General features: G+C 72.7%; 34 protein-coding genes. 11 read left to right on the plus strand and 23 right to left on the minus strand.

The annotated features are described in order from the left end of the window. The first annotated feature begins 119 nt into the window (after positions 1 to 119). From MNY62_RS18215 to MNY62_RS18225, 3 genes are all read left to right on the plus strand, one after another. The gene (locus tag MNY62_RS18215; RefSeq protein WP_242345618.1) at positions 120 to 659 is read left to right on the plus strand and encodes a hypothetical protein; all 540 of its coding nucleotides are present in this window, start codon (positions 120 to 122) and stop codon (positions 657 to 659) included. A 78-nt stretch (positions 660 to 737) separates the two neighbouring features. Then, positions 738 to 920, plus strand: a complete 183-nt coding sequence (locus tag MNY62_RS18220; RefSeq protein WP_242345619.1) for a hypothetical protein — start codon at positions 738 to 740, stop codon at positions 918 to 920. A 537-nt stretch (positions 921 to 1,457) separates the two neighbouring features. Continuing rightward, positions 1,458 to 2,801: a hypothetical protein gene (locus tag MNY62_RS18225; RefSeq protein ID WP_242345620.1), complete on the plus strand. Its 1,344-nt coding sequence runs from the start codon at positions 1,458 to 1,460 to the stop codon at positions 2,799 to 2,801. Here MNY62_RS18225 and MNY62_RS18230 read toward each other — a convergent pair. Further along, positions 2,752 to 3,915, minus strand: coding sequence for a metallophosphoesterase (locus tag MNY62_RS18230; RefSeq protein ID WP_242345621.1), 1,164 nt, complete (start codon positions 3,913 to 3,915; stop codon positions 2,752 to 2,754). The two genes, MNY62_RS18225 and MNY62_RS18230, sit on opposite strands and share 50 nt — an antisense overlap. 292 nt (positions 3,916 to 4,207) lie before the next feature. On the opposite strand from MNY62_RS18230, the gene MNY62_RS18235 reads away from it, so the two are divergent. Beyond that, complete coding sequence (locus MNY62_RS18235) at positions 4,208 to 5,029, plus strand: DMT family transporter (protein WP_242345622.1); 822 nt, start codon at positions 4,208 to 4,210, stop codon at positions 5,027 to 5,029. 108 nt (positions 5,030 to 5,137) lie between these two features. Here MNY62_RS18235 and MNY62_RS18240 read toward each other — a convergent pair whose 3' ends face one another. The 5 genes from MNY62_RS18240 to MNY62_RS18260 all read right to left on the minus strand — a co-directional run bounded on the left by MNY62_RS18240 (position 5,138) and on the right by MNY62_RS18260 (position 15,047). Continuing rightward, on the minus strand, positions 5,138 to 5,578 hold the full coding sequence (locus MNY62_RS18240) for a hypothetical protein (RefSeq protein ID WP_242345623.1): 441 nt from the start codon (positions 5,576 to 5,578) through the stop codon (positions 5,138 to 5,140). Positions 5,579 to 6,281: 703 nt separating this feature from the next. Next, positions 6,282 to 7,769: a glutamate synthase subunit beta gene (locus MNY62_RS18245; protein WP_242345624.1), complete on the minus strand. Its 1,488-nt coding sequence runs from the start codon at positions 7,767 to 7,769 to the stop codon at positions 6,282 to 6,284. Positions 7,770 to 7,827: 58 nt separating this feature from the next. Beyond that, positions 7,828 to 12,438, minus strand: a complete 4,611-nt coding sequence (gene gltB, locus MNY62_RS18250; protein ID WP_242345625.1) for a glutamate synthase large subunit — start codon at positions 12,436 to 12,438, stop codon at positions 7,828 to 7,830. A 461-nt stretch (positions 12,439 to 12,899) separates the two neighbouring features. Next, on the minus strand, positions 12,900 to 13,559 hold the full coding sequence (locus MNY62_RS18255; RefSeq protein WP_242345626.1) for a hypothetical protein: 660 nt from the start codon (positions 13,557 to 13,559) through the stop codon (positions 12,900 to 12,902). A 111-nt stretch (positions 13,560 to 13,670) separates the two neighbouring features. After that, positions 13,671 to 15,047: a sigma-54-dependent transcriptional regulator gene (locus tag MNY62_RS18260; protein ID WP_242345627.1), complete on the minus strand. Its 1,377-nt coding sequence runs from the start codon at positions 15,045 to 15,047 to the stop codon at positions 13,671 to 13,673. Positions 15,048 to 15,310: 263 nt separating this feature from the next. Between MNY62_RS18260 and MNY62_RS18265 the strand changes: the two genes are divergently transcribed. Next, the gene (locus tag MNY62_RS18265; RefSeq protein WP_242345628.1) at positions 15,311 to 15,844 is read left to right on the plus strand and encodes an O-acetyl-ADP-ribose deacetylase; all 534 of its coding nucleotides are present in this window, start codon (positions 15,311 to 15,313) and stop codon (positions 15,842 to 15,844) included. Here the strand turns inward: MNY62_RS18265 and MNY62_RS18270 are convergent. The 15 genes from MNY62_RS18270 to MNY62_RS18340 form a co-directional block, all read right to left on the minus strand. Next, on the minus strand, positions 15,841 to 18,969 hold the full coding sequence (locus MNY62_RS18270) for an FAD-binding and (Fe-S)-binding domain-containing protein (protein WP_242345629.1): 3,129 nt from the start codon (positions 18,967 to 18,969) through the stop codon (positions 15,841 to 15,843). The genes MNY62_RS18265 and MNY62_RS18270 overlap by 4 nt on opposite strands. 48 nt (positions 18,970 to 19,017) lie before the next feature. Beyond that, positions 19,018 to 20,106, minus strand: coding sequence for an enolase C-terminal domain-like protein (locus MNY62_RS18275; RefSeq protein ID WP_242345630.1), 1,089 nt, complete (start codon positions 20,104 to 20,106; stop codon positions 19,018 to 19,020). Positions 20,107 to 20,108: 2 nt separating this feature from the next. Continuing rightward, positions 20,109 to 21,884, minus strand: a complete 1,776-nt coding sequence (locus MNY62_RS18280; protein ID WP_242345663.1) for a thiamine pyrophosphate-requiring protein — start codon at positions 21,882 to 21,884, stop codon at positions 20,109 to 20,111. A gap of 343 nt (positions 21,885 to 22,227) precedes the next feature. Then, on the minus strand, positions 22,228 to 22,626 hold the full coding sequence (locus MNY62_RS18285) for a cytochrome C oxidase subunit IV family protein (protein ID WP_242345631.1): 399 nt from the start codon (positions 22,624 to 22,626) through the stop codon (positions 22,228 to 22,230). Between the two features lie 9 nt (positions 22,627 to 22,635). Further along, positions 22,636 to 23,271: a cytochrome c oxidase subunit 3 family protein gene (locus tag MNY62_RS18290; protein WP_242345632.1), complete on the minus strand. Its 636-nt coding sequence runs from the start codon at positions 23,269 to 23,271 to the stop codon at positions 22,636 to 22,638. Continuing rightward, positions 23,261 to 24,928, minus strand: a complete 1,668-nt coding sequence (locus tag MNY62_RS18295) for a cytochrome c oxidase subunit I (RefSeq protein WP_242345633.1) — start codon at positions 24,926 to 24,928, stop codon at positions 23,261 to 23,263. Before MNY62_RS18295 ends, MNY62_RS18290 begins: the two co-directional genes overlap by 11 nt. Beyond that, a complete protein-coding gene (gene coxB, locus MNY62_RS18300) occupies positions 24,903 to 25,958 on the minus strand; it encodes a cytochrome c oxidase subunit II (protein ID WP_242345634.1) in 1,056 nt (351 codons plus the stop codon). The genes MNY62_RS18295 and coxB overlap by 26 nt, the downstream gene beginning before the upstream one ends. Beyond that, positions 25,955 to 26,818: an SCO family protein gene (locus MNY62_RS18305; RefSeq protein ID WP_242345636.1), complete on the minus strand. Its 864-nt coding sequence runs from the start codon at positions 26,816 to 26,818 to the stop codon at positions 25,955 to 25,957. Before MNY62_RS18305 ends, coxB begins: the two co-directional genes overlap by 4 nt. Then, positions 26,815 to 27,261: a hypothetical protein gene (locus MNY62_RS18310; RefSeq protein WP_242345638.1), complete on the minus strand. Its 447-nt coding sequence runs from the start codon at positions 27,259 to 27,261 to the stop codon at positions 26,815 to 26,817. Before MNY62_RS18310 ends, MNY62_RS18305 begins: the two co-directional genes overlap by 4 nt. Further along, positions 27,258 to 28,442, minus strand: a complete 1,185-nt coding sequence (locus tag MNY62_RS18315) for a hypothetical protein (protein ID WP_242345639.1) — start codon at positions 28,440 to 28,442, stop codon at positions 27,258 to 27,260. Before MNY62_RS18315 ends, MNY62_RS18310 begins: the two co-directional genes overlap by 4 nt. Continuing rightward, positions 28,439 to 29,011 (minus strand): c-type cytochrome, encoded by a 573-nt coding sequence (locus tag MNY62_RS18320; RefSeq protein ID WP_242345641.1) that lies wholly within the window; start codon positions 29,009 to 29,011, stop codon positions 28,439 to 28,441. The genes MNY62_RS18315 and MNY62_RS18320 overlap by 4 nt, the downstream gene beginning before the upstream one ends. Before the next feature lies 1 nt (position 29,012). Beyond that, positions 29,013 to 29,540 (minus strand): DUF3341 domain-containing protein, encoded by a 528-nt coding sequence (locus tag MNY62_RS18325; RefSeq protein WP_242345642.1) that lies wholly within the window; start codon positions 29,538 to 29,540, stop codon positions 29,013 to 29,015. Next, entirely contained in the window at positions 29,537 to 30,949 is a 1,413-nt protein-coding gene (gene nrfD / locus MNY62_RS18330) for an NrfD/PsrC family molybdoenzyme membrane anchor subunit (RefSeq protein ID WP_242345644.1), read from the minus strand. Before nrfD ends, MNY62_RS18325 begins: the two co-directional genes overlap by 4 nt. Then, positions 30,946 to 33,969: a TAT-variant-translocated molybdopterin oxidoreductase gene (locus MNY62_RS18335; RefSeq protein WP_242345646.1), complete on the minus strand. Its 3,024-nt coding sequence runs from the start codon at positions 33,967 to 33,969 to the stop codon at positions 30,946 to 30,948. Before MNY62_RS18335 ends, nrfD begins: the two co-directional genes overlap by 4 nt. Next, complete coding sequence (locus MNY62_RS18340) at positions 33,957 to 34,607, minus strand: cytochrome c3 family protein (protein WP_242345647.1); 651 nt, start codon at positions 34,605 to 34,607, stop codon at positions 33,957 to 33,959. Before MNY62_RS18340 ends, MNY62_RS18335 begins: the two co-directional genes overlap by 13 nt. A gap of 292 nt (positions 34,608 to 34,899) precedes the next feature. Here MNY62_RS18340 and MNY62_RS18345 point away from each other — a divergent pair, with 292 nt between their 5' ends. The 3 genes from MNY62_RS18345 (at position 34,900) to aat (ending at position 37,268) form a co-directional block, all read left to right on the plus strand. Continuing rightward, complete coding sequence (locus MNY62_RS18345) at positions 34,900 to 35,763, plus strand: sigma-70 family RNA polymerase sigma factor (RefSeq protein WP_242345648.1); 864 nt, start codon at positions 34,900 to 34,902, stop codon at positions 35,761 to 35,763. 96 nt (positions 35,764 to 35,859) lie between these two features. Next, positions 35,860 to 36,471, plus strand: coding sequence for a hypothetical protein (locus tag MNY62_RS18350; protein ID WP_242345649.1), 612 nt, complete (start codon positions 35,860 to 35,862; stop codon positions 36,469 to 36,471). A 92-nt stretch (positions 36,472 to 36,563) separates the two neighbouring features. Further along, a complete protein-coding gene (gene aat, locus MNY62_RS18355) occupies positions 36,564 to 37,268 on the plus strand; it encodes a leucyl/phenylalanyl-tRNA--protein transferase (protein WP_242345651.1) in 705 nt (234 codons plus the stop codon). A 13-nt stretch (positions 37,269 to 37,281) separates the two neighbouring features. On the opposite strand, the gene MNY62_RS18360 is transcribed toward aat, so the two are convergent. Then, a complete protein-coding gene (locus tag MNY62_RS18360) occupies positions 37,282 to 39,234 on the minus strand; it encodes a S9 family peptidase (RefSeq protein WP_242345653.1) in 1,953 nt (650 codons plus the stop codon). Positions 39,235 to 39,474: 240 nt separating this feature from the next. On the opposite strand from MNY62_RS18360, the gene MNY62_RS18365 reads away from it, so the two are divergent. Both MNY62_RS18365 and clpA read left to right on the plus strand, forming a co-directional pair. Beyond that, positions 39,475 to 39,801: an ATP-dependent Clp protease adaptor ClpS gene (locus MNY62_RS18365; protein WP_242345655.1), complete on the plus strand. Its 327-nt coding sequence runs from the start codon at positions 39,475 to 39,477 to the stop codon at positions 39,799 to 39,801. A 10-nt stretch (positions 39,802 to 39,811) separates the two neighbouring features. Next, positions 39,812 to 42,100 carry an ATP-dependent Clp protease ATP-binding subunit ClpA gene (gene clpA, locus MNY62_RS18370; RefSeq protein ID WP_242345657.1) on the plus strand — a complete coding sequence of 763 codons (2,289 nt, stop codon included), beginning with the start codon at positions 39,812 to 39,814 and terminating at the stop codon, positions 42,098 to 42,100. Positions 42,101 to 42,125: 25 nt separating this feature from the next. Here the strand turns inward: clpA and MNY62_RS18375 are convergent, their stop codons facing one another. After that, positions 42,126 to 43,988 (minus strand): methyl-accepting chemotaxis protein, encoded by a 1,863-nt coding sequence (locus tag MNY62_RS18375; RefSeq protein WP_242345659.1) that lies wholly within the window; start codon positions 43,986 to 43,988, stop codon positions 42,126 to 42,128. Positions 43,989 to 44,146: 158 nt separating this feature from the next. On the opposite strand from MNY62_RS18375, the gene MNY62_RS18380 reads away from it, so the two are divergent. Continuing rightward, positions 44,147 to 44,374, plus strand: a 228-nt coding sequence (locus MNY62_RS18380) for a hypothetical protein (RefSeq protein ID WP_242345661.1), incomplete at its 3' end; no start/stop codon positions are given.

Here is a 44,374-nt window from a genome sequence, read left to right on the forward strand (position 1 = left end):
CCCGCCGCCGCGCGGGGCACCCGGCCCAGCGGGCGCCGTTCACCCGCGGCGCCCGCCGATCGGGCCGGGGCGCACGGCGCCGTCGCGATCACCAGCTTTACTCGACGGAGGGAGACGACATGGGAGCCTGGACTCGAAGTGCATACCTCGCCGCCGGAGCCGCAGCTCTGCTCGCCGCCGCGTGCCAGCGGGAGGGCGGCGACAGCCGGCAGGCGCGTCGCGACACCGGCGGAGCGGTCTCGCCGACCAGCCCGAGCGCGCCGCCGACCGACACGCAGCTCGCAAGGGGCGAGCGTGAGCGCGCCGCCCAGCCGTCGACGCAGCAGCCGGCGACCGGCCCGCAGGCGTCGCAGCAGCCGCCGGCCGCGGCGGGCGCCCAGCGCACCGCGAGCGGCACGGTGGTGAGCGCCAGCGCGCAGGAGGTGGTCGTTCGCCAGGGCGGCGCCGAGCCGAACATCAAGCTCCGCGTCGGCGCGGACACGCCGGTCCTCATCGACGGGCAGCAGCGCACCGTGAGCGACCTGAAGGAAGGGACGCAGGTGCGCGCCGCGTTCACCGAGAAGGACGGCGCGCCCCAGGCGATCCGCATCGAGGTGCAGGGCGGCGCGAACGCGCCGAAGGGAACGACGGAGCCGCAGGGCACGCAGCAGCAGCGCTGAAGGAGCGGATGAGGAATCGGCGGGGCCCGCGCTTCCGTGGCGCGGGCCCCGCTGCGTTTCGCGTCGAGAACGTCGACGTTGAGCCGCCCCGACCCCGACCTCGACCTCGACCTCGACCTCGACCCCGACCTCGACCTCGACCCCGACCTCGACCTCGACCCCGACCTCGACCTCGACCCCGACCTCGACCTCGACCTCGACCTCGATCCTCGAGCCCGACCCCGCCCGTGGTTCGACAGGCTCATCACGAGCGGTCGATAAACGCCCGCTCGCCCTGAGCCTGTCGAAGGGAGAGCGGTCCCGACCGCGCCCCTACCTTCACCGCCCCCAGCGCGCCGCCCTAAGTGGCGGGACCTCGCGCCCGCAGGCGGGCCACTGGACGCGGTAGGCACCGCCCCGACCCACGGACCGCAATGCAACGCGGTCGGCCTCGGCACCGTCGCCCATGCCCAGCCCCCGCCCGCAGCCCCGCGTTGCCGGCGGCGTCTGGCGGACGGCGCCGCCCCCCGTACCTTGTCCCCGTCCATCGTGGCCCGCCGAGGACGTGAGGTCCCGTCCAGGCGGCGCGCCAAGGTGACGTCAGCCGCGGCGATGTCGGCCAGAACGACCTCGACCTCGACCCCGACCTCGACCTCGACCCCGACCCCCCGCCCCCGCCCCCGACCCCTCGACCGCGACCGCGACCGACTGAAACCTCCTCCGTCGCCCCGCATCCAATTCTTCGGACTGCCACCCGCTGCCGCACCTCGCGGCCTCGGGCGGCTCGAGGCGCGTGCACGCGCCCGGAGGAGAGATCCCATGAGACGCGTCCTCGCCGCAGCCGTCCCGCTCGCCGCGCTGGCCCTCTACCTCTCGTTTCCGAGGCCGGCCGGTCCGGAGGCCGCCCGCAGCGGCCATCACCGTCGCGAGGCAGCAGCGGATCCGATCCTGGATCACGCCGACCGGCTGCTCGACGAGGGCCGGCACGTCTTCCGCGAGGAGACGTTCGGCGACGAGGACTTCTGGGGCGGGCAGCTCCGGCTGCACGAGGCGATCGCCGGACAGGCGAACGGGGGCGTGGGGCCGGGGCTCTCGCCGCGCGCGGCGCTCTCGCTCGGCCTCAAGGTGGACGCGGGCGCGCTACCCGCCGCGACTGCGGAGGCCGTTCGACGCGGGGCCGTGAACCTCGACGACCCGGCGGTCACGGTGGAGCTCCTGCGCGCCGGCGCGGTCGTGGGCGTGAAGGGCCGGTTCGACGACGGTGGTCGGCTCAGCTCGGTCGGCATCGCCTGCGCCCTCTGCCACTCGACCGTGGACGACTCGGTCGCGACCGGCATCGGGCGGCCCCTCGACGGCTGGCCGAACCGCGACCTCGACGTGGGCGCCATCGTGGCGAGCGCGCCGACGCTCGCGCCGTTCGCGTCGCTCCTCGGCACCGACGAGGACACCGTGCGCACGGTGCTGCGGAGCTGGGGGCCCGGCCGCTACGACGCGGAGCTCGCCCTCGACGGCAAGGCGTTCCGCCCCGACGGGAAGAGCGCCTCGACGCTGCTCCCTGCCGCGTTCGGCCTCGCGGGCGTGAACCTGCACACGTACACGGGCTTCGGCTCGGTGACCTACTGGAACGCCTTCGTGGCGAACACGCAGATGCACGGGAAGGGCACGTTCTTCGACCCGCGGCTCGCGGATGCGTCGCGCTTCCCCATCGCGGCGAAGGCCGGGTTCTTCGACATCCGCTCGGAGGACGACCGCATCACGCCGAAGCTCGCGGCGCTTCACTTCTACCAGCTCGCGATCCCGGCGCCGCGCCCACCGGAGGGCTCGTTCGACGCCGACGCGGCGGCGCGCGGGAAGGCGCTCTTCGAGGGCAAGGCGAAGTGCGCCACCTGCCACGTCCCGCCGCTCTACACGGAGCCCGGCTTCGCCATGCACACCGCCGCGGAGCTCGGCATCGACGACTTCCAGGCGAGCCGCTCGCCGGAGCAGCGGTACTACCGGACGACGCCGCTCGCCGGCCTCTTCACGCGCGAGAAGGGCGGCTTCTACCACGACGGCCGCTTCGCGACGCTCGACGCGGTCGTCGACCACTACGCGGACACGCAGAAGCTCGAGCTCACCCCCGGCGAGCGTGCCGACCTCGTTCAGTTCCTGAGGTCGCTGTGACGGGGGTGCAGGCGTACGGCTCGCACCGTCCGTCTCCCACCGCCCGGCAGCAGTAGAGGCTCCGGCGGTCCCGGCCGACGAGCTTCAGCTCCCAGCCGCCGGCGCGCACCTCGAGCACGCCGAAGCCCCAGCGCTGGGACCAGTACAGCGACCGGCCGCCCGCGAAAGGACCGCCGAACGGCTTGGGGTGCGTCGAGGCCGTCGAGGCGGCGATGAACTCGTCGTGGCCGCCGGGGGTGCGGACGTGCTGCAGGTCGTGAGCGTGACCGGCGAGCCATGCCGGGATGCGGTCGCCCATCGCGTCCTCGAGCTGCCGCACGCGGCGCACGTACTCCGGGCGCCGGACCATCGCGGCGCGGTTCCGCGGATCGCCGGCGACGTCGGCGTAGTAGTGCCCGACGAGGAAGCAGGTGCGCTCCACCCCGCAACCTCCGGACGAGCGACGGACGAAGTCGAGCTCGTCCTCCCAGCGAAACCCGCCGTAGTCGCCCTCGAGGAGCAGGGTGTCGATCACGATGAGGCGCGCCGGCCCGCGATCGACGACGTAGTGCCGCCCGGGCATCGTCCAGTGGGGCCCCTGGTGCTGCACCTCGAGGCACGCCTTCACGCGCTGCTCGCGGACGCTCGGCCCGGGGAGCTCGCTGCAGGGCCCGTCCGCCCGGACGTCGTGGTTCCCGATCGCGAGGTACACCGGGACGGGCACGCCGCCACGCGAGAGCCCCGCGAGGCGGCGCTCGAAGAGCCGAGCGAAGCGCCCGTCCGCGCCGATGTCCGGCTGCGGGCGCACCGTGTTCCCGTCGGCCTCGAACGCGCAGCTCCCGGCGTTGCGGACGCGGGGGTCCGGCCCGCAAGGGTAGAGGTTGTCGCCGACGTGCATCGCGAGGTCGAAGGGCGCGGCCGCGTGCTCCTCCAGGATCGTCCGCGCGACCACCTCCTGCTGTCGCGTGGGTATCCCGAAATCGCCGAAGAACAGGATCCTGACCGCCGGCGGCCCGAGGGACGCTGCCGACGGGAGGACCCCCGCCGCCCGCCGCTCCGCCCCGTCCTCGCGCGGAGCGAGGCAGGCGACGGAGGCGAGCACCGCGACGGCCACGAGGGCGACGCACGTACGCATGGACCAAGCGTGATGCAGCATGGCGACAGGCCGCACGCACCGTCGGGGGATCGGAGCCCTCCCGGCGCGCTTCGAGCACCCTGGCGCGACGCCGCGTACGCCCATCGCGGCGGCGCTCCGCTCGCTTCGGCGCGTCCGCCCACCCGGGGCGGCGCGCCGCGGCAGGCATGTTATGTAGGGGTCGGCGACCGGAGGTGTGGTGAAGCGGCCGAACGGCGTACGTCCTCGAGAGCGCTCCTCACGTCCTGCTGGCGCGAGTCCGCCCGCGGAGGGACGGGCGGCGATTGGCGCGGTGCTCGCGGCGGCGGCGCTCGTCTGCTTCGCAGCGAACTCGCTCCTCGCGCGGGCAGCGCTCCGCGAGGGGCGCGCGGACCCGGCGAGCTTCACCGCGATCCGGGTCGCCTCCGGCGCTGCCTTCCTGGCCCTCCTGGCTGCGGCTCGCCGCCGGCCTCTCGCGGGCGGCAGCTGGACGTCGGCGGCGGCGCTGCTCGGGTATGCAGCGGCGTTCTCCCTCGCCTACGTCCGAATCCCGACGGGCGTGGGCGCGCTGCTGCTCTTCCCGGCGGTGCAGGTGACGATGATCGGCGTCGGCGTCGCGCAAGGCGCGCGGCCGACGCGCCGGCAATGGCTCGGTGTCGCGGTCGCGCTGGCCGGGCTCGCGTACCTCACGCGCCCGGGCGCGCACGACGCGGATCCGGCCGGCGCCGCCTTGATGGTGCTCGCCGGCGTGTCATGGGGCGTCTACAGCCTTCGCGGGAGGACGGCGAAGGAACCGCTCGGCACGACGGGGGACAACTTCGTCCGCGCAACCGTTCTCGCGCTCCCGCTCGCGTCCGCGTTCCTCCTGCTGGAGGGCGGGCGGCTCGGTGTCGAGGGCGCCGCGCTGGCGATCGTCTCCGGCGCGCTCGCGTCCGGTGGCGGCTACACGCTCTGGTACGCCGTCGTCCCGTGGCTCGGCGCGACGCGCGCCGCGACGCTGCAGGTGTCCGTGCCCGCGCTCGCGGCCGCTGGCGGCGTGCTCGTCCTGGGAGAGCCACTCAGCCTGCGGCTCGTGGTGTCCGCCGCGATCATCCTCAGCGGGGTGGCCCTGACGCTGGCGCGCCCGGGGGGCTAGCCGAGGCAGCGCCCACGGCGTTCAGCAGGCGGCACCGACGTCCTGCGGGACACGAATGGGCTCGTGGCCGGCGCGACCACACCGCGCCGGCCACGACCCGCTCCCCTGCTAAGGACAGCTGAACAACGAGTCGAAGTTGGTGCTGCAGTTCAGCAGGACGGAGGTCCCGGGGTCTCCGGTATAGGCGCACACCTCCACGTTGGTGAAGTCGATGGTCATCGGCGGACTGCACGACGGGGTCAGGATGGCGTCGACGTCGACCGAGAACTGGAGGTTCCCGCTCGACACGAAGTAGATCCCCTGCCCCTCGACGGCGGTCTTGTCTGGCGTGTCATTCTTGTTATTGGCGTTCGGACTGTTGTCGCCGGGATTGATGCATTGCGCGTCCGCGGTGACGACGACCGTCACCTCGGTGTTGTCAGGGAGTCCGAGACCCACGTCCTTCCCCGAGCATGCCAGCGTGTCGGCGTCCGCGCAGAACGCCGAGAGATTCTGGAAATGCGGGCTCCTCGCCCACGCAGCGGAGGCGCCGAGCGCCAGCGCAGCCACCGCTACGGACTTCGACCACCTCACCCACCTCGCCGAATTGCTTCCCATACGGCCTCCATCGCCGTCGCATGCGCAAGGGCATGCGAGCCGCTCCGACCTTCGGCGTTCGGTCGAAGGCGTTCAGCGCGCGCGGCAGCGTCCTGCGCGCGGAGTCGTTCTCGATCGTCGTCGTCGGATGCCGCAACTGTGCGTCCGGGCACACCCCGTGAGAAGGCTCGCGCCCCAATGTCATAGACGGACAATCGAGCGTGCTGATGCGCGCTCGACGCGAGGGACGCGCGAGGCGAACGCACGTACGTCGCGCAGAGAGACGCGATGCTTCGGTGCGTCTTCGGAGCGCGCCCGGTAGCACCGCGATCGGCGTGGTTCGATCGCGTGAGGCGCGCGGCGGGTGTTGACCATTTGTTCACTCGAAGACGGTACACGTCCGAGAGTACCGCTCCCGCATTGCGCACAGCGAGTCAATGAGTGCGCGATCGCCCGGAGCGCTCGGTGCGTGTGCGCCGACGACAGCAGCGGCAGGCTCGCCGCTCGTCCTCATCCGACGCGACGAGCGGCGCTCTCGTCGATCGGGCCGCGACCGCACGAGCCGGAGTGGAGGAGGCCGCTCGGCTGAGCAGCGCCCATGCCGCTGCCTCGAGAGGCAGCGCGGGGCAGCTCGGCGACGCGGCGGACCGCGCTGGGAAGGTGTGTGGCGCCCGGGCTACGGCGGCAGCACCGTCTCCCCGTACGACAGGTAGCGATCCACGGCCTGCGCCGCCTCCCGCCCCTCGCGGATCGCCCAGACCACGAGCGACTGACCGCGCGACATGTCGCCCGCCGCGAACACGCCAGGCACGCTCGTCATCTTGCTGTCGTCGGTCCAGACGTTGCCGCGGTCGTCGAGCTTCACGCCGAGCTGCTGCAGCATCGGCTTCTCGGGGCCGACGAAGCCGAGCGCGAGCAGCACGAGGTCGCCGGGGACCACGCGCTCGGAGCCGGCGATCTCGCGCGGCCCGAAGCGGCCGTCCGGGCCCTTCGTCCACTCGACGTCGACGACGTGCAGCTCCTTGACCCTGCCCTGCGCGTCGCCGACGAAGCGCTTCGTCAGCGCCCGGAAGCGGCGGGGATCGCTCCCCCACAGCGCCTTCGCCTCCTCCTGCCCGTAGTCGAGCTTGAGGACCTTCGGCCACTGGGGCCACGGGTTGTCCGCCGCGCGCTCGAGCGGCGGCTGGGGGAGGATCTCCAGCTGCACGACGCTGCTCGCGCCATGGCGGATCGAGGTGCCGACGCAGTCGGTGCCGGTGTCGCCGCCGCCGATGACGACGACGTCCCGGCCCTTCGCGGAGATGTAGCGCCCGTCCGCGTGGCGCGAGTCGAGCAGCGACTTCGTGTTCGCGTGCAGGAACTCCATGGCGAGGTGGATGCCCTGGAGGTTGCGCCCCTCCACCGGCAGGTCCCTCGCCTGCGTCGCGCCGCCCGCGAGGACCACCGCGTCGAAGTCCTTCAGGAGCCGCTGCGCCGGGATGTGCTTGCCGATCTCCGTCTCGGTGACGAAGCGCACGCCCTCGTCGGCGATGAGCTGCACCCGCCGCTCGACCACCGCCTTGTCGAGCTTCATGTTCGGGATCCCGTACATGAGGAGCCCGCCCGCGCGGTCGGCGCGCTCGAACACCGTGACGGTGTGGCCCGCCTTGTTGAGCTGCTGGGCGGCGGCGAGGCCGGCCGGCCCGGAGCCGATGACGGCCACCCGCTTCCCGGTGCGCGCCGCGGGCGGCTGCGGCTTCACCCAGCCCTCGGCGAAGGCGCGCTCGACGATCTCGTGCTCGATGAGCTTGATCGTGACGGGCGGCTCGTTGATGCCGAGCGTGCAGCTCCCCTCGCACGGCGCCGGGCAGACCCGGCCGGTGAACTCGGGGAAGTTGTTCGTCTTCGCGAGGCGGATGTACGCCTCGTGCCACTGGCCGCGGTAGACGAGGTCGTTCCACTCCGGGACGAGGTTGTTCACCGGGCATCCGGCCGCCATGCCGGCGATGAGCACGCCGGTGTGGCAGAACGGGATGCCGCAGTCCATGCAGCGCGCGCCCTGCTGGCGGAGGGTCTCCTCCCCGTACGGCGGGTGCGCCTCGCTCCAGTCCTCGATCCGCTCGCGCGGCGGCCGCTCGTGCTTCGGCTCCCGCGGGTACTCCATGAATCCGGTCGGCTTTCCCATTTTCCCGTTCACCCTGAGCGTAGCCCCGATCCTGCGGGGGGCCGAAGTCGAAGGGTTCCTAGTTCCCGCCGGCGCGCGCCTCGTCGTGCGCGTTCTCCTCGAAGGCAGCCATCTCCGCCTCCTCGGCCGAGAGCCCCTTCTCGCGCATCCTCGCCTGCGCCTCGACGACGCGCCGGAAGTCGTGCGGGAGCACGCGCACCAGCCGCTTCGCCGTGTCGGCCCAGCGCTCGAGGAGCCGCCGCGCGTGGGCGCTGCCGGTCCACTCGGCGTGCTTCTCGACGAGCGCCCGCACCGCCGCGAGCTCCTCCACGTCCTCGAGACGCGAGAGCCCCACCATCTGCTTGTTGCAGCGGGTGGCGAACTGGCCGTCCGCGTCGAGCACGTAGGCGACGCCGCCGGACATCCCGGCCGCGAAGTTCCGGCCGGTGGGGCCGAGCACGACGACCCGACCGCCCGTCATGTACTCGCAGCCGTGATCGCCGACGCCCTCGACCACCGCGTGCAGGCCGGAGTTCCGCACGCAGAAGCGCTCGCCGGCGAGGCCGCGCACGTACGCCTCGCCGCCCGTCGCGCCGTAGAACGCGACGTTGCCGATGACGATGTTCTCCTCCGGGACGAACGTCGCCTCGCGCGGCGGGTGGACCACGATCTTGCCGCCCGAGAGCCCCTTGCCGACGTAGTCGTTGGCGTCGCCCTCGAGGACGAGCGTCATCCCGCGCGGGATGAACGCGCCGAACGACTGCCCCGCCGAGCCCTGGAAGTGGAGCTGGATCGTGTCCTCCGGCAGGCCCGCGGCGCCGTGGCGCCGGGTCAGCTCGCTCCCCGTCATCGTGCCGACCACGCGCATCGTGTTGCGGATGGGCAGGGTCGCGCGGACGGGCTTCCCCTCCTCGAGCGCGGGGCGCGCGAGGTCGAGGAGAGTGGTCGCGTCGAGCGTCTGCTCGATGCCGTGGTCCTGCGGGATCTGGCAGGTGCGCCCGTAGCTCCGGGGCACCGTGGGCTTGAAGAGGATCCGGCTGAAGTCGAGGTTGCGCGCCTTCCAGTGGTCGACCGCGCGGCGCAGCTCGATCCGCTCGGACCGGCCGACCATCTCGTCGATGGTCCGGTAGCCGAGCTCGGCCATGAGCTCGCGCACCTCTTGCGCCACGAAGCGCATGAAGGTGACGACGTGGTCCGGGTCGCCGGTGAACTTGGCGCGCAGCTTCGGATCCTGGGTCGCGACGCCCACCGGGCACGTGTTGAGGTGGCAGGCGCGCATCATGATGCAGCCGAGGACGACGAGCGGGGCGGTCGCGAAGCCGAACTCCTCGGCGCCGAGGAGCGCGCCGACGACGACGTCGCGGCCCGTCTTGAGCTGCCCGTCCACCTCCACCACGATGCGGGAGCGGAGGTCGTTCATCACGAGCACCTGGTGCGTCTCGGCGAGGCCGAGCTCCCAGGGGATGCCCGCGTGCTTGATCGAGGTGAGCGGCGAGGCGCCCGTGCCGCCGTCGTGGCCCGAGACGAGCACCACGTCCGCGTGCGCCTTCGCGACGCCCGCGGCGATCGTGCCGACGCCGACCTCCGCCACGAGCTTGACCGAGACGCGCGCGCGGTGGTTCGCGTTCTTGAGGTCGTGGATGAGCTGGGCGAGGTCCTCGATCGAGTAGATGTCGTGGTGGGGCGGCGGCGAGATGAGCCCCACGCCCGGGGTCGCGTGGCGCACCTTCGCGATCCACGGGTAGACCTTCGAGCCCGGCAGCTGGCCGCCCTCGCCGGGCTTCGCGCCCTGGGCCATCTTGATCTGCAGCTCGCGCGCGTTCACGAGGTACTCGCTCGTGACGCCGAACCGGCCGGAGGCGACCTGCTTGATGGCGCTGTTCTTCGAGTCGCCGCCCGGCAGCCGCGCGTAGCGGGCCGGATCCTCGCCGCCCTCGCCGGTGTTCGACTTGCCGCCGATGCGGTTCATCGCCACGGCGAGCGCCTCGTGCGCCTCCTGCGAGATCGAGCCGTAGCTCATCGCGCCGGTCTTGAACCGACGCATGATCGACTCGACCGGCTCGACCTCGTCGATCGGCACCGGCTTCGGGCCGGGCACGAGGTCCATGAGCCCGCGCAGCGTGTTGAGGTTCCTCGCCTGGTGATCGACGAGCGAGGTGTACTCCTTGAAGAGCGCGTAGCTCTTCGAGCGGCAGGCGTACTGGAGCTTGTGCACCGTCTCCGGGTTGAAGAGGTGGTGCTCCCCGGTCGCGCGCCACTTGTACTGGCCGCCCGCGGGCAGGCTCGTGTGGAAGATGGGCCGCTTCGGGGGGAAGCCGCGCTCGTTGCGGAGCCGCGCCTCCTTCGCGACGACGTCGATGCCGACGCCGCCGACGCGCGTCGAGGTCCAGGTGAAGTACTCGTCGATGAAGTCCTGGTTCAGGCCCACGGCCTCGAACACCTGGGCGCCGTGGTAGCTCTGGATGGTGGAGATCCCCATCTTGGAGATCACCTTCACGATCCCCTTGCTCACCGCCTTCACGTACTTCTTCTCGGCCTCCGCGGCCGGGCCCGGGATGAGCCCCAGGTTCACCTGGTCGTGGATGGTCTCGAAGGCGAGGTAGGGGTTCACCGCGGAGGCGCCGAAGCCGACGAGCAGCGCGAAGTGGTGCACCTCGCGCGGCTCGCCCGTCTCGAGGACGAGGCCGATGCGCGTGCGGGTGCCCTCGCGGATCAGGTGGTGGTGCACCGCCGAGACGGCGAGGAGCGACGGGATGGGCGCGTCGTCGGCGTCGTGGCCGCGGTCCGAGAGGACGATGAGGTTGTACCCCTCGGCGATGCACTCCGAGGCCTTGAAGCGCAGGTCCTCGAGCGCCTTGCGCAGCCCGGCGCCGCCGTCCTTCGCGCGGAACAGGATGGGGAGCGTGATCGCGCGGAGGCCCTTCGAGCCAGGCCCGCCGTCGAGGGCGCGGATCTTCTCGAGCTCCTCGTTGCGCAGCACGGGGGTGGGCAGGGAGAGCTGCCGGCACGCGTCCGGCCCGGGCTCGAGGAGGTTCCCCTCCGGCCCGACGGCGGTCTCCACCGCCATGATGATCTCCTCGCGGATGGCGTCGACCGGCGGGTTCGTCACCTGCGCGAAGAGCTGCTTGAAGTAGGCGAACAGCGGCTGCGGCTTCTCCGAGAGCACCGCGAGCGGCGCGTCGTTGCCCATGGAGCCGAGGGGCTCGGTGCCCTCGGTCGCCATCGGCGTGACGATCATCTTCACGTCCTCGGCGGTGTAGCCGAAGACCTCCTGGCGGCGGAGGACGGTCTCGTGATCCGGCTCGATGACGTGCTGCGGCCTCGGCAGCTCGTCGAGGCGCACCGCGTAGCGCTCGATCCACTCGCGGTACGGGTGCTGCCTGGCGATCCGCTCCTTCAGCTCGTCGTCCGAGACGATGCGCCCCTCGGACGTGTCGACGAGGAAGATACGCCCGGGCTGCAGGCGGCCCTTCCTCAGGATCCGCTCGGGGGGGATGTCGAGGACGCCCACCTCGGACGCCATGACGACGAGGTCGTCCTTCGTCACGTAGTAGCGCGAGGGGCGGAGCCCGTTGCGATCGAGGAGCGCGCCGACGCGGACGCCGTCGGTGAAGGCGATGGACGCCGGGCCGTCCCATGGCTCCATGAGGCAGGAGTGGAACTCGTAGAACGCGCGCTTCGTGGCGCTCATCGACTCGTGCCGGTTCCACGGCTCCGGCATCATCATCATCATCGCGTGCGGGAGCTCGCGGCCCGAGAGCGTGAGCAGCTCGAGCACGTTGTCGAACATGGCCGAGTCGGAGCCCTCGGTGTCGACGACGGTGAGGATCTTCTGCAGGTCCGCGCCGAGGAGCGAGGAGCGCATCATCGACTGGCGCGCGTGCATCCAGTTGATGTTGCCGCGCAGCGTGTTGATCTCGCCGTTGTGCGAGATGTAGCGGTACGGGTGCGCGCGCGACCACGACGGGAAGGTGTTCGTCGAGAAGCGCGAGTGGACCATCGCGATCGCGGTGACGAGCGCCGGGCGCGACAGGTCCGGGTAGAACGCGCGGAGCTGCGGCGCGTTCAGCATGCCCTTGTAGACGACGGTCTTGTGCGAGAGGGACGGCACGTAGAAGTGCGTGCGCCCGGGGATCGCGGAGCGCGACACCTTCTTCTCGACCAGCCGGCGGATCACGTAGAGCTTCCGCTCGAAGCTCATCGCGTCGGGACAGTTCGATCCGCGCCCGACGAAGATCTGCCGGACGACGGGCTGGCTCGCGCGCGCGGTGGGGCCGAGGGTGGCGCCGTCCGTGGGCACGTCGCGCCAGCCCAGCACGTGCTGGCCCTCCTCGCGCACCACCGCCTCGAAGATCCGCGCGCACTCGGCGCGGCCGGCCTCGTTCGGCGGCAGGAAGACCATGCCCGCGGCGTAGTGGCCCGGGCGCGGCAGGCGGATCCCGAGGGGCTCGCACTCGGCCGCGAGGAACGCGTGGGGAAGCTGGAAGAGGATGCCCGCGCCGTCGCCGGTGTTCTTCTCGGCGCCGACGGCGCCGCGGTGCTCGAGGTTCACGAGCACCTCGAGGGCCTTCGTGAGGATGTCGTGCGAGACGCGGCCCTTGATGTCGACCACGAACCCGAAGCCGCAGGCGTCGTGCTCGTGCTGCGGGTCGTAGAGGCCCTGCTTCCCTGGATACCCGGTCTCGGTCATTCTCACTTCACCCTTTGCGAAACGCCTTCACGCCGCGGCAGCCGCGGCGCCTCCGCTCGATCGGATCTCCGGATCGCGATGCACGCCGTGCGCCGCCTCCGCGCCACCCGGGGCGCGGCATGCGACGGCGGGCCTTGCGGGTAGGACCGCGCTGCACGAGCGAGAAAATCGAGTGTCGCCAACGCGATGCGTCTCAGTCAATACCGACCGGCCCCGATCGGCGCGCTGCCCGGAATCCGGGCGCGCTGCTGCTCGCTCGCCGTGCAGACGCGCGGCGCGGCTGCTCGCTACCCGGGCAGCCGCGGTCGCGCGTGCTCGTGGATCGGGCCGGTGCGCAGCTGCCGCCCGCGCGCCTGCCCGGCCGCTGGGCAGCCATCGGGCACGGCGCCGCCCCGCCAGACGCAGGGTGACCTCGGGACCGAGGCGCGGGGAGGCGCCTCGCCCTCTACGCCGCCGCCTGCCTAGCCGCGCGGCCCGCGGCCCCGGCGCGCCTGCGTAGGCGGCGCCTCCGCGAGGACGCCGCGCTCGCCGTTCGCCGGGTAGCGTGCGGCCACGCGCGGCTCGGCGCCGTCGAGGTTCTCCTGGTCCCGTGGACGGAGCAGCAGCTCGACGGCGGTCGTCCCCTCGGGGATGTCCTTCGCGAGGAGGAAGCCGGTCCCGTCGTTGCCCGGGAGCACGCTGCCGAGCGCCTTCGCCTCGCCGCCCTTCGTGCGCGCGGCGACGACGTACTCCTGCCCCTCCGGCGGCGCGGCGAGGCCGTAGAAGTAGGCGCGGACCGCCTTCTCGGACGGGTGCGCGAACGCGATCCCGCTCTCCTGCGCCTTGGGGTTCACGCCGTAGAACAGCGCCGCCGCCGAACCGGCGGAGCGCTGGATGCCCTCCTCCGCGCGTGCGTCGGTGAGGAGCTTGTCCCGCTGCTCGATGGTCTTCTGGAGCTCGGCGACCTGCTGCTGCGCCGCCTTCGCCTCGCGCTCCACCGACCCGGCCTTCGAGACCTGGGTGATGCCGTAGCCCGCGATCGCGAACACGCCGACGATCACGGGGATGATGAAGAGCCAGAGCTTGCCCTCCGAGCCCTTGCTCTCGAGGACGCTGCCAAATTCGATCCGTTCGGAAGCCATGCTCTAAGGTAGGAACCGGGCTTCTCGCAGGGCGACTCGTCCGGGCGCGACCAGGTCGACCGGGGGACCGGTCGCAGGGCAGGCGTGACGCCGGGCGCGCGGCGCGGCCGCTCAGCCGTCGAGGGCGGCGTTCCGCGGCACGCCGCCCGCCCGGTACTCCTTCAGCCGGTACTGGATCTTGCGGACGGAGACGCCGAGGATCTCCGCCGCGCGCGCGGTCGAGCCACCCGCCTGCTCGAGCGTTCGCAGGATCGCCTCGCGCTCGATCTCGAAGAGCGACGCGCCGGGGATGAGCGCGATGGCGCCCGCCTCGTCGGCGCGACCGCCCTGGAGCACCGGGGAGAGGTCCTCCGCGGCGATCTCGCTCCCCTGCGCCCGCGACACCGCGCGCTCCACCACCGAGGCGAGCTCGCGCACGTTGCCCGGCCAGTCGTAGCCGAAGAGCGCGGACAGCGCGCCGGGCGTCACCCCGGTGATCCGCTTCCCCGCCGCGAAGGTCGCGGTCTCGAGGAAGTGCTGCACGAGCGCGGGGATGTCGCTCTTGCGCGAGCGGAGCGGCGGGACCGCGATCGACACGACGTTGAGCCGGTAGTAGAGGTCGTCGCGGAAGCTCCCCGCCCGGATCTCCTCGGCGAGGTCGTGCTGCGTCCCGGCGACGAGCCGGACGTCCACGTGGATCGTCGTACGCCCGCCGACGCGCTCGAGCTCGCCCTGCTGGAGCACGCGCAGGAGCCTCACCTGGAGCGCCGCGGGGAGCCGGCCGACCTCGTCGAGGTAGAGGGTGCCGCCGTCGGCCTCCTCCAGCCGGCCCGGGCGCCGCTCGTCGGAGTCGCCGAACGCGCCGGCCTCGTGACCGAACAGGTCGGCCTCGAGCAGCGCCTCCGAGCGCGCGGCGCAGTTGACGCGGACGAACGGCCGGTCGCGGCGCGGCGACCACTCGTGGAGCGCCTGCGCGACCTGTGCCTTCCCCGAGCCGACCTCGCCCTGCACGAGGACGGCGGCCTTGGTCGGCGCGACGCGGCGGAGCACCTCCACGAGCGCCGTGAGCTCCGGCGCGGCGCCGACGATCGACGCCCGCGCGCGCGCCCGCTCGCGGAGCGCCGCGCGGTCCCGCCGGAGCCGCCGCCGCTCGAGCGCCTTCTCGACCACGATCACCGTCTGCGTCGGGTCGAGCGGCCGGACGAGGTAGCTGTCCGCGCCCGCGCGCAACGCCGCCACCGCCACGTCGAGCCGATCGAGCGGGGTCGAGACGACGACGGACGCGTCCGAGCGGCAGGCGCGCAGCCGCGCGACCATCGCGGCGCCGTCGCAGCCGGGCAGCGTCGCGTCGGCCAGCACCGCGCTCGGCGCGAAGGTCGGGACGAGCGCGAGCGCGCCGTCCGCGGTCGACGCGTCGACGGCGTCGAACCCGCGCTCGAACAGGGCGGCCCGGAGCGACGCCCCCTCGAGCGGGTTGGCGTCGACGACGAGAATGCGATCACGAGGCATGAGGACCGCCGGACGCGTAGCAAGCTGCGTACCCGGGTTTAGCGGCTTTTTTCGTGCAGGAATTGCGGGGTCCGGATCGCCCTCGCGGCACCGCACGAGGGCTCGCACGCCCTCAAGGGCGCGCCACCTCTCGCGAATATCCGTGGCCCTGCCCGCCGGACCGGCCCATTCGGGATCCGGGTCACGGCGCACGCCGGGCGGGGCGATCTCGGGTCCCCGGGAGAAGACCTGCCTCCCCCGGCGGCATCCGCTACGTAGCAGCGATGGACCCGACCTGGGCGAACGGACGGATCACCGTGGTGCAGGGGGACATCACCCGTCTCCCGGTGGACGCGATCGTGAACGCGGCCAACGCGTCACTCCTCGGTGGCGGGGGGGTGGATGGGGCGATCCACCGGGCGGCTGGGCCCGGCCTCCTCGAGGAGTGTCGCGCGCTCGGGGGCGCGCGCACCGGCGAGGCTAAGCTCACCGGCGGCCACCTCCTCCCGGCGCGCCACGTCATCCACACCGTCGGGCCGGTCTGGACGGGCGGAGGCGCCGGCGAGGACGCGCTCCTCGCGCGCTGCTACCGCGAGTCGATGAGGCTCGCCGCGGAGCACGGGGCGCGCTCGATCGCGTTCCCGGCCATCTCCGCCGGCGCCTACGGCTTCCCGCTCGAGCGGGCGACGCGGATCGCGGTGGCGGAGGTCCTGTCCGCGCTCCGCGCGGCGCCGCTCCCGGAGCGCGTGGTGTTCTGCTGCTTCTCGGCGGCCGACGCCGCGGTCTACCGGCGCACGCTCGACGACGCCTCCCCCTAGCGCCGCGCGGCGCTGACGGCGCCCACCATCGCGAGCGCGGCGAGGACGAGCGCCGCGGCGGCGCGGGCGACCCGGAGCGGAGGATCGGGCCGGAGGCGGCGCTCCCGCGCCCAGCGCTCGGGGTCGGCGGGCGGCGCGGGCTCCTGGGAGAGCCGGATCACCTCCGCGAGGTGGAGCGCGCGGCGGCCCGCACCCTGCTCGATCTGCGTCCGGCAGGAGAACCCGTCGGCGAGGACGAGCGCGTCCTCGCGCCGGCGCACCTCGGGCAGCACGCCGCGCTCCCCCACGGTCATCGACACCTCGTACCGGTCGCCGGCCTCGAAGCCGAACGAGCCCGCCATCCCGCAGCAGCCGTGGTCCATCACCGCGGCGTCGAGGCCGAGGCGCGCCAGCGTCCGCCGCTCCGCGTCCTCCCCCATCACCGCGTGCTCGTGGCAGTGGATCTGCACGAGCGCCTCGCGATCGATCCTGCCGAGCGGGAACCGATCGCCGGCCTCGTCGACGAGCTCGGCGAGCACCTTCACCTGGTGTGCGAGCGCCCCGGCCCGGGGATCGCGGGCGAGGAGGTTCGGCAGCTCGTCGCGGAACACGGCGGCGCAGGACGGCTCGAGCACGACGATCGGCGTGCCGTCCTCGAGCGCCGGCCGGAGCACCTCGAGGTTCCGCTCGAGCATCCGCCGGGCGAGATCGAGCATGCCGTAGTCGTAGAGCGGCCGCCCGCAGCAGAGCCGCCGCGCGGGCAGCTCGACCGCGTAGCCGGCCGCCTCGAGCGCCTCCACGGCGGCGCGGCCGACCTCCGGGTGGAAGTGCTCGGTGAACGTGTCGGGGAAGAGCACCACCCTTCGCGAGGCGGGGCCCGGCTGCGGCCGGCGGCGGCGCGCGAACCAGCGCCGGAACCCGACGGACGCGAACCGCGGCAGCGCGCGGCGCTGCGACATGCCCGCCAGCGCCTTCGCGATCGCAGCGGTCGGCGGGAACCGACCGAGGAGGTTCACGAGCCCGGGCGCGAGGGCCGCCGCGCGCGCCCACCACATGACGAGGCCCATCGCGTACGCGGCGCGCGGGCGGAGCCGGCCCTTCCAGTGGTGATGGAGGAACTCAGCCTTGTAGCTCGCCATGTCCACGTTCATCGGGCACTCGCTCTTGCACCCCTTGCACGCGAGGCAGAGGTGCAGCGCGTCGGCGACCGCGGAGGAGCGCCAGCCGCCCTCGAGCGGATCGCCGACGAGCATCTCGTGCAGGAGGCGGGCGCGCCCGCGCGTCGAGTGCTTCTCCTCGCGCGTCGCGCGGTAGCTCGGGCACATCACCCCGCCCTCCATGCGACGGCACTCGCCCACGCCGACGCAGCGGGTGGCGACGCGGCCGAAGCTGCCCCCGTCCTCCGGGAAGCGGAACGCCGTCCGCGGACGGGCCTCCACGAACCCCGGTCCGAGGCGCAGGTCCCGGTCGAGCGGGAACGGATCGATCTTCTTCCCCGGGTTCATCTTCCACCCGGGGTCCCAGGCGCGCTTGTAGTCGCGGAACGCCTCGACGAGCTCGTCTCCGAACATCCTCGGGAGGAGCTCGCCGCGCGACTGCCCGTCGCCGTGCTCGCCCGAGAGCGAGCCGCCGAGCGAGACGACGAGGTCCGCCGCCTCCTCGACGAACGCGCGGTAGGTCGCGACGCCCCGGCGCGTCGTGAGGTCGAAGGTGACGCGCGTGTGGACGCAGCCCTGGCCGAAGTGGCCGTAGAGCGCGCCCTCGTAGCCGTACTTTTCGTAGAGGGCCTTCAGCTCGCGGAGGTACTCGCCGAGCCGCTCGGGCGCGACCGCGGAGTCCTCCCACCCCTCCCACGTGTCGCGCTGGCCGGGCACGCGGGCGGTCGCCCCCAGCCCGGACTCGCGCACCTTCCAGACGATCTGCTCCTCCCTCGGGTCGTCGTACAGCTTCATCGACGGCGCGTCGGACCGCTTCCGGAGCGCGCCCATCGCGCGCCGGGCGTTCGCGACCGCCTCGGCGCGGTCGGCGCCGCCGAACTCGACGAGGAGCCACCCGCGCCCGTCGGGCAGCAGCTGCAGCCGCTCCGGGTGGAGCTTCTTCTCCTTCATGTCGCGGACGAGCAGGTCGTCGATGCCCTCGAGCCCGATCGGCGCGAACGCCCGGAGCTCGGGGACGTGGTCCCCCGCCTGGAAGACGTCGGGGTAGCCGAGGACGAGGAGCGCGCGGCCCGGCGGGCTCGGGACGAGCCGCACCTCGGCCTCGAGCACGACGACGCAGGTGCCCTCGGTGCCGACGAGCGCCCGGGCGACGTCGAAGCCGCTCTCGGGGAGGAGCTCGTCGAGGTTGTAGCCGGACACGCGCCGCGGGATTCGCGGGAAGCGCGCGCGGACGAGGTCCCCGTAGCGATCGCGGATCGCGAGGAGGCGGCGGTAGATCTCGCCGCGCCGCCCGCGCGCGCGCGTCGCCTCCGCGAGCGCTGCGTCGTCCGTCGGGCCGACCCAGAGCTCCGTGCCGTCGTAGGTCAGCACGCGCAGCCGCCGGACGTTGTCCGCGGTCCGGCCGGCCATCATGGAGTGCACGCCGCACGAGTCGTTGCCGATCATGCCGCCGAGCGTGCAGTGGTCGTGCGTCGACGGGTCCGGGCCGAACGTCAGGTGGTGGCGCTCGGCGGCGTTCCGGAGGTCGTCGAGGACGACGCCGGGCTCGACGCGCGCGACGCGCGCCTCCGGGTCGAGCGCCCGGATGGCGTGGAGGCGCTTCGAGAAGTCGATCACGACGGCGACGTTGCAGCACTGGCCGGCGAGGCTCGTCCCACCGCCGCGCGAGAGCACGGGCGCGCCGTGGGCGCGGCAGACCGCGACGGTCGCGATCACGTCGTCGAGCGAGCGCGGCACCACGACGCCGATCGGCACCTGCCGGTAGTTCGAGCCGTCGGTCGCGTAGAGCGCGCGGCTGCCCGGGTCGAAGCGCACCTCGGCGTGCACGCGGGCGCGGAGCTCCGCCTCGAGCGCGCGCGCCGCCTCCGCCGCGAGGGGCGCCCCGGCGCCCCACGGGATCTCCTCGCGCAGCGTCCGCGACGCGGGCTGCTCGCCCCGGCCGAGCCCCGGGATGACCCGGCGGCCGTGATCGATCGGTGGGTGCTGCATCGTCCTCTCCCCTCCCCTCGCCCTCGACGGTCCCCGGCCCGCACCTCGTCACACCCTGAACCGCTCCGCGTTCGCCCGCCGGAGCTCGAGCCCCAGCCCCGGCCGCACCGGGTCCGGCGCGATCGTCCCGTCGCGTGGCCGGGCCGCGCCCTCGAGGAGCGCCGACTCGATCCTGACGTGGTCGTGGAACCACTCCGCGTGGACCCCCGTGTCGGCGGCGCACATGAGGTGCACGTGGATCGCCGGAGCGCAGTGCGAGGAGAGCGGGATCCCGAACGCGGCGGCGAGGGCCGCCGCCCGGAGGAACCCGGTCACGCCCCCGCAGCGCGTGGCGTCTGCCTGGAGCACGTCGACCGCCCCCGCCTCGAGCACGCGCCGGAAGTACCGCGCGTCGTGCCCGTACTCGCCGGCCGCGACGTCCATGCCGGGCGGCGCGCGATCGCGCACGAGCCGCAGGCCGGCGAGATCGTCCGCCGAGACGGGCTCCTCGAGCCAGGTGACGCCCGACTCCGCGAACGCTTCCGCGAGCGCGAGCGCCTGCTTGCGCCCGTACGCGCCGTTCGCGTCCACGAACAGCCCCGCCTGCCCGATCGCCTCGCGCGCCGCGCGCACGCGGGCCGGGTCCGCCCGGGGATCGCGCCCCACCTTCATCTTGACCGCCGCGAACCCCTCGGCGGCCCAGCCTCCGAGCTGCGCCGCGAGCCGCTCCGGAGCGTAGGAGCAGAAGCCGCCGCTCCCGTAGACCGGCACCGCCTGGCGCACGCGGCCGAGGAGCGTCGCGAGCGGGAGCGCGAGCAGCTTCGCCTTGAGATCCCAGATCGCCACGTCCACGGCCGAGAGCGCCATCCCGCCCACGCCCGCGGCGCCCGCGTTCCGGATCGCGACCGCCATCGCGCGGTGCGCCGCGGGCGGGTCGAGCGCGTCGAGGCCGGCCACCGCGTCCGCGAGCGTGCCGCCGGCGACGCTCGCCGCGGCCGCGTCGGCGTAGGTGTAGCCGAGGCCGCGCGCGCCGCCCGCCTCGACGTCCACGACGACGAGCGTCGTCGCGTCCCACGCGAGCGTCCCGTCGGACTCCGGCCCGTCGGTCGGGATCCGGTACGCGGCCGCGCGGACCCGCTCGATGGCAGCTCCCCTCACGCTCACCCTCGGTGCGGGAGGAAGCCCTCGATCGCGTCGCGCCAGGAGGCGACCAGGGTCGCCCCTCGGTCGGGATCGCCCTTCAGGATCGACGACAGGTAGCCCTTCGCCTGCTCCAGGGTGATGTGCGGCGGGAGCGGCGGGACGGACGGGTCGGTGCGCGCCTGGACGAGGCAGGGGCGGCGGGCGGCGAAGGCGCGCTCCCACGCCGGCGCGACGTCCTCGGGCCGCTCGACCCGCACCGCCTCGAGGCCGAGCGACGCGGCGAACCCCGCGTAGTCCACCGCCGGAAGGTCCTGCGACGCGTCGAGCTTCGCGTCGCCCACCATGACCCGCTGCTCCCAGGTGACCTGGTTCAGGTCCTGGTTCATGAGCACGAGGACGACGAGCCGCGGGTCCTCCCACTCCCGCCAGTACTTCGAGATCGTGATGAGCTCGGCCATGCCGTTCATCTGCATGGCACCGTCTCCGGCGAGCGCGACGACGGCGCGACCGGGGAACGCGAACTTCGCCGCGATCGCGTACGGCACCGCCGGCCCCATCGTCGCGAGGTTGCCCGAGAGCGAGGCGAGCATGCCCTCGCGGATCTTCACGTCCCGCGCGTACCAGTTCGCCGACGAGCCGGAGTCCGCGGAGAGGATCGCGCGGTCGGGCAGGCGCGGCGAGAGCTCCCAGAACACGAGCTGCGGGTTCACCGGCTTCGCGGGGTTGTGGGCGCGCGCCTCGAGGACCTTCCACCAGCGGCGCACCTCGTCCTCGATCTCCTCGCGCCAGCGCCCCTCGTGCTGCGAGAGGAGCGGCAAGAGCGCGCGGAGCGTCTCGGCCGAGTCGCCGACGAGGTTCACCTCCATCGGGTAGCGAATGGAGAGCATGCGGCCGTCGAGGTCCACCTGGACGCCTCGCGCCTGGCCCTCCTTCGGCAAGAACTCCGGGTACGGAAACGACGACCCGACCATGAGCAGCGTGTCGCACCCGCTCATGAGCTTCCACGAGGGCTTCGTGCCGAGGAGGCCGATCGCGCCGGTCACGTAGGGCAGGTCGTCCGGGAGCACCGCCTTCCCGAGGAGCGCCTTCGCGACGCCGGCGCCGAGGCGCTCGGCGACCGCGCGCACCTCCGGCGCCGCGCCCAGGGCGCCCGCGCCGACGAGCATCGCCACCTTCTTTCCTGCGTTCAGCACGTCGGCCGCGCGTCGCAGGTCCGACCCGGCGGGCACGACGCGCGGGGGCGCCCAGCCCGAGCCGCTGTGGACCGTGGCGTGCGCGTGGGGCGGGGCCTCGTAGTCGAGCTCCTGCAGGTCGTTCGGGACGATGATCGCCGTGACCGACCGCTCGGAGAGCGCGATCCGGATCGCGCGGTCGACGAGGTGCCGCGCCTGCGAGGGGACCATCATCGTCTGCACGTACGCGCCGGCGACGTCCTTGAAGAGCGTGTGGAGATCCACCTCCTGCTGGTAGGAGCCGCCCATCGCGGCGCGCGCGGTCTGGCCCACGATCGCCACCACCGGCTGGTGGTCCATCCGCGCGTCGTAGAGGCCGTTCAGGAGGTGGATGGCGCCGGGGCCGGAGGTAGCGAGGCAGACGCCGACCTCGCCGGTGAACTTGGCGTGCGCGCAGGCCATGAACGCCGCCATCTCCTCGTGGCGCACCTGCACGAGATCGAGCTCTCGCACCGCGTGGAAGCCCGCGAGGATGCCGTTGATGCCGTCGCCCGGATAGCCGTAGACGCGGCGCACGCCCCAGGACGTGAGCCGCCGGAGGATGTACTCGCCGACCGTCATGATCCCTGCCCCCACGCGAGCGCGCACGCGGCCGCCTCGCGCGGCGCGCCTCGTCCTCACGACGTCGGGCGCGGCGCGCGCCGACGGCCACCGGCGCCGCTGCGTCGAACATGTTCACCCCACCCGGATCGCGCGACGTGGACGGGTGCGCGGGCGCCACCGCGGCGGAGGCCGGGCCGAGCGGTCGTTTGCGTTCAAACCTTCCAGCCGCGACGCCGGCGCCTGCCTCGCGGCCTCGCCACCGGACGGAGCGCGGCGGCCCGCGCGAGGGACGGCCCGCGCGGCGAGGCCCGCCCGCGCCGCCGGGGCGGGCGAGCGGGAGGGCCGGCGGGCCCCGGGAGGCTCAGTGGGTGCGCGAGGTCGGCGGCGGGGCGTAGTCGGGCGCGGGCAGCGCGCCCTCGCTGCCGGGCGGCTTCGCGAGCGGGTAGCGCGTCGCGTAGTCGCTGAGCGTGAGCCCGACGAGCAGTGCGACGAACACGAGCGAGGTGGCGAACACGAGCCGGTTCGCCCCCTGCTGGTCGTAGAGGTGCATGAAGAACAGGGCCACGAGCGCCCCCTTCGCGATCGCGATGACGAGGGCGACGAGGATGTGGAGGGGGCCCGGCAGGTGCACCTTGGCGATCGCCCAGGTGCTGACGGTGAGGACGAGGAGCACGATCCACACCACGACGTACCGGCCCACGTGCGAGTGGTGCGGGACGCCGGCGTGCTCGGCGGTCGAGGCGTTGCCGTGGGCGGCCATGAGCGGCTCCTAGATGAGGTAGATGAGCGGGAAGACGAAGATCCAGATGAGGTCGACGAGGTGCCAGTACAGCGCGCCGAGCTCCACGGGCACGTGGTACTCGGCGGCGTAGGCGCCCCGGCCGGCCCGCCAGCCGATGACGGCCAGGACGGTCATGCCGATCACCACGTGGATCGCGTGCAGCCCCGTGATGAGGAAGTAGAGGGCGAAGAAGATCGGGCCGCCCGGCCCCTGCACCGCGTCGCTCGTGTAGAAGCGCCCGGGCAGCTCGCCGGCGTGGAAGTGGTGCGTGTACTCGACCGCCTTGAGGCCGAGGAACAGGACGGCGAGCAGGATCGACGCGCCGAAGAGGAGGCGCGTGCCGCGGCCGTCGCCGCGCGTCGCCCGCTCGAGCCCCATCGCGACGGTGAAGGAGCTCGTGACGAGCACGAGCGTGTTCACGAAGCCGATCCAGGTCTCGAGGCCGCGGCTCGCCTCGCGGAAGGCCTCCGGGTAGAGGTAGCGGTACACCCCGTACCCCGCGAACAGCGCCGTGAACAGCAGCACCTCGGTGGCGAGGAACAGCCACATCCCGAGCCGCGCCGCGTAGGTCTGCTTCTCGAGGCTCTCGAAGTGGTGCGCGAGGTAGGTCGTGTTAGCTGGCATGCTTCGGCTCGGGCGTCGCGGCCGGCGGGGTCTCGACGCCGGGCAGGTCGTACTGGTGCGGGCCGTGCGTGTAGACCGGCGTCGTCTCGTAGTTCTCGGGCGGCGGCGGTGACGGCGTGTCCCACTCGAACCCGCGCGAGTTCCACGGGTTCGATCCGGCGATCGGGCCCCACTTCAGCGCGACGAGCGTGTAGACGAGCACGATGACGAGGCCGAGCGCGAGCACGGACGCGCCCGCGGTCGAGGCGACGTTCAGCGGCCAGAACTTCTCGGGATACGAGAAGTAGCGCCGCGGCATCCCCTCGTTCCCGAGCAGGAACTGCGGGATGAAGGTGAAGTTGAACCCGAGGATGATCATCACCGCGGCGACGAGGCCCCAGCCCTCGGGCAGGCGCTTCCCCGCGATCTTCGGGAACCAGTAGTGGAGCGCCGCCAGGAACGCCATGAGCGTCGCCCCGACCATGATGAAGTGGAAGTGCGCGACGATGAAGTAGGTGTCGTGCCAGTGCACGTCGAGCGACACCGTGGCGAGCGCGATGCCGGTCATGCCGCCGAACACCAGGAAGAACAGGAACCCCACGAAGTACGCGAACGGCGTCGCGAACAGGATCGACCCCCTGTAAAGCGTCGCCGTCCAGTTGAAGACCTTGATGGCCGTGAAGATGCCCACGAACATCGAGAGCACCCCGAACACGCCGCCGTTGAAGGCGGACTGCCCGGACACGAACATGTGGTGGCCCCAGGTGAAGAAGCCGACGAACGCGATGCCGAGCGAGGAGTAGGCGACGGCCTTGTAGCCGAAGATGTTCTTGCGGGAGAAGGCGCAGACCACCTCGGAGATCACCGCCATCGCGGGCAGCACCATGATGTAGACGGCGGGGTGCGAGTAGAACCAGAAGAAGTGCTGGAAGAGCACCGGGTCGCCGCCGCGCGCCGGATCGAAGATGCCCCAGCCGAACGCGTGCTCCACCGCGACGAGCAAGAGCGACATGCCCAGCACCGGCGTCGCGAGGATCTGGATCACCGACGTCGCGTAGATCGACCACACGAACAGCGGCAGGCGCGTCCAGTGGAGGCCGGGCGCCCGCATGGTGTGCGTGGTGACGATGAAGTTGAGGCCGGTGAGGATCGACGAGAAGCCCAGGATGAACGCGCCGAGGAGCACCGGCACGACCTTCGTGATCGTGGTGGTGGAGTACGGCGTGTAGAACGTCCAGCCGGTGTCGGCGCCGCCCTGGATCATCCCGAACAGCGCGATCAGCGCGCCGGCGACGTAGACGTAGAAGCTGAGCAGGTTGAGCTTCGGGAAGGCCACGTCCTTCGCGCCGATCATGAGGGGCACGAGGAAGTTCCCGAAGCCGCTCGGGATGGCGGGGATCATGAAGAGGAAGATCATGACCACGCCGTGGAGCGTGAACATGCGGTTGTACGTCTGCGCGCTCATGATCGTCGGGCCGGGCGTGAGCAGCTCGATCCGGATGAGGAGCGCGAAGACGCCGCCGAGCGCGAACGCGATCGTGGTGGCGACGAGGAACATCACCCCGATCCGCTTGTGGTCCTGGGTGAGCAGCCAGGACTTGAGGCCGGTCTCGGGCGAGTTCAGGTAGTTCCGGGGGTTCCACACCGGAACTTCACTGCGGGCGAGGGATGGATTCATAGACCGGGCCTTCCGACGGACCGGAGCGGACCGCCTGCGTCTTGAGGGTCTTGATGTACTCGACGACCGCCGCGACCTCGGGCGGAGAGAGCTTGCCCTGGTACGTGGGCATCACGTTCTGGTAGCCCGCGACGATGTCCGCCGCGGGATCCATCATCGACTTCGTGAGGTAGCCCTCGTCCGCCACGACGGTCTTGCCGTCCTTGAGCTTCTCCTGGCGGAGGTAGAGGTCCACCCACGTCGGGCCGATGTGCCGCGTGCCGTCCACGCTGTGGCACTTCAGGCACCCCTGCTCGGACGCGATCCGGCGCCCCTCCTCGGCGACGTTGGCCGCGGGCATCGCCCGCTCGCCGGACGGCGCCGCGTCCTGCGCGACGGCGTTCGCGCCCCGGCGCTGCTCGGCGATCCAGGTGTCGAACTCCTCCTGCGGCATGACGACGAGCTCGCCGAGCATGGCGGAGTGGCCGAGGCCGCAGTACTCGGCGCAGAAGATCTCGTAGCGCCCGGGCTTCTCCGCCTTGAACCACGACTGCGTGTAGCGGCCCGGCAGCGCGTCCATCTTCACGCGGAGCGCGGGGACGTAGAACGAGTGGATCACGTCGCGCGAGGTGATGAGCAGCCGCACCGGGCGCCCCACCGGCACGCGCAGCGTGTCGATCGCGTTCGGCCCGCCCGGATAGGCGAACTTCCACATCCACTTCTTGCCCTGGACGTAGACGTCCATCGCGTCCTTCGGCGGGAGCGACAGCTTCGCGTACTGCGGGAAGCCGATCGCGAACCACACGAGGAACAGCGCGAGCGGCAGGCCCACGAAGACGACCTCGTGGATGGTGCGCGGCTCGACGTGCGGGGTGAGGTCCGTGTCCGCGCGGCGGCGGTAGCGGACGAAGAAGAAGATCGCGGTCGCGAACACGCCCGCGGCGGCGATCATCGTGGTGATGATGATGAAGTAGTGGAGCCCGTCGACCTGGCGTGCGTAGTCCGACGCCTGGTCGGGGAGGAACAGCATCCTGCGGAGGAGCTCGTTCATGCCGTGCGCCTCGCCTTGCCCCTGCGCTCGCGCCAGACGAGGCCGCCGATGAGGCCCGAGAGCGCGAGGAGCACCGCGAGGCCTCCCGCGCGCACGAAGCCCCACGCGTACGGCTCGTACTTCCGGGAGGCGGGGTCGTAGCGGTAACAGGTGAGGAGGAACTTGTCGAAGCTGGTGCCGACCTTCCCGTCCGCCGCCTCGACGACGGAGAGCCGGAAGTCCTTCGACGGGTACTCGATGCCGTAGAGGTAGCGCGAGACGGTGCCGTCCGGCGTGAGCACGAAGACCGCCGCGATGTGCGCCCACTCCTTCGACGCCGGGTCGTACTTGTAGCGGAAGCCCACGGACTCGGCGAGCTGGCGCGACGCCGCCTCGGTGCCGACGAGGAACGGCCACACCGGCTCCGCCTCCGCGCGCCCGAGGGACTGGAGGTAGCCGCGGCGCCGCTCCGCGGCCTGCGCGGGCTTCTCCTTCGGATCGAACGACACCGTGACGGCGTCGTAGTCCTTGCCGAGCACGAGGCCGTTCTCGCGCATGGTCTTCGCCATGCCGGAGAGGATGAGCCCGCAGAGCATCGGGCAGTCGTAGTAGACGAGCGTGAGCACCACCGGACGGTGACCCTTGAACGCCTCGCCGAGGCGGAAGGGCCGGCCGTTGCCGTCGGTGAAGCCGAGATCGAGCGGCACCTGGTTCCCGAGCCGCTCGTCGACGCCGACCTCCTCCAGGATCGCGGGAGGCTGGTCGGTGGGCGGGCCCTTCGGGTCCTCGCGATTCCAGAACTGGGCCGCGGCGAGGCTCGGGCCACCGGCGACCGCCGCCAGCGCCGCGAGCGCGGCGAGCCGGGCCGGGCGGCGGCTCATGGCTGCCCCCCCGGCGGCGGCGCCTCGCCGCCCTTCGGCGCCTGCGCGGGCCGGACGCCCTTCGCGACGAGCTCCATCGCCCGATCGATGGGGATGTGCACGACGCCGCCGTCGCGATCGACCCAGCCGTACGACCGGAGCTTCTCGAGCCGCTGCGCCCGGTCGCGCGTGCCGCGAACCGCGACGTCGAACATCTGCTGCTCGACCATGCCGATCTTGGACTGGCCGAGCTCGGCGGGGATCGAGGCCGGCGGCTGCTCGCCCTGGCGCAGGCGCAGGTAGCTCGTCGCGGCGAGCGAGGCGAAGAAGAAGACGACGAGCGCGCCGACGCCGACGGCGACCACCTTGCCGCTCGAGATCCGGTCCTCCTCCGACCGGACCCCGTGGCCGTGGCCGACCTCGTGCGCGTGGGCGTGCGTGGGATCGGTGTGCGGATCGTTCATTGCGGCAGGTACCTCAGCGAGTCCTCGAGGTAGGGGTCGCGCACGGGCACGGTGAAGGTGCCGCGCAGGCGGAAGATCGTGAACGCGATCGCCGCGCCGCCGACCCCCACGAACGCGGTGAGGTCCCAGATCGACGGCCGTGGGCCGGCGGGGTCGAGGTGCGGCATGACGAGCCAGTAGAGGTCGACCCAGTGCACGAGGAGCAGCCAGCCCGCGACGAGCGAGAGCGCCCTCGGGTTCCGCTTCAGGTCGCGCGAGAGGAGCAGGAAGAAGGGGACGACGAAGTGGAACAGCGCGAGGAAGACCCCCACCCACCTCCAGCCGCCGTCGATCCGGAGGATGTACCAGGGCACCTCCTCCGGGATGTTCGCGATCCAGATGAGCATGAACTGCGAGAAGGCGACGTAGGCCCAGAACGCGATGAAGGCGAGCAGGAACTTCCCGAGCGAGTGGAAGTGCTCGAGGCTCATGTGGTGCCCGAACGCGGTCGGGTCCGGCCGCGAGAGCGTGGCGGCGATGATCGTCACCGCGAAGGCCGCCATGAAGCTGCCCGCGAACCAGTAGACGCCGAAGATCGTCGAGAAGAAGCGCGGGTCGAGCGACATCATCCAGTCGAACGACGCGAACGTGAGCGTGAGCGCGAGGAACGGGAGCGATCCCGCGCCGAGCCGGCGCTGCCAGCGCGTGAGCGTCGCGCCCCCCGCGGTGTCCTGGCGGAGCGACCAGCTCCGCAGCAGGTGCGCGACCACGATCCAGAAGAGGAAGTAGATCGCGGCGCGCCCGAGGAAGCCGCCCGCGTTGAGGTACGGGAGCTTGTGGTGGACGGCGTGCGCCATCTCGGGAGCGAGCGTCTCCGGCGGCGCCATCCACACGAAGAGGCGCTTCATCCCGAGCGCGATGGGGATGAACAGCACGACGAAGAGCGGCAGCGCGGCGGGCACGGTCTCGACGAACCGGCGCAGCACCACCGGCCAGCGCGCGTTCGACGCGTGGAACGCGCCGAGCAGGATGAGCGCGCCGAGCGCGATGCCGATCCAGTAGACGAACGCGACGAGGTACGCGAAGAGCGCGCGCCGCGGGTCGACGAGGGCGCCGACCGCGGTGAGCGCCAGGCCCGCGACCGCGGCGACGAGGGCCGGGGCCATGAGCCGCCTGCCCCCCTGGTACGGGGTGAGCGTCATCGCCCCTCCTTCTGGAGGCGCTCTCGCGCCTCGGGCGGGACCTGCTCCACGGTGGCGTACTGCGAGAGCTGGAGCGCGCGGACGTAGGCGACCACCGCCCAGCGGTCCTGCACCGAGAGCTGCCCGGCGTACGACGGCATGAGTCCGAACCCCTCCGAGATGACCTGGTAGATGAAGCCGTCCGCGAGCTCGCGGAACTGGTGCAGCGACGGGGGCTTCCGCAGCGACATGTTGAGCGCGACCTGGCTCTCGCCATCGCCGAGGACGCCGTGGCACGCCGCGCAGTTCACGTCGAACCGGGCCCGGCCGCGCGCGAGCAGCTCGGCCGTGACCGCCACCGGCGACACGGGGAGCGGCCGGCCGTCGGGGCCGCGGCCCGTCGCGACCGCGGGCTCGATCGGCGCCCGGTGCGGCACGGTGCCGGCCGGCGGCGTGCGCATCGCGAGGCCGTCGGGGTAGTGCTTGCTCGCCTTGTAGGCCTTCACCTTGGGTTGATCCCACATCGGATCGAGCCTGGGGCAGGCGGCGAGGAGGAGGAGGAGCGGGGCGGCGAGGCGCGCGGTCTTCATCTCACTTCGCCTCCGGGACGATCGACACGTTGCGCGCGCCGAGCCGGCGCAGCTCCTGGGCGACGCCCTCCGCGTCCTTCCCCTCCACCTCCGCGGAGAGCCACAGCCCGTCGATGCTGGCGGAGCGGAACGCCTCCACCTCGAACACCGGGTGGTGCGTGCGCGGGAAGCCGAAGTACCCGCCGAGGAGCCCGACGAAGATGGCGAGCGCGGCGAACAGCACGCCGAGCTCGAAGGTGACCGGGATGAACGCCGGCGCGCTGTGCGGCGGGCGGTTGCCCACGTTGAGCGGCCAGTCGTGGCCGACCGTGTACCACTGGAGCAGGTAGCCCGTGAGCGCGCCGGTGACGCCGGCGACGAGGGCGACGATCGGGACGGTCGAGCGCTTCAGCCCGAGCGCGTGATCCGCCTCGTGCAGCGGGTACGGAGAGTGGATGTCGAGCTGCTCGTGGCCGTGCGCGCGGAGCGTGCGCGCGGCCTCGTAGAGCGGCTGCTCCCGCTCGAACTCCCCGAGGACGTAGGCCTTCATCCTTCCTCCTCCGAGCCGGGGTGGGCGTTCTCGCCGTAGTGCTCGAGCTCGCGGCGGAGCTCCTTCACCTCGAACAGCGGGATGGCGGGCAGGAACCGCAGGAACAGCAGGAACAGCACGCCGAACGTGCAGATCGAGCCTAGGAACAGGCCCCAGTCGACCCAGGTCGGGTAGTACATGCCCCAGGACGACGGGATGAAGTCGCGGTGGAGCGAGACCGCGATGATGACGAACCGCTCCGCCCACATGCCGATGTTGACGAGGATCGCGACGAGGAACAGCACGTACTCGTTCCGCCGCATCGACGGGAACCAGAGGATCTGCGGGGAGACCACGTTGCAGAACATCTGGGCGATGAAGATGCCCCTGTACGGCCCCTGGAACCGGTTCAGGAAGGCGAAGGCCTCGGCCGAGCTGCCCGAGTACCAGGCCATGAACCACTCCATCATGTAGCCGTAGAACACCATGAGCCCGGTCGCGAGGATCACCTTCGCCATGTTGTCGAGGTGACGCTCGGTGACGACGTGCTGGTAGCCGAGCAGCCGGCGCGCCGGGATCATGAGCGTCATCACCATCGCGAAGCCGCTGAAGATGGCGCCGGCCACGAAGTAGGGCGGGAAGATCGTCGTGTGCCAGCCCGGCAGCTGCGAGATGGCGAAGTCGAAGGACACGATGGTGTGGACGGAGACGACGAGCGGCGTGGAGAGCCCGGCGAGCAGGAGGTAGCCGATCCGGTAGTGGCGCCAGTGCCGCGCCGAGCCGCGCCAGCCGAAGCTCATGATCCCGTAGACGATCCGGCGGCCGCGGGTCCTGGCGGCGTCTCGCAGCGTCGCGAGGTCGGGGATGAGGCCGAGGTACCAGAAGAGGAACGAGACCGTCGCGTAGGTCGAGATCGCGAACACGTCCCAGGGGAGCGCGCTCTTGAAGTTCGGCCAGATCAGGTTCGTCGACGGGTACGGGATGAGCCACCAGAACAGCCACGGCCGCCCGAGGTGGATGACCGGGTAGACGCCCGCCATCGCGACCGCGAAGAGCGTCATCGCCTCCGCGAACCGGTTGATGGAGGTGCGCCACTTCTGCTGGAACAGGAGGAGGATCGCGCTGATGAGCGTGCCGGCGTGGCCGATGCCGATCCACCAGACGAAGTTCGTGATGTCGAACGCCCAGGCGACGGGGATGTTGTTGCCCCAGGCGCCGATGCCGACGAACAGCGTCGTGACGAGCGACAGGGTCCAGAACCCGACGCCGCCGAGGAGCGCGACGAGGAGCAGCAGCCAGCCCTTGCGCGTCGGGCCGAGGACGGGGGCGAGGAGGCTCTCGGTCAGCGCCCGATCGTCCGGGCGGCCCACGAGGACCGGCGCGCCCTCGAGCGCGTGGGCGTCTTGGATCGTCTTCTCGGCGGTGCTCATGCGAGCTCGGGGTTCGGGTTGCGGAGCTTGACGAGATAGGCGGTGCGCGGCCGGGTGCCCAGCTCGTGCAGCAGGTCGTACCGGCGCGCGTCGGCGTGCTTGCGCGACACGCGCGAGCGCGGGTCGTTGAGGTTACCGAAGACGATCGCCTCGGACGGGCAGGCCTGCGCGCAGGCGGGCACGACCTCGTCCGGCCCGATCTTCCGGCCGGCCACGCGCGCCTCGATGCGCGAGCGCTGGATGCGCTGCGTGCAGTAGGTGCACTTCTCCATGACGCCGCGGGCCCGCACGGTGACGTCAGGGTTCATCAGCATCTGGAGCGTCGGCGCCATGTCCCCGTGGTAGTCGAGGAAGTTGAAGCGGCGCACCTTGTACGGACAGTTGTTCGAGCAGTAACGGGTGCCGACGCAGCGGTTGTAGACCATCTCGTTCAGGCCCTCGTCCGAGTGGACGGTGGCGTTCACGGGGCAGACGTACTCGCAGGGCGCCATCTCGCAGTGCACGCACGCGAGCGGCTGCGTGACCGACCGGGGATCCTCGGCGGGCCCCTCGAAGTAGCGGTCGACCCGGATCCAGTGCATCTCGCGGTTGCGGAGCACCTGCTCCTTGCCGACCACCGGGATGTTGTTCTCCGCCTGGCACGCCGCCGTGCACGCCGCGCAGCCGATGCACTTCGACAGGTCGATCGACATGCCCCAGCGGTAGTCCTTCTCGGAGTAGTCGACCGGCTCGAGGATCGTCGGCGACTCGCCGCGGTGCTCGTCGAGCTCGGCCTTCGCGCGGGGGAGCTCCTCGTGGTCGAGCGCGAGCGCGATGGCGCGGCCCTCCATCGAGAAGTGGCCCTGCGTGACGGCGAGCTCGGTCTGCTTGCCGGTCTTCTTCAGCTCGGCGCCGCCAGCGAACCAGGGCGCGTCGCTCGTGCGGAGCGCGTAGGCGTCGAACCCCGCGCCCTTGCCGACCGCCCCGGCGCCCAGCTGGCCGTAGCCGAGCGCCAGGGTGACCGCGTCGTCGGCGTGGCCGGGGACGACGAGCACCGGCGCGACCACCGCGCGGCCCGCGCGCGCGAGCTCGACGAGATCGCCCGACTCGAGCCCGAGCCGCCTCGCGGTGGCGGGCGAGAGGTGGGCGGCGTTCTCCCAGGTGAGCTTCGTGACGGGATCCGGCAGCTCCTGCAGCCAGGCGTTCTCGAGGAAGCGGCCGTCCCAGACCTTGTAGTCGGGCGCGAAGCCGAGCTCGAGGCCGCCCGCCGGCGCAGGGAGCTTCGCGAGGGCGCCGGCGACGCGGCCGGCGTCGACCTTCGCCTCCTCGGGCCGGCCGGCGCTCTCGGTGAGCAGGCCCGCCGCGAGCCACTCCTCCCACGTCCGATCGAACGGATCGGGCGGACGGGGCCGGTTCGTGTCCGCGGGGTTCGACGCGGCGGCGGGCCCCCCGAGCGGCAGCGGCGCGGGCGAAGCGCCGGAGCGGGCGCGCCAGCCGTCGCGCACGAGGCGCCAGGCGCCCTGGTCGCCCACGCCGAGGAACGCGGCGAGGAGATCGACCTCGGTCGTGCTCTCGAAGAGCGGCGAGATGAGCGGCTGCACGACGGTGACCGTGCCGTCGCGCGAGCGGAGATCGCCCCAGGACTCGAGCGGGTGGCTCGCCGCGAGCTTCCAGCTCGCCGCCCGCACGGTCTCGTCGTCGCGCAGCGCGAGGACCATCGAGTTCTTCACCTTGCCGAACACCTTGCGCAGCTCGAGGTCGGCGGGCGCGGTGTAGAGCGGGTTCCAGGCGGTCACGACGAGCGTGTCCACCTTGCCGCCCTGCACCTCGGCCGAGAGCGCGCGGAGCGCGTCCGGGCCCGCCTTCGGGTCGAGCAGCACCGGCGCGCGCCAGCTCACGACGGGCCCGACGTTGCCGAGCGCCTCGTTCATGGCCGCGGCGAGCGCGTGCACCGCCGGCGGCTGCCGCGCGCCCGCGACGACCAGCGAGCGCCCGCGGGCCCCCGCGAGATCCTTCGCGATGGCCTTCGCCGCCCTGGCCTGCTCGCCCGCGGCGCGCGCGCCGAGGGGCTCGAGGCCCGCGACCCCGGCCGCGGCGAGCTCCGCCGCGACCGCCCGCGCGAACGCCGCGACCTCGGCGCCCCGCATGCGGAGCCGGTGGTCGGCCATGCCGCCCGTCACCGAGAAGCGCGGCTCGGCGACGTAGAGCCGGTTCATGCGCTCGCCCTCGCGGCGCGAGGCGAACTCGCGCGCGTTGCGCAGGTGCTCGCCCTCGGTCGCGAGGAAGTCCGAGTCGAGCGACAGGATGACGTCGGCCTTCGCGAGCTCGAAGGTGGCGTCGAGCGGGCGGCCGAGCGCGATCTCCGCGCCGGCGCGCTGCGCGGCGTCGCCGCCGGCCGGCGCCCACGTGTCGAAGCGGGCCTTCGGGAAGCGCAGGAGGAGCCGGCGGCGCAGGTCGGCGAGGGTCGGCGAGCTCGTCGGAGCGACGAGGAAGCGCAGCCGGGCGCCGCCGTCCTTGTCGTGCTCGCGGGCGAGCGCGGCGATCTCCTGGAGGACCGTCGCCCACGCGAGCGCGCGCCCTCCGCGCGTGAAGCCCGCGAGGCGCGCCGGATCATAGAGATCGAGCACGAGCGCCTGGGTGATGGCGTCGGTGCCGCCGAGGCTCGCCGGGTGCAGGCGGTTGCCCTCGATCTTCACCGGCCGGCCCTCGTACGCCTGCACGACGAGCCCGACGGCGTACCCCTCGTCGCTCGTGGCGGTCGCGTAGCCGACGGGGACGCTCGGCGTCACCGCCTCGGGCTTCCGCACGTAGGGCACGAGCTTCTCGCGCGGCGGCTTGCAGGCGAGACCTGCGAACGCCGCGGAGGCGCCGAGGATCTGGAGGAAGCCGCGCCGCGAGAAGCCCTCGGGCGTCTCTGCGGCGCCCTCCGGGAACTCACCCGGCCCGGCGTCCGCCCGCCCCTCGAGCTCGTCGATGCTCTTCCAGCGGCGCGTCTCGAGCGCCGTCTTCTGACCGTAGATGGGAAGCCCTAGCGATGGCATGTGTAGCAGCTCGTGCGGGGTTTCACGTCGTACTTCTTCGCCAGCTCTTTCCCGAGCGCGACGGGGTCGCCTTCCGGCTGCCACGTCATGTTCGTGATCTCCTCGAGCGGGCGGAGACGCGGGGTGGGGTTCCGGTGACAGTCGAGGCACCAGCCCATCGTGAGCGGGGCGACCTGCTCGATCGCCGGCATCAGATCGACGCGTCCGTGGCACTCGACGCAGCCGACCCCCTTGTTCACGTGGATGGCGTGGTTGAAGTAGACGAAGCCGGGGAGGCGGTGCACCCGCACCCACTCGATCGGCTTGTTCGCGAACCAGCTCGCGCGCACGAGGTCGAGCAGCGGGCTCTTGTTCCACACCTGCGAGTGGCAGTTGAGGCAGAGCTCGGTGGGCGGGATCCCCGCGCTGGCGGCCTTGTCGACGGTCGTGTGGCAGTAGCGACAGTCGATGAGGTCGTCCTGCACGTGGTGCCGGTGGTCGAACTGGACCGGCTGCCCGATCTGCTCCGCCTGCCCGGTGCCCGCCGGGATGCGGGCGAACACCATCAAGGCGCCCACCGTCCCGGCGGCGCCGGCGACGAGGACCGCGATGACGATGCGGAAGATGCCGTTGGATCTCGGAGAAAAGAGTGCGCTCATCGCGTGATGCGCATGCCCCTTGGACGTCGTGCAGGTACGGCCGGGCCCGCGCTGGGGCGTAAATTGTCTTGGATCAAATATCGACGGAAGGTCTCGGAAGGGGCGAGGGGCTCGGGTTCCTGCCCGGTCGCCGGCCCGCGCGGGATCCTCCGTGCCCGCCGCCGCAGCGGCCGGTCTCCCTCGGACGCGCGGTCGTCGAGGCCGCGCCGGCTGCGCGAGCCGAGCGGACGCGGGTCGCGGCGGCGACGCGGTGCTTGTTCCATCGACCGCTCCGAGTTACGACCCACCCCTCATGGACCCCAAGGACACCGAGCTGCTCGACCGCGCCCGCGAGGGCGACCGCCGGGCCCTGGAGGCGCTCCTCTCACGGCATCAACGGAGCGTGTATCGCTTCGGGCTGAAGATGTGCCGCGACGAGGAGGACGCAAAGGACGTCTTGCAGGAGACCCTCCTTGCGGTCGCACGAAACGTGAAGGACTTCCGCGGCGCGTCCTCGGTTTCGACGTGGCTCTATACGATCGCCCGGAGCTTCTGCATCAAGAAGCGGCGGCGCTCGAAGTTCGCGCCGGAGCAGGAGGAGTCGCTCGAGGCGCGCGTCCCGGGCGAGGCGGCGCGCCAGGTGGTCGACCCGTCGCGCCCCCCCGACGACGCGCTCGCGGGCCGGCAGATCGAGGTCGCGCTGGAGCAGGCCATCGCCGCGCTCGACCCCATGTACCGCGAGGTCCTCGTGCTCCGCGACGTCGAGGGGCTCAGCGCGCCCGAGGTCGCGGAGATCATGGGCCTCACCGTGGAGGCGGTGAAGAGCCGGCTGCATCGCGCACGGGTGGCGGTGCGTGAGGCGGTCGCGCCGCTGCTCGGGATCCCCGGCGCCGCCGCCCCGTCAACCGCTGCTGCCGCAGGCGCGGTCGCCCCTGCGGAGCCCTGCCCGGACATCGTCGAGCTCTTCTCGAAGCACCTCGAGGGCGAGATCAGCGCCACGCTGTGCGCCGACATGGAGCGCCACCTCGCCCGCTGCCCCACCTGCGACGCGCGCTGCCAGTCGCTCCAGCGGACGCTCGCGCTGTGCAAGGCCGCGCCGCTCCCGGAGGTCCCGGCGGCCGTGCAGGCGTCCGTCCGGACGGCGCTGAAGGAGTTCATCTCGCTGCGAACGTCGTGATCCCAGGGCCGCCCGGAGCGACGTGCGTGCTCCTGAGGCGCACCCGTTTGCCGGCCTCCCTTCCGCACCCCATCTTTGGGTTCGGGAGGTGAGGGGATGCTCAAGGGAACCCTGTTCGCCGCGGCGCTCGCCGTCGCGGGACCGGCGCTCGCACAGTCCGGGACGACGAATCAGCAGCCATACACGCCGCCGCAGCAGCAGCCGCCGGCCTTGCCGCCGGCCCAGCAGCAGCCCGCGTCCGGCGGGACCGCCGCGCCAGGCGGCGCCTCGCAGCAGGTGGTCGTGAACCCGCCGAGCGGGCAGTCGGGCGGGACCACGACCGTGACGCCGCCGCCACCCTCGTCGACGACCGTGGTGACCCCGCCGCCAGCGCAGGGCGCGACGGAGGTCGTGGTGGAGCGCCGTGAGCGGCCGAACCCGATGGCCACCGTCGCGACCGACGCGGCGTACGGCGGCGTCGCGGGCCTCCTCGTCGGCACCGGCGTGTCGCTCGTCAACGAGTGGGACCACTGGCAGCGCGACATGATGATCGGCGCCGGCGCGGGGCTGCTCGTCGGCGCTGCGGTCGGGGCGATCCACGCGACGTACGACGCGCGCGAGGTGGACCGCCGCGAGCGGCGCGTCGCGGTGCGCGACGGGCTCGGCTCGACCGATCGCGACCCGGTCGTCAGGGCGCCGACCTACGTCGGCTGGGCCGGCCGGTTCTAGAGCACGGCACCGCGTGGCTCGTGCCGGGGGGATGCGGCTCGTCCCCCCGGCACGGCTGTCCGCGGGGCGCGCCTCGCACTACACTCGCGGGCGTGTCGATCTACCGGCTCTCGCGCGAGATCGCGTTCCCGGATCCGGAGCTCGCCGAGCCCGACGGGCTGCTCGCGATCGGCGGCGACCTGTCGGCGGAGCGTCTCCTCAGCGCCTACGCGATGGGGATCTTCCCCTGGTATGGCGACGACACGCCCATCCTCTGGTGGTCGCCCGACCCGCGCCTCGTGCTCGAGCCGGAGTGGCTGCACGTCTCCACCTCGCTGGCGCGCACCCTGCGCCGCGGCCGCTACCGGGTCACCGCCGACCGCGCCTTCGAGGACGTGATCCGGCGCTGCGCGGCGCGCGAGCGGCCCGGCCAGTCCGGGACCTGGATCGTGCCGGAGATGGTCGACGCCTACGTGCGCCTCCACCGGCTCGGCTTCGCCCACTCGTTCGAGGCGTGGGACGGCGACGCGCTCGCCGGCGGGCTCTACGGCGTGTCGCTCGGCGCGGCCTTCTTCGGCGAGTCGATGTTCGCCGATCGGCCGGACGCCTCGAAGGTCGCGTTCGTCCGCTCGGTCGAGTGGCTCGCGTCCTGGGGCGTGCGGCTCGTCGACTGCCAGGTCCGGACCGAGCACCTCGCGCGCTTCGGCGCCCGCGAGATCCCGCGCGCGGACTTCCTCGCGCGGCTCGCGCGCGCGCTCGAGCAGCCCACGCTGCGGGGCCGCTGGGATCTCGAGGTGCCGGAGCCGCCCCTGCCCTGAGGCGCGCCTACGTCTAGCGCGTCCCGGCGGCCTCCGGCGGCGACGCGCCGCCTGCGGCCAGCATCCGCTCGAGGAAGAGCGCCACCGCGGACGTCATCGTGTCGCGGTTCTCCTTCTTCTGGAAGCCGTGCCCCTCGTCCTCGGCGAGCAGGTACCAGACCTCCTTCCCGTTCGCGCGCACCGCCTCGACGATCTGCTCCGCCTCGGAGCGCGGCACGCGCGGATCGTTCTTGCCCTGCACCACGAACAGCGGCGCGCGGATGCGCGCGACGTGGTTGAGCGGCGAGATCCGCTCCTGGACGGCGCGCACCTCGGGCAGGCGCTCGTCGCCGTACTCGGCGCGGCGCAGGTCGCGCCGGTACGCCTGCGTGCTCTGGAGGAACGTCGGCAGGGACGAGATCCCCACCACGTCCACGCCGGCGCGCACGCGCTCGGGGAAGAACGTCATCGAGGCGAGCACCATGTACCCGCCGTACGAGCCGCCGTACACCGCGACGCGGGAGGCGTCGAGGTCCGGCCGGCGCGCGATGAAGTCGAACGTCGCGCCGATGTCCGCGAGCGCCTGCTCGCGCCGCACCCCGTCGTCCGCCGCGAGGTAGCGCTTCCCGTAGCCGTCGGACCCGCGCACGTTCGGGGCGAGCACGGCGACGCCGAGCTCGGCGGCGAGGAACTGCACGAACGGACTGAACGCCGGGCGGGACTGGCCCTCCGGGCCGCCGTGCCAGAGGACGACGACCGGGCGGCGCCCCTCGCCACGCGGGCGGTAGAGGAAGGCCGGGACCTCCACCCCGTCCGTCGACGGGTAGCGGACGAGCTCGGGCTCGACGAAGAGCGAGGGATCGATCCCGCCCACCTCCGAGCGCGTCCAGCGGGTGAGCGCGCGGGTGCGAAGGTCGAGCACGTGGACGTCCGAGGGCGAAGTCGCCGAAGACACCGACACCGCGAGCCGGTCGCCGCGTCCGGCGGGGAACGCGAGGCGCCCGGCGACGCCGGGCGGGAGCGGGGCCGCGGAGAGCCGGCCGGCGCGCGGGTCGAGGAGGTGGAGGAGCGAGTAGCCGTCCGCGTTCACCGTGAACGCGACGCGACCGTCCCGCGCCACCGCCACCTGCTCCACCTCGGCGGCGACGCCGGGCGCGACCGGCCGCGGGGTCGCGCCCGCGCGGTCGAGGTCGATCCGGTACAGCGCGTTCCGGTCGCCGAAGCGGTCGGTCACCGCGTAGACGCTCCGCCCGTCGGCGGAGAAGGCCGCGTCGCGCAGCGAGCCCTCCCCCTCGAGGAGCGGCCGCGACGCGCCGGTCGCGATCTCGACGACCCGGAGGTCCGCGTCGGCGATCGAGCGGAACCGCGAGACGAGGAGGCGGGCGCCGTCCGGGGAGAGGTCGAGCGGGAGGAACGACCCCTCCCCCTCCACGATCCGGCGCGCCTCGCGCGGCCGGGCGAGGTCGGCGACGTAGACGTCCGTGTCCTTGCCGTTCCGCCCGGTGCCCGCGTACGCGAGGCGGCGGCCGTCGTGCGAGACGAGGAGCGCCTCGTGCCGGCTCTTCCCGTCGGTGAGGAGCTCGGAGCGACCGGTGCGGCGGTCGAGGCGGTAGAGCTGGTAGAACTCGCCGCCGCCGACGTCCTGCAGGTAGAGGATCGTACGCGGATCGCCCGGCACGAGCCGCGCGTCGAGGACCGGCTCCTTGCCGAAGGTGACCTGCTCGCGCATGCCGAGCGGATGGGAGACGACGTGGAGCTGCACGGTGGAGCCGAAGCGCGTGCCGACGAGGAGCGTCCCGCCGTCCGGCGCGACGTCGAGGAGCGTCGCGCCTCGGGCGTTCTGGTACTGGTCGAGCCGCACGGCGAGCGAGGCCGGGATCTCCGGCACGCCGAGCGCGAGCAGGTTCGGTTGCCCGGGCATGGGCGTGAGGGCGAGGGGCGACGGGCCGGCGGCGAGCGCGAGCGCCGCGAGGAGGGCGATGGGCATGAGACCCCCGGAATAACCGCCCGCCCCACCGCCCGGCAAGCGGCCCAGCGGCCTGGCGGTCCGCCGCGCGGGGGGAGCACCGCCGGTCCACTGCCCTCTCCGTTCCCGGAGAGCCCCGCGCGGGGCTCGAGGACGCCCTCCGGCCGATCGCGGACACCGGGCGCACGTGCGGCCGCGCGCGAGCCGCCGCGCGCGCCCGGCCTGCGCGGCGAGGAGGCCGTACGCTTACAATGTGAGGCCATGGCAGAGCGGTCCCGCCCCGGGGGCGACACGGACGTCGTCGTCCCCCGGACGAAGGCGGAGAAGGAGACGAAGCGGCCGTCGCTGTACCGGGTGCTGCTGCACAACGACGACTACACCACGCAGGAGTTCGTGGACTGGGTCCTCGTGACGGTCTTCCACCACGATCCCGAGAGCGCTCACCGCATCATGCTGAACGTTCACATGCACGGAGTCGGCGTGGCCGGTATCTATCCCTTCGAGATCGCGGAGACGAAGGCGGAGAAGACGATGGAGCTCGCGCGCGAGGCGGACTACCCGCTCCTCGTGACGGTCGAGCCGGAGTAGCGGAGCAGGCATGGTGACGGTGTCGAAGGAACTGCAGCAGACGCTTCAGGCCGCGGTCGCGGAGGCGCGACGGAGACGCCACGAGTACGTGACGCTCGAGCACCTCCTGCACGCGATGACGCGCGACAAGGTGGCCTCCGAGGTGCTGCTCGCCTGCGGCGCCGACCTGAAGCTCCTCGAGCGCGAGCTCGAGGAGTACCTCGACCGCACGCTCGAGTCGCTCGGGAGCTCGCAGGATCCCGAGCAGACCGCGGCGTTCCAGCGGGTGCTGCAGCGGGCCGCCTGGCACGTGCAGGGCTCCGGGCGCACCGAGCTCAACGCCGGCGACGTGCTCGTGGCGATCACGCGCGAGCGCGGCTCGCACGCGGTCTACCTCCTCGAGAAGCAGGGCGTCAGGCGCCTCGACATCCTCCAGTACATCTCGCACGGCATCGGCAAGGAGGGCGGTGGCGACGACGAGCCGCAGGACGAGGGGGGCGAGGAGTCGGGCGCGCCGCGGACGGTGAAGGATCCGTTCAAGACCTTCACCGTGAACCTCGTCGAGCGCGCGGCGCAGGGGCTCATCGATCCGCTCATCGGCCGCGACGCCGAGATCGAGCGGACGATCCAGGTCCTCTGCCGCCGGCGCAAGAACAACCCGGTCTTCGTGGGCGAGCCTGGCGTGGGCAAGACGGCGATCGTGGAGGGGCTCGCGCTCCGCATCCACGAGAAGAAGGTCCCGTCCGTCCTCGAGAAGGCGGCGATCTACTCGCTCGACATGGGCGCCCTCCTCGCCGGCACCAAGTTCCGCGGCGAGTTCGAGCAGCGGCTCAAGGGCGTGATCGCCGGCGTGAAGAAGACGCCGAACGCGATCCTGTTCATCGACGAGATCCACACCATCGTCGGCGCGGGCGCGACCACCGGCTCGTCGATGGACGCCTCGAACCTCCTCAAGCCCGCGCTCGCCTCCGGCGAGCTGCGCTGCATCGGCTCGACCACCTTCCACGACTACAAGCAGACGTTCGACCGCGACCACGCGCTCGCGCGGCGCTTCCAGAAGATCGAGATCTACGAGCCGAGCGTCGACGACACGATCCGCATCCTCAAGGGGCTGAAGAAGGTCTACGAGGAGCACCACGGCGTCGTGTTCACGCCGCGCTCGCTCCGCGCGGCGGCCGAGCTCTCGGCCAAGCACATCAACGACCGGCAGCTCCCGGACAAGGCCATCGACGTCCTCGACGAGGCCGGCGCGCGCGACCGGATGCGCGCCGAGGCGCGCCGCCGCCACCGCGTCACCGCCCGCGACGTGGAGCGGGTCGTCGCGAAGATCGCGAAGATCCCCGAGCGCACCGTGTCGGCGGACGACGAGACCCAGCTCCGCAACCTCGAGCCCGAGCTCAAGAAGGTCATCTACGGGCAGAACGCGGCGGTGGAGGCGATCGTCTCCGCCATCAAGCTGTCGCGCTCCGGCCTCGGCGCGCCGGAGCGGCCGATCGGCAACTTCCTCTTCTCCGGCCCGACCGGCGTCGGGAAGACCGAGCTCGCGAAGCAGCTCGCGCGGATCCTCGGCGTCGAGTTCCTCCGCTTCGACATGACGGAGTACCAGGAGAAGCACACCGTCTCGCGGCTCATCGGCGCGCCCCCCGGCTACGTCGGGTTCGACCAGGGGGGGCTCCTCACCGACGCGATCCGCAAGACGCCGTACGCCGTCCTCCTCCTCGACGAGATCGAGAAGGCCCACCCGGACATCTTCAACCTGCTCCTGCAGGTGATGGATCACGCGACGCTCACGGACAACAACGGCCGCAAGGCCGACTTCCGGCACGTCATCCTGGTGATGACGACGAACGCGGGCGCGCAGGAGCTGTCGGCGCGGCGCGTGGGGTTCGGCTCGGACGTCTCGGATCCCGGCAACGCGCGGAACGCCATCGAGCGGACCTTCAGCCCGGAGTTCCGCAACCGCCTCGACGCGTGGGTGGCGTTCGACTCGTTGCCCGCCGAGGTGATCGCCCGCGTCGTGGACAAGCTGGTGAAGGAGCTCGAGGCCCAGCTCGCCGAGCGCAAGGTGCACATCGAGCTCACGGCCGAGGGCCGCGCCTGGCTGGCGGAGCACGGCTTCGATCGCAAGATGGGCGCGCGGCCGATGGCCCGCCTCATCCAGAACGAGGTGAAGAAGCCGCTCGCCGAGAAGATCCTGTTCGGCGAGCTGCACGAGGGCGGCACCGTCCGCGTGGACGTCGAGCCGGACGGCTCGAAGCTCCGCCTCGTCGTCGCAGCGGCTGTGCCGGCGCCGAGGGTGACGGAGCCCGAGCCTGCGTGAGCCGACGACGGCCCTGAGGTGAGGCTCAGGCGGCGGCGCGACCGTGCGGCGGCAGGGCCGCGGGCTCGCCCGCCGTACCCAGCCGGAAGAACGCGATCGCCGCCTGCAGCTCGTCGGCGCGGCGCTCCAGGTCGTGCGCGGTGGCCTCGATCTCCTGGGCGGCGCCCGCGGTGTGCTGGACGCCGGAGCTGAGCCCCTGCACCGCGCCGCTGATCTGCGCCGCGCCCGTGGCGAGCGCGCGGGTGGCGGACGCCATGTCGCGGACCTGCCCGGCGCTCTGGCGGATGTCGGCCACGAGGGCGCCGAGCACCGCGCCCGCCCGCTCCGCCACCGCCACCGTCGAGTCCGAGAGCTCGCCGATCTCCTGCGCCGCGCCGCGGCTCCGCTCGGCGAGCGAGCGCACCTCTGCGGCCACGACCGCGAACCCCTTGCCGTGCTCGCCGGCGCGGGCGGCCTCGATGGCGGCGTTCAGCGCGAGGAGGTTCGTCTGGTAGGCGATCTCCTCGACGATCCCGGTCTTCTCGGCGATCCGGCGCATGGCGGCCACGGCCTCGGCGACGGCGCGGCCGCCCTCCTCCGCGGACGTCGCCGACGCGAGCGCCGAGCGCTCCGCCGCGTCGGCGTCCCGCGCGGTGGCGGTGATCGTCGCCGAGATCTCCTCGACGGACGCCGCCGCCTCCTCCGCCGCGGCGGCCTGCTCGGAGGTGGTCCGGGAGATGAGCTCGGCGCCGCCGCGCAGCTTGTCGCTGCCCGTCGCCACTCCGTGCGCGGCGTCGCGGACCTGGCCGACGGCGCCCCGCAGCTGGCCGACCGTGTCGCGCATGGCCGCGAGCACCTGCCCCGCCTCGTCGAGGGCGCGCGCCTCGATCTGGATCGTGAGGTCGCCCTCGGCCATCCGGGCGGACGCGGCGACCGCCTCGCGCAGCGCGAAGAGGCTGCGGCGCAGCGCCCCGTACAGCAGCGCCCCGGCGACCGCCATCATCGCGGCGAACAGGGCGATCGTGGTCCAGCCGTCGCGCACCGACGCGGCGTGGAGCGCGGTCGCGTCGCGGAAGAAGAAGAGGACGCCGGCGACCTCGCCCTCCGCGTCCCGGAGCGGGCCGATCCCGGCGACGTACCACGCGTCGCCACGCTGGAAGAGCCGCGCGACGGGGGCCTCGAGCCCTCCGGCGAGGCCGACCGCCGCGCCGAGCTCGCGCGCGAGCGCGCGGTCGGTCGCCTCGAGCAGCTGGAACTCGCCGACGACCTCCTTCGTCGCCTCGGCCCCCTTGGCGCGCAGGTAGTCCGAGCGCAGGAACAGCGCGGCCTCCTCGCCGGTGACCTGCTTGGTCTGCGCGAAGAGGTGATCGATCTCCTCGGCGACCTCGAGGAAGCCGATCTGCGCGCCGCCGAGCGACACCGGCCGGACGCTCCGCAGCGAGAAGAAGTTCTTGCCGAGCTCGATGCCGTGAGCGTTCTTGCCCGTCCTCGCCGCCGCGCGGAAGGTCGCGCGCGTGAGGACGTCGTCCCGCTGCTCCGGCTTGTGGGCGCGCAGGAACACGCGCCCGTCCGGCTCGATGAAGTACATGTGCGTGATCGCGTTCGTCGCCTTCAGCTCCGCGAAGAGCGGCGCCGCCGCGGCGAGGAGCGCCTCGCGGTCGCGGCTGGCGAACGGCGCGAGGACGCGCTCCTGGCGAGAGAGCACGGTGAGCGCGCGCGACAGCCCCTCCGCGTCGGCCGAGACCGCTGCGTCGAACGCCGCCACGTCGGCGAGCATCTCGCCGGACGCGGCGTCGAGGAGCTGGCGCTCGCGCGCCGAGCGCGTGACGTAGGCCGCGAGCACGATGGTCAGCGAGAGCACCGCCGCGAGCGAGACGAGGAACCTGTTCCTGAGAGAAGCGGTGCGCACGCGGAGCGACCTCCAGTTGGGGGCTCACCGAGTCTCGCATCCCGGATGGGGACCGCAACTCCCTCCTGGCTCCCGTCAGCGAGCGACATCGGCCCGAACCCGGGGATTGGCTGTAGAGCGCGATATCGCGCCCTACACGTCGGTTTGACGTCGGGTGAATGACCCCGACCCCGACCCCGACCCCGACCCCGACCCCGACCCCGACCCCGACCCCGACCCCGACCCCGACCCCGACCCCGACCCCGACCCCGACCCCGACCCCGACCTCGACCCCGACCTCGACCCCGACCCCGACCCCGACCTCGACCCCGACCCCGACCCCGACCCCGACCCCGACCCCGACCCCGACCCCGACCCCGACCCCGACCCCGACCCCGACCCCGACC

Origin of the sequence: Anaeromyxobacter terrae (genome assembly GCF_022690685.1) — a bacterium.
GTDB classification, from domain to species: domain Bacteria; phylum Myxococcota; class Myxococcia; order Myxococcales; family Anaeromyxobacteraceae; genus Anaeromyxobacter; species Anaeromyxobacter terrae.

Bases quoted from the DNA above. Each gene is read 5' to 3' on its own strand.
- MNY62_RS18215 (WP_242345618.1), top strand. From the start codon at position 120: ATGGGAGCCTGGACTCGAAGTGCATACCTCGCCGCCGGAGCCGCAGCT.
- MNY62_RS18225 (WP_242345620.1), top strand. From the start codon at position 1,458: ATGAGACGCGTCCTCGCCGCAGCCGTCCCGCTCGCCGCGCTGGCCCTC.
- MNY62_RS18230 (WP_242345621.1), bottom strand. From the start codon at position 3,915: ATGCGTACGTGCGTCGCCCTCGTGGCCGTCGCGGTGCTCGCCTCCGTC.
- MNY62_RS18245 (WP_242345624.1), bottom strand. From the start codon at position 7,769: ATGGGAAAGCCGACCGGATTCATGGAGTACCCGCGGGAGCCGAAGCAC.
- gltB (WP_242345625.1), bottom strand. From the start codon at position 12,438: ATGACCGAGACCGGGTATCCAGGGAAGCAGGGCCTCTACGACCCGCAG.
- MNY62_RS18255 (WP_242345626.1), bottom strand. From the start codon at position 13,559: ATGGCTTCCGAACGGATCGAATTTGGCAGCGTCCTCGAGAGCAAGGGC.
- MNY62_RS18260 (WP_242345627.1), bottom strand. From the start codon at position 15,047: ATGCCTCGTGATCGCATTCTCGTCGTCGACGCCAACCCGCTCGAGGGG.
- MNY62_RS18265 (WP_242345628.1), top strand. From the start codon at position 15,311: ATGGACCCGACCTGGGCGAACGGACGGATCACCGTGGTGCAGGGGGAC.
- MNY62_RS18270 (WP_242345629.1), bottom strand. From the start codon at position 18,969: ATGCAGCACCCACCGATCGATCACGGCCGCCGGGTCATCCCGGGGCTC.
- MNY62_RS18280 (WP_242345663.1), bottom strand. From the start codon at position 21,884: ATGACGGTCGGCGAGTACATCCTCCGGCGGCTCACGTCCTGGGGCGTG.
- MNY62_RS18285 (WP_242345631.1), bottom strand. From the start codon at position 22,626: ATGGCCGCCCACGGCAACGCCTCGACCGCCGAGCACGCCGGCGTCCCG.
- MNY62_RS18290 (WP_242345632.1), bottom strand. From the start codon at position 23,271: ATGCCAGCTAACACGACCTACCTCGCGCACCACTTCGAGAGCCTCGAG.
- MNY62_RS18295 (WP_242345633.1), bottom strand. From the start codon at position 24,928: ATGAATCCATCCCTCGCCCGCAGTGAAGTTCCGGTGTGGAACCCCCGG.
- coxB (WP_242345634.1), bottom strand. From the start codon at position 25,958: ATGAACGAGCTCCTCCGCAGGATGCTGTTCCTCCCCGACCAGGCGTCG.
- MNY62_RS18305 (WP_242345636.1), bottom strand. From the start codon at position 26,818: ATGAGCCGCCGCCCGGCCCGGCTCGCCGCGCTCGCGGCGCTGGCGGCG.
- MNY62_RS18310 (WP_242345638.1), bottom strand. From the start codon at position 27,261: ATGAACGATCCGCACACCGATCCCACGCACGCCCACGCGCACGAGGTC.
- MNY62_RS18315 (WP_242345639.1), bottom strand. From the start codon at position 28,442: ATGACGCTCACCCCGTACCAGGGGGGCAGGCGGCTCATGGCCCCGGCC.
- MNY62_RS18320 (WP_242345641.1), bottom strand. From the start codon at position 29,011: ATGAAGACCGCGCGCCTCGCCGCCCCGCTCCTCCTCCTCCTCGCCGCC.
- MNY62_RS18325 (WP_242345642.1), bottom strand. From the start codon at position 29,540: ATGAAGGCCTACGTCCTCGGGGAGTTCGAGCGGGAGCAGCCGCTCTAC.
- nrfD (WP_242345644.1), bottom strand. From the start codon at position 30,949: ATGAGCACCGCCGAGAAGACGATCCAAGACGCCCACGCGCTCGAGGGC.
- MNY62_RS18335 (WP_242345646.1), bottom strand. From the start codon at position 33,969: ATGCCATCGCTAGGGCTTCCCATCTACGGTCAGAAGACGGCGCTCGAG.
- MNY62_RS18340 (WP_242345647.1), bottom strand. From the start codon at position 34,607: ATGAGCGCACTCTTTTCTCCGAGATCCAACGGCATCTTCCGCATCGTC.
- MNY62_RS18345 (WP_242345648.1), top strand. From the start codon at position 34,900: ATGGACCCCAAGGACACCGAGCTGCTCGACCGCGCCCGCGAGGGCGAC.
- MNY62_RS18350 (WP_242345649.1), top strand. From the start codon at position 35,860: ATGCTCAAGGGAACCCTGTTCGCCGCGGCGCTCGCCGTCGCGGGACCG.
- MNY62_RS18360 (WP_242345653.1), bottom strand. From the start codon at position 39,234: ATGCCCATCGCCCTCCTCGCGGCGCTCGCGCTCGCCGCCGGCCCGTCG.
- MNY62_RS18365 (WP_242345655.1), top strand. From the start codon at position 39,475: ATGGCAGAGCGGTCCCGCCCCGGGGGCGACACGGACGTCGTCGTCCCC.
- clpA (WP_242345657.1), top strand. From the start codon at position 39,812: ATGGTGACGGTGTCGAAGGAACTGCAGCAGACGCTTCAGGCCGCGGTC.